This is a genomic window from Meiothermus ruber DSM 1279 (genome assembly GCF_000024425.1).
GTDB lineage: Bacteria > Deinococcota > Deinococci > Deinococcales > Thermaceae > Meiothermus > Meiothermus ruber.
The window spans coordinates 383,090-439,977 of the sequence record NC_013946.1; the positions used below are offsets into that span (position 1 = coordinate 383,090).

A 56,888-nucleotide genomic window follows, 5' to 3' on the forward strand; every position below is an offset into this window, starting at 1 on the left:
CGCTCCGTTCGGCATCGTGATGCTTACCATCATGGCGGTGCTGGTGGCCATTTATTTTATGTATACGGTGGGGCTCGAGACCGCCGCCCTGCTCGAGGTCAAGCGCTACGCCCGCGAGCTGCTGGCCGCCCGCAAGCTGGCCGACGAGGCCGAGGCCAGCCGTTTCTCGGAGCTCAAAAAGTGGCTCGAGGGCGAACTGGCTGGTCTCAAAGCCCAGAGCCCGACGGGGCTCGAGGCCAGGTTGCAGGCTATTGCCGAGCGCATAGATCGGCTGGAGGACGAACTGCGCGAGGATATCGAGAAGGCCGGCAATACCCTGGCCGCCTACATCGGTGAGCTGGAAGACCAGATAACCGGCCAGGACAGGCATCCGCCCCCCCCGCGTTGAGCAAATTGACCAAACCCGCTAGACTAGTCCCTGCTTGGGGGCCGTTAGCTCAGTTGGTCAGAGCAAGCGACTCATAATCGCCAGGTCGCGGGTTCAAGTCCTGCACGGCCCACCATCTTTTTTTCAAGGTTACCACACCTGCGGGCCTTGATTTGCCGGGCAGGTTCCTGAGTTTGTCGAAAAAGTAAGAAGCGATATTGAGGGCGCAGGTGAACCGGGTAATTGCTAAAGCGGGCAAAGGCAAAAAAGTGCGCAACTTTTATCCGGGCCTGTTTGCCGACGAACTGGCTTCGGTGCCAGAACAGGCCGGGGTTGTGCAGGTTTATTCCGAAGAAGAGGGTTTTTTGGGGGTGGGGTATTACGACCCCCAAAGCCGGGTGGCGGTGCGGGTCTACCGCTTCGACGAGGGGCCGCTCGACAAAAGATTTTTCCTGCAGCGCTTCGAGCGGGCCCAGAAAAAACGGGCCCAGCTAGACCCCTTTCACCGCCTGGTGCACGCCGAGGCCGATGGGCTGCCGGGGCTGGTGGTGGATCGTTTTGGTGGTGTGCTGGTGGTGCAGGTGCGCAACCGGGCCATGGAAGCCCTGCGGGCGCACTGGCTACCGGCCCTGATCGAGGCCTTGCAGCCAGCCAGCATCTACGAGCGCTCCGATGTGGACAGCCGCCGCCAGGAAGGACTCCCGGAGCGGGTGGGTGTGCTGTACGGTGAGGCGCCATCGGTGCTGGAGGTGCAGGAAGACGGCCTGGTCTTCCAGATTCCCCTGGCCCTGGCCCAGAAGACCGGCTACTACCTCGACCAGCGGGAGAACCGCCGGCGGCTCGAGCAGGTGGTGGGGCCGGGTGAGCGGGTGCTGGATGTCTACAGCTACGTGGGGGCCTTTGCACTGCGTGCAGCCCGCAAAGGGGCTTATGCGCTGGCGGTGGATAAAGACCTCGACGCTTTGGCTGTGCTGGATCGGGCTGCCTCGATGCAGGGCTTGCGGGTGGATATCCGCCAGGGTGATGCGGTGGCGGTGCTGGAGGATCTGGCTCGAGGTAAAACCCCGCCCTTCCGGCACGTCTTGCTCGACCCCCCCACCCTGGTTAAAAAGCCCGACGAACTGCCCAGGGTCAAGCGGCTGCTGGTGGACTTGCTGCGGCCGGCCCTTCGGCTGTTGGATCGGGAGGGCTGGCTGTGGCTCTCGAGCTGTGCCTACTACCTGGGCGTGGACGCGCTGCTCGAGGTGACCCGCCGGGCCGCTGCCGATGAAGGCCGCCGCCTGCGGGTGCACGCCGTCCACTACAACCCGCCCGACCACCCCTGGAGCCTGCATGTGCCAGAGTCGCTGTACCTGAAAACGGTCGTTTTTCAGGACGACCCCCTTTAGTTCGGACGGTTTAGTGCGTTAATCCCAATGTAGGGCTGGAGGTGCTGCTCTTGAAGTCTCTTCCCGCTCCAGTGGGAGTACCGCCCCCAACATCCGGATTTACAGGAGAAGGGTTATGCTCATAAAGTGTCGGCGAGCTTGCCCATCCGGAACGACATCCATGTGAAGGTAGAGGTGGTCTACGCCCAGGCGCACTCGAGGCCCGGGCAGCACGTCTTTGTATACTTCATCACCCTGGAAAACCAGGGCCACGAGACGGTGCAGCTCCTGCGTCGGGAATGGTTCATTCAAGACGGCTGGGGTGGGGTGGTGCACGTGGAGGGTGAGGGGGTGGTGGGTGAGAAGCCCATCCTCGAGCCCGGTCAGCTTTACAGATACAACAGTTTTTGCCCCTTGGCCCACCCCCCTGGCTTAATGTGGGGTTTCTATACCTTCCAGAACATGCTGGGCGCGCTGTTCCGCGTCGAGATACCGGCCTTTGCCCTGCGCCTGCCGGATGCCCACCGCACCCTCAACTAGGCCAGTACGCTGGCGGACTCACTGGCGTCTTCGGTGAGGCGTAAGAAGAACTCCTCGAGGTCGCTCGAGCCGTGCTGGTGCAGGAGTTCCTTAGGGGAGCCCAGGGCCAGCAGACGCCCCCGGTGTACCAGGGCCACCCGGTCGGCGACCTGCTCGGCCAGGTGAAGCTGGTGGGTGGCGTAGAGCACCGCCCGCCCGTTCTTGGAATATTCGCGCAACAAGTCCTTGACCAGCCGGGTGGCGTGGGGGTCGAGCCCCACCATCGGCTCGTCCAGAATCAGGGCCGGTGGGGCGTGCAGAAGGCTCATGGCCAGCGAGAGCTTTTGCCGCATGCCGTGCGAGTAGGTCTCGATCAGCGAGGAAGCGAAGCGCTCGAGGCGGAACTGCACCAGCAGTTCCTCGATGCGGGCCTCGGCCTGGGCCCTGGGCAGGCGGTAGATCCCAGCGGCAAAGCGCAGGAGCTCGAGGCCCGAGAGCTTGCCGTATAGGTAGGGCCGGTCGGGCACGTAACCGAACTGGGCCTTGGCCCGCACCGGGTCTTTCCAGACATCCACCCCCCCTACCAGGGCCCGGCCCCGGCTGGGCCGCAACAACCCCACCAGCGCCTTGATGGTGGTGCTTTTGCCCGCGCCGTTGGGCCCGAGCAGGGCCAGGGTCTCGCCGGGCCGTACTTCCAGGTTCAGGCCGTCCAGGGCCACAAAAGAGCCGTACCGCTTGCTGAGGTCTTCCAGCCGGATCATCGCCACGGTTTAAAGCCTAAGGCCGAAAGCTCTTGGCAAGGGTGCAAAACCTGCTTTTGAGCTTTCGGCCTGGGCGCAACAGTCTTACCGAAGCTCTTCCAGCGCCCGCCGCAAAATGGCGTCCTTGTTCAGGTCTACCTCGGCCTGGCCGCGCTCGGCGGGCAGGTTGACCGCGGGCCGGGGCTGGCTGAAGTTGAACTTGCCCTGGGCGTCGGCCTTGGTGGTAAAGGTCTGGCCGCCGATGGTGATGGTCACGGTCTCGCCGGGCTTGGCCCCGGTGCCCTCAAAGGCCACCGGCACCTCAAAGCGGGTGTCCTTGACCTCGATGTCGGGCTTGATGCCCTGCTTGTTAATGCCACGGCGCTTGGGGGTGAGCCACTCGAAGGTGACCAGGGTCAGGTCGCCACCGTTGGCCAGATCAATCACATTCTGCCCCACACCCTTGCCAAACGAGGTCTCACCGATCACCTTGGCCCGCCCGGTGTCCTGCATGGCCCCGGCCACAATCTCCGAAGCCGAGGCCGAGTTGCCGTTGATCAGCACCACCATTGGGCCGCTCCAGGTGACCTGGCCGTTGGCCTCGCAGTAGAGCCGGGTCTCGTTGCGGGTGCGGGTGTACACGATGGGCCCCTCGCGGATAAAGGCCCGGGCCACCTGGCAGCCCTGATCCAGCAGACCGCCGCCGTTGTCGCGCAGGTCGAAGACCAGCTTTTGCACACCCCGCTGCTTCAGCTCGTTCAGGGCGGCGTTGAGCTGCTCGATGACCCGCACGTTGCCGAAGGTTTCCAGCGCCACGTACCCCACGTTGCCGGGCAGGATGGTTTTGGAGACCGAGATGATCTCGACCCGCTGCCGGATCATCTCGAAGCGCAGGATGGCGTTGGTGCCTTCCCGGCGGATGCCAATGGTGACCTTGGTGTTTTGCGGCCCCCGAATCTGGGCCACAATTTCGTTCAGATCGAGCTTGGTGACGTCCTGGCCGTTGACCTCCACGATGATATCCCCGGCCCGGATGCCGGCGTTGAAGGCCGGCAGGCCCCGGATCACCCCCTGCACCCGTGCGCCGCCGCCGTTTTCGTTGGGGGCCAGGGTGGCGCCGATGCCAAAGAACTCACCCTGGATATCTTGGTTGCGCAGACTGGCCCGTTGGGGCGGGGAGTAGCTGGTAAACTCGTCCTCTAAAGCCCCCAGCATGCCCCTGATGCCGCCCTCGAGCACGCGGTTGAGCTGGTCGGGCTCGAGGCGGGTCAGATACTGGGTTTGCAGGAGTTGATAGGTCTGTACCAGGGCTTGTCCGTAGGGGTTGCGGTTGAAGGCTTCGGCAACCCCCCCCGAAAGCTGGGCATAAACAAGGGCGGCCAGGATGCCACCCAGCACAATTAACCAGGCTCTGCGCTTCATGGTCTCGTTCACCTAAGACCCCAGTGTAGCGGTTGTAGATGAGAGCGAAGTGTTCACCTGCAAACATTGCCGAGCTCTCGAGCGGCACCTTGTTGTACCCTGGAAACCGATGATCCACTTTCATCGGGTGATGCTCGAGTACCCCCGTACCCAGACCAAGGCCCTCTTCGACCTGAACCTGGAAATCAAAAAAGGCGAGTTTGTTTTTCTGGTCGGGCACTCGGGCGCGGGTAAATCGAGCCTGCTAAATCTGATCTTGAAGCGCCTCGAGCCCACCTCAGGGGCGGTTTATTTTGCCGGTGAGAACCTTAAAGCCCTGCACGGCGACCGCATTGCCCTGCACCGCCGGCGGATCGGGGTGGTCTTCCAGGATCACCGGCTGCTGAGGGATCGCACCGTCGAAGAGAACCTGCTTTTCACCCTGCACGTGCTGGGGGTGCCCAGACACGAATGGGATCTGCGGGTGACCCGTGTGTTGCGCCAGGTGGGGATTGTTCACAAGAAGCGGGCCTACCCCGACGAACTTTCGGTGGGGGAGGCCCAGCGGGTGGCCATTGCCAGGGCCCTGGTGGGCGACCCCCAGGTTTTGCTGGCCGACGAACCCACCGGCAACCTCGACCCGGCCAACGCCCTGGCGGTGCTGGAAATTTTCAAATTGGTGCACGCTCGAGGGGCCACCGTGCTGGTGGCGACCCACTCCCGCGATCTGGTGGAAGCCTATCCCCAGCGGGTGGTGGTGCTCAAGGCCGGCCAGTTGGTGCGCGATGACCGGGAGGGGAGGTACAGCCTGGTTTGATGGAGCAGTTGGACAAATATCCCTCGCTGGGGGATGGTAGTATTGAGGTACCAGGCGAGAGGGCATTTTGAAAACCTAAAAGCAGCGTTTCGGGAATCCCGGACTTGGTGGAGGTTTCCGAGTGCCTTCGCCATCCCGAAACCCCGCCTGGGAAGCCAACTCGGGACACGATTGGAGGGCGATGATGAACGTTTACAAACTGGTTGGTCGCCAAATTGAGATCACCGAGGCCCTCAAGAACTACCTGGACAAGAAGATGGCCCGCCTGGATCGCTACTTTGATAACAACGTTGAGGCCAAAGTGGTGCTCTCGATGGCCCAGGGCCCGCGCATCGAGCGCAAGGCCAAGGCCGAGATTCAGGTCAATGTGCCGGGGGGTATTGTGCGGGTGGAGGAGGCCGACCCCGATATGTACGCGGCCATTGATCGCTCGATTGACCGCCTCGAGTACCAGCTCAAGCGTTACAAAGAACGCCACTTTCAGCGCGCGCGCCATGCGGTTCCAGAAGCTGTTCTGGCTGGAAGCGCCCACCTCGAAACCGAGGAAGAGGCCGAGCCCCGCATCGTGCGTACCAAACGCTTTCACATGAAGCCCATGACCCCGGAAGATGCCGCCTTCGAGATGGAAGCCCTAGGCCACGACTTCTTTGTTTTCCGCAACGCCGATACCGAGCAGATTAACGTGATTTATCGGCGTCGTGACGGCAATTATGGCCTGATTGAGCCCACCGCCTGAGCCCCTGCTGCGGTGGGGGGCTGCCGAGCAATGCGCATCCTGGTTACCTCGCTCAAAGGCGGGGTGGGCAAGACCACCACCGCGGTGCACCTGGCCGCGTTTTTGCGGCTTCGCGGCCCCACCTTGCTGATCGATGCCGACCCCGCCCAGGGTGCCTTGGTCTGGGCCCGCCAGGGGCCCGGACTGCCCTTTGAGGTGGCCGGCCCGGAGGAGGCCCGACCCAAGCGCTTTGAGCACGTTGTAATTGATACGGCGGGACACCCGAAGGGCAAGACCCTGCGCGAGTACGCGGGCAAGGCCGACCTGGTGGTGGTGCCCACCTCGCCGGGGCTGCTTTCCTTGGCGAGTTTGCAGCAGTTTTTGCCGATGCTAAGCGACCTCCCGTGGCGGGTTCTGGTGACCCTGGTGCCGCCCTTTCCCTCCCTCGAGGGGGTGCGCGCCTTCGCTTATTTGAGGGCGCGATCCATACCCCACTTCAAACACGCTGTTCATCGCCTGGCAGCCTATGAAAAAGCAGTGCTGGCCGGAACTTTGGTGCAAAACGTTCCAGATCCCCGGGCGGTGCGGGCCTGGGAGGAGTATGTGCTGGTGGGACGGGAGATGCTCAAACGGTAGATGGGCTGTACCGCTGGGGGCTTCCCGCGGGGGTCAAGCGGTGGTGGAGCGCCTAATCGACCGCCTGGACTACCCGTGCAATGCGCTCGAGCGCCTCTTGCACGAGCGAGCGGCTGGTCGCAAAGTTTAGACGCAGCCAGCCCTGGTACTGCGGCCCGAACATCCTGCCATCGTTGAGGCCGACTTTGGCCTGTTCCAGCATGATCTTGTGCGCCTCCTGGGCCAGGGGCGTTTGTGAGAAGTCCAGCCAGGCCAGGTAGGTGCCTTGCGGGGGCCGGTAGCCCACCTGGGGTAGGCGCTGCTGCATAAACCCGGTGACGAGGTCGCGGTTGCCCTTCAGGTAGGCCCGCACCTGCTGTAGCCAGTCCTGGGCGTGCTCGAGCGCAGCCCGCCAGGCTGCCATGGCGAGCACGTTGGGGTGGCCCCCAAGGCCCTTGCTAACCTGGGCCATGGCGCTCAGGATCTGCTTGTTGTGGCTGATGGCCACCCCGCCGCCCAGCCCGGCGGTGTTGTACGACTTGCAGGGCCCGGTGAGGGTCACGGTGCGCTGGGCAATCTCGGGGCTCAAAGAGGCAATGGGGATGTGCTGGCCCTCGTAAATCAGGTCGGCCCAGAGTTCGTCGGACATCACCCACAGGCGGTGGCGCAGGGCAAACTCGGCCAGTCGCTCCAGCTCGTCACGTCGGAAGACCCGCCCGGTGGGGTTCTGGGGGTTGCACAGCAGCAGTAGCCGGGTGCGGGGGGTCACCAGGCGCTCGAGCTGATCAAAGTCAATCTCCCAGCCGCTGGGGGTGGGTTGCAGCGGGTTGTGCCGGGCGATGCGGTGGTGCTCGCTGAGGGCGTTGAGAAACGGAGGATAGACCGGCACCTGGGTGATCACCTCATCGCCGGGGCTGCTCAGGGCCAGCACGCTGGCGTAGATGGCCGGCACCACCGAGGTGGTGAGCAGCAGGTTTTCGGGGGTAAGACCCTCCAGACCGAACTGGCTTTGCTGCTGAATAATGCGTTCCAGCAGCAGCCCATCCCCTTTCATCTGGGGATAGCCCACCCGCTCCTGCAGCCGCTCTACAATGGCCTGGGTGATGGCCGGGCTGATGGGGAAGTCCATGTCGGCCACCCACATGGGCAGTACGTCCGCAGGGTAAAAGTGCCACTTGCCGCTGTAGCCGTAGGGATCGCGCAGGGTGCGGGGCGATAGCTCGTCCAATTGCATGGCTATAGCTTATCTCCAATCAGGACGGCTGTTTGGCAAACAGGCTGCGCTCACAACTCCGGTGTGGTGGAGTGGGAAGGAATAACGATGTCTTCGAGTTCCTCTTCCAGCACAATCTGATTGCGGCCACCGGCCTTGGCCCGGTACATGGCCTCGTCGGCGCGGCTTAGCAGGGCGGCGATGCTGTCACCTTGCCGGTAGCAGGCCACCCCAAGACTTAGCGTGACCTGCACGCCCGATATGGGGCTTTCGCGGATGGCTCCCAGCAGCCGTTGCGCCAGCAAGTAGGCCTGTTGAAGGTCGGTCTCAGGGGCCAGGATCAGAAATTCCTCACCGCCCCACCGGGCCAGGCTATCGCTCTCACGCAGGTGCTGCGCCAGCCGCCCGGCCACCTCCCGCAAAACCTGATCGCCCACCGAATGGCCGTAGGTATCGTTGATTTGTTTGAAATGGTCGAGGTCGGCCAGCAGGAGTGCAAAAGGGCGATTGTAGCGGCGGGCCCGATCCAGCTCACCCTCCAGTTTTTGCTGCATGGCCCGGCGGTTGGTCAGGTTGGTGAGGGCATCGGTATGGGCCATCTGGTGCATCTGGGCGTAGTGCCGGCGCAGGTAAGCAAACATGTACAGCAAGGCCAGGTAGGCGATGTTGGAAAAGGTGAACTGCAGGGCGGTATTGATAGAGGAGACGTTAATGGAAGGGCTCATGAGCATGCCCACTGCGCCCGCCAGCAAACCCAGAACCAGATACACCAGCGAAAAACGCAAGGCCTGTCTGCGGTTGAGCAGATTGAAGGCCATCAGGTAGACCATGGGAAACCACAAGGCTGCAGGGGTAATGCCGTCGCGCTGGTGTAGTTTGTAGGCGGCTTCATAAAATAGACTGACAATCTCGTAAATTGCTATTAAGGCCAGGGCAATCTGCCAGACCCATCGAACGTTCTGCGGATTGCGCCAGAGGTGAAATTCCAGGGCGATAAACCCCACGGCCATTGGCAGCAGCAGATACTGATCGGGCAGCGATAATTTGTTGGAGGTGACCGACAGCCCCCAGGCGGTTAGGGCAGCCCCGGCCCCGAGGGGAAGTAACCACAGGGTGAGGCGAATCCGCAGGGTCTCGAGGGGATCGGCCACCTCGAGGGTTACGTAGGGGTCAGGGGCTGGGCGGGGCAGCATAGCCAGTACCAAATAGATGAGGACAATCTAACATCAATGCTCGAGATTTTGTGCTTCACCTGACACACCGTGAATTCTTACTTGAAACACCCGCCCCCTACAAGCGGGCTGGTTGGTTGCCGCACAATGCCGATGGTCGGCCTGATTCTGGTAGGCTTGGGCCCGGAATGTCAGCGCTCGAGTCCGACTGGTGGAAACTGGGTTTGCGGGTGGCCGGCGTGGATGAGGCCGGGCGGGGTGCGCTGGCCGGGCCGGTGGTGGCGGCGGCGGTAATCCTGCCCCCTCCGAAAGAGCCAGCCCTGTACCCCTTTCGCGACTCCAAAACCCTCACCCCCAGGGCGCGCGAGCACCTAGCAGAGCAAGTCCGGGCAGTGGCCCTGGCCTGGGGGGTGGGATGGGCTGAGGTAGCCGAGATAGACCGGCTCGGCATTCTGCGGGCAACCCACCTGGCGGCTGCTCGAGCCTTGGAGCAGCTTAAGGTATCTCCGGAGGCCTTGCTCACCGATTACCTGCGCTTAGAGCAGGAGTGGCAGCAGTATCTGCGCAACAACCCATCCCGACCCGACGCACCGCACCTGCTGCGCGCACCACCCAAGGCCGATCGGCATAGCCCCACGGTCGCGGCGGCCAGCATCCTGGCTAAAGTGGCGCGGGATCGGTACATGGAGGCGCTCGAGCAACGCTACCCGGGCTATGGCTTTGCGCAGCACAAGGGCTACGGTACCACCCTGCACCTGCGGGCTTTGAAGGCCCTGGGCCCTTGCGGGGCGCACCGCCGCACTTTTGCTCCGGTGGCCCAAACCGGGCTTTTTTAGATTTTGTTTAAGCAAGGCTACTGCCGGACGCGGTGGGGTACAATGGGTGTCAGGAATTATGCGTGCAAAGCTAGGGCTTGTCTTGTTGGTGGTACTGATTTCCGCTTGCTTCCCCACGCGCTCGAGTCTTACGGTGGGGCTGCGCTTTGGCGTCGAACTAAGCCCCGTCATCACCCGCTTCGAACCGGATCGGGGGGTGGCGGCTGGCTACCGGGTGGGGGATAGCGTGAGCTTTATCATCAGCCTGGCCCGGCCCGGCTACGTGGTTTTGGTCGGCATAGATCCAGACGGAGTAGCCTACGAATTCGATCGGGTTTTTCTAAACCCGGGCACCCATAGGCTTTCGGGGCCGCCCGGCTTCCGCTACGAGGTGCGCCCGCCCCTTGGCTTGCAGCGGGTGCGGGCCATCTATACCGATACCCCCCATCCCTCCGGTTTTGTGTTCCGGGGTACTTATAGCCTGGCGCTTTGGGATCAGCAGACCTCTATTTACATTCAGCGTTCGGGCTCGAGGGTGCGCGACGTGGCCGAAACGTATTTCTACATTCGCTAGCACCTACCTGGATGGCTGCTAAAAACATGGAATTTTTGTTAGGAATTGCTGGATAACTGCCCTATCGCCACTGGGAAAACCTGCTTTGCTGCAGCTCGGCTTGTGCGCAAAAGAAAGCTGGGCTCTTTCATAAGCAGCGGTTTTTGAAATCGCTATTGAAGCCCCATATTGGCTAGCATATAATCACTTCGCACCAGACGTGCAAGAAAACATACCTTTTCGCTAAGGAGGAAGCTTAATGAAGCGACGTGACTTCTTGAAGAAGGCGGGGGTCGGTGCCGTAGCGGCGAGCACCGTGTTTGGCCCGGTCTATGCCCAGACCCTGCCGCGTTTGCGCTGGCGTATGGCCACGAGCTGGCCCCGCTCGCTGGATACCCTGTTTGGCGCTGCCGAGATTGTGGCCAGGCGGGTGGCCGAGATGACCGATGGCCGGTTCGAGATCACCCCCTATCCGGCGGGTGAGATTGCTCCCGGGCTGCAGGTGCTGGATGTGGTGCAGGCCGGCAACGTTGAGATGGGCCATACGGCTAACTATTACTACGTGGGCAAAAGCCCCTCGCTGGCCTTCGATACCGGGGTACCCTTTGGCCTGAACCCTCGCCAGCAAAACGCCTGGCTCTACTTTGGCGGTGGGTTGCAGGCCATGCAGCGGGTGGCCGCCGACTTCAACGTCATCACCTTCCCGGCAGGTAACACCGGGGTGCAGATGGGCGGCTGGTTCCGCAGGGAAATCCGGGGCCCTGAAGACCTCAGGGGGCTGCGCTTCCGCATTCCAGGCCTAGGGGGGCAGGTTATGGCCCGCCTGGGGGTTACGGTGCAAACCCTGGCGGCTGGGGAGATCTTCCTGGCGCTCGACCGTGGCGCTATCGACGCAGCCGAGTTTGTAGGCCCCTACGATGACGAAAAACTCGGTCTGAACAAGGCGGCCCGCTTCTACTACTACCCCGGCTGGTGGGAACCCGGTTCGACAGTTTCCACTCTGATCAACCTCGAGCGCTGGCGCAGCCTGCCCAAGGAGTACCAGGAGATTGTCAAGGCGGCCTGCGCCGAGGCCAACGATCGAACCATAGCCGAATACGATGCCAAAAACGCCCCGGCGCTGGCCCGGTTGCAGCGGGCTGGCACCCAGCTTAGACCCTATCCTTCCAGCGTGCTGCAGGCGGCCAACAGAGAGGCCACCGCTTTGTACGAAGAAATTGCCGCCAAAGATACCACCTACCGTGGCATCTACGAGAACTGGAAGAAATTCCGCGACGAGTCCCGCCGCTGGTTTGCGCTTAACGAGTTCCGCTACGATGATTTTGTCCGCACCTTGCGGTAAAGCTGCGTCGGCCGAATCCCCTACAACGTCGTAGGGGATTTTTGCTTGACTGAAAAGGGTTGGCTGGCTAGCATAAGCGAAGCCAACAAGGAGTTAGCGAAATGCGCGCACAGGTTGTTCTACCTAGGGGAGGCCGGGTTTGAAGGCGTTGCTTTTAATAGCCCGGCTGATAGATGGGCTCAACGAATGGGTGGGGCGTGTGACCCTGTGGCTGGTGGTACCGATGATCGCTATTGGGGCCTACAACGCCATTGGGCGCAGCCTGGATAAGAGCCTGGGAACCCGCCTGGCCTCCAACACTTACTTTGAGCTGCAGTGGTATCTTTTTTCCCTGATTTTTCTTCTGATGGTAGGGTATGTGCTCAAACACAACGGCCATATCCGGGTGGATGTGATCTATGCCCGCCTGGACGACCGAGGCCGGGCCTGGGTCAATATGCTCGGATCTATTTTGTTCGTGGTGCCTTTTGCCGTGCTGCTCTTTTATGTCTCTTTGCCACTGGTGGCCTTCTCGATACAGGTACGGGAAGTCTCCTTAGACGCGGGTGGGCTGCCCCGCTGGCCCCTCAAGCTGATGCTGCTTCCAGCCTTTGTACTGCTGGCCCTGCAGGGCCTATCAGAGTTCATTAAGAACCTGGCGTACCTGCGTGGGGCCTTGCCCAGGCCGCCCTATGAGGCTGAAGGGGAGGTGGCCTAGATGGTGCTCTCGGGTGGTGGCGTGGAGCTGCTGGGCGGGGCGATGTTTATTGCCGCGCTGGTGCTTATTTTTACCGGTTACCCGGTGGCTTTTGCGCTGGGCGGGGTGGCGCTTATTTTTGGGGCTATTGGCATTGGCCTTGGAGAGTTTGACATTCGTTTTGTGGGCAGCCTGCCCCAGCGCATTTTCGGCATTATGTCCAACTACACCCTGCTGGCCATCCCGTACTTTATTTTTTTGGGCCTCATTTTAGAAAAATCCAAGCTGGCCGAGCAGCTTTTGGACACGGTTGGGCAGCTTTTTGGGCCCATCCGGGGCGGGGTGGCTATTGCGGTGGTGTTGGTGGGTACGCTGCTGGCGGCCACAACCGGTGTGGTGGCGGCTACCGTGGTGGCGATGGGCCTTATCTCGTTGCCGGTGATGCTCAAGTACGGCTACAGCAGGCCCCTGGCCACGGGGGTGATTGCGGCCTCGGGCACCTTGGGCCAGATCATTCCGCCCAGCATCGTGCTGGTGGTGCTGGGCGACCAACTGGGGATCAGCGTGGGTGATCTGTTCTTGGGGGCGTTGATACCGGGCCTTATTCTCTCAGGGGGGTTGGTTGTGCTGGTGGCCTTGGTGGCCCTGTTCCGGCCCAAGCTGGCCCCCGCCCTGCCGCCCGAAGCCCGCCCGTACCAGGGTTGGGAGCTGGCCCGGCGGGCTTTGGTGGCCCTGGTGCCGCCGGTTTTGCTGATTGTTTTTGTGCTGGGTAGTATTTTCTTTGGCATCGCCACCCCCACCGAGGCCGGGGCGGTGGGCTCTATTGCAGCGTTGTTGATGGCGGCCTCCTACCGCCGCCTGACCTGGAAGGTGTTTTACGATGCCGTGGTCGAGACGGCGCGCTTCACCAGCATGGTGATCTTTATCCTGATTGGGGCCACCGCTTTTAGCCTGATCTTCCGGGGCCTCGAGGGCGATAAGCTGGTGAAAGACATCCTGGTGGCGCTGCCCGGTGGAGAAATAGGGTTCATCGTGTTTGTGATGGTGATGGTGTTTATTCTGGGCTTTTTTATCGACTTCTTTGAAATTTGCTTTATTGTGGTGCCCCTGGTGCTGCCGGCGGCCACAGCCATCTGGACGGCCCAGGCCGAGGCCTTGCAGATGGCTGGCCACTACGACCTCTCCACCGAGGCCTTCGTGCAGCAAAAGCTATTGTGGTTCGGCATTGTGCTGGCCATGAACCTGCAGACCAGCTTCCTCACCCCGCCCTTTGGCTTTGCCCTCTTCTACCTGCGCGGGGTGGCCCCACCGGAGGTCAAGACCACCGAGATCTACAAAGGGGTGATTCCCTTCATTATTGTCCAGCTCATTGTGCTGGTGATCGTAATTGCCTTCCCCAGCCTGAGCAGTTGGCTGCCCTCGCTGCGGGGGGTACCAGGGGGCTAGGGGATCAGCAGCACCTTGCCGGTGGTCTCGCGGCTTTGCAGCGCCCGGTGGGCCTGGGCGGCCTGGGCCAGGGGGAACTCGGCCCCGATGCGAATTTTGAGCCGGCCTTCCAGGGCCCAGCGCATTACATCGCCGGCCCGCCACTCCAGCTCCTCTCGGGTCTGGGTGTAGTGCCACAGGGAGGGCCGGGTTAGGTAGAGGCCGCCCTTCTGGTTGAGGACTTGTGGGTTGAAGGGAGGCACCGGCCCGCTGCTCTGCCCGTACAGCACCAGCATCCCCCGGATGCGCAGGCTGTTCAGGCTGCCTTCCCAGGTGGACTGCCCCACCCCGTCGTAGACCACATCCACCCCTTTGCCGCCGGTAATTTCGCGGGCTTTCTGGTCGAAGCCTTCGTAGGGCAGGGTGTAATCGGCCCCGGCTTCCTTGGCCAGGGCCCGCTTTCCCTCCGAGGAAGCGGTGGCGATAACGGTGGCCCCAATTTGCTTAGCCATCTGAATTAAGAGAAGCCCCACCCCGCCCGCCCCGGCGTGCACGAGGCAGGTCTCACCGGCCTTGAGGGGGTAGGTGCTGTACACCAGGTAGTGGGCGGTCATGCCCTGAAGCATGCCGGCCACGGCAATTTTGGCCTCGAGCCCATCCGGAATCTGCACCAGTTTGTCGGCGGGCACCACGGCGTACTCGGCGTAGCTGCCCTGCACGTTGGAGTAGACCACCCGGTCGCCGGGCTTCACGCCGGCCACCCCCGGCCCCACCGCCTCGACCACACCGGCCCCCTCCTCGCCCACCGTGAAGGGGGTGGGGACGCTGTACAGGCCGGAGCGCTTGTAGGTATCAATAAAGTTGACCCCAATGGCCTGAAGCCGCACCAGGGCCTGCCCCTCGCCGGGGGTGGGGACTGGGATTTCCTCCAGTTGCAGGGCCTCGAGGCCGCCGGGCTGGTGTACGCGAATGGCTTTCATAGCTATAGACTAACCCGATTTTGGCGCAGCTTGAACGGCAAGGAACCCCGGGCCCGCGCACCGCCCAGCACCTTGACCAGGGCCCGCAGGGTGGGGGCGCGGAAGCCATAGGTCACGAAGGCCGGTTTGCGCAGGCTCAGGATGTGGTAGGGGTTCCACAAAGCGATGTGCGCGGCCCGTTTGCCCAGGGTGAAGGCCTGCTTGAGGAGCCGGGTTTCCGCTTCGCTCAGGCGGCCGCGACCGACCGAGACCACCAGCAGGTAGTCGGCCGTGGCGGCGGCCTGTTCCAGCCCGCTCTTGAAGGCATCGGCCTGTTGGGGGTCGTAGACAAACTGACTGACCCCGGCGAAGCGGGTCTTGAGCAGATCGGCAAAGTCCTTGACCGCGAGGGTCTCGCCGTAGGGGCCGGCCTCGAAGGTGCTGCCCGCCGAGACCAGCAAAATTCGATCCGAGCGCCGGGGGCGCAGCGGCCGGCGGTAGGCGGTAATGCTCCGCAGGGCCACCTGTTCCATGAGGGCCTGGTCGCGCTTCTGCTGGGCTGGGGGGTAGGGCTGGGCCTGGCCGGGGAAGCGCAGGGCGGCCTCCAGCAGACGCAGTTGGCTTTGCCGGGCCTGTTCCTCGGAAAGTGAGCCGTTTTCCAGGGCTTGCTGGATGGCGGTGGCCTGGGCGATATGCACCTCGGGCTGGCCCAGCGACAGAATCATATCGGCCCCGGCCTGCAAGCTTTTTACGGCAGCCTCGCCGATGGGGTAGTTTTTGCTGATGGCTTTCATGTCCAGCGCATCGGTGACGATGATGCCCTGAAAGCCCAATTTTTTACGCAAGAACCCGGTGAGGATTTTTTTAGAGAGGGTGGCCGGGTGCTGTTTGTCCAGGGCGGGGAAGCGGATATGGGCGCTCATAATCGAGCTGATCTGGGCTTCCACAGCTTTGCGAAAGGGGTAGAGTTCGGTGCGCTCGAGCTCTTCCAGCGTTTTATTCACCACTGGCAGCTCGAGGTGCGAGTCCAGGAAGGTGTCGCCGTGTCCGGGGAAATGCTTGATGGCAGCCATTACCCCGGCCTGCTCGAGGCCCCGGGCCCAGGCCAGGGACAGCCGGGCTACTTTTTTGGGGTCGGAGCCAAAGCTGCGGTCGCCGATCACCGGGTTTTGGGGGTTGGTGTTCACGTCCACGGAGGGGGCAAAGTTCCAGTTGATGCCCAGCGAGATGAGGGCACGGCCCACCGCCGCCCCCACCGCTTCGGCCGTCTTGACCTCCCCCACCGCGCCCAGGGCCATCGGGGAGGGGGCCAGGGCAAACTCCAGTACCCGCTGCACCGCCCCGCCCTCCTGGTCAATGGCAATCCAGGCCTGGGGCCCCAGCACCGCGCGAATCTCGGCCACCAGTTGGCGAACCTGCTCGGGGTTCTGGATGTTTTTGCGAAACAGGCACACCCCCCCAAAGCGGTAGCGCTCGAGGTGGGCGCGGGTGGCCGCGTCCAGGGTGGGGCCGGGGATGTCTACCATCATCAGGCTGGTGGCAAGAAATAGCTTTTCCATGATTGCCTCTGCATAGTATGACCTTGAGGCCGGGGGGCTTGTAAAGCTTGCTGGTTCCAGACCGAAAACGGGTAGGGCAGTGGATAGAAGTGGCTGAAATCTGTTGGGCATACGCGCCGGGGTTTAGTATTCCTGTAGGATGTCTGTACAGTTTGCATAGGAAGAGCAGATTTCCACCCAACGTATGAAGCATGCACTTTTGCTGCCCGCCAATATCAGACCCATCACCCTCGAGCCCCCCCATCAACCGGCTCGAGCGGTGGGGTTGGCGATGCGTTTATTGCGGTTGGAGGCTCTCGACCAGGTGAACACACCCGGCAGTCCGGCTGCCATGGCCAAATTGCTTGCGGGCGGTTCTTGCGCGCCTCGAGATGCCGGCGGGGGCATCATACCGGCGCGGCGGGTTCCGCACAGCCTGGAAATGGCCCACGGCAACGCCCTATGGAGGAAAACCAACAGGCCATCAGCCTGAGATTGGGACGATAGATGGCGCAACTTGTGGGAACACTAATAACCCCCAGTCTTTCTTATCCGGGTCGTATAGCCTTTGCGGAGCGCATCGAGGCCCTGGAGCCACTGGATGCCGACCAGGGCAGTCCGGAGCGCTTTATTCTGCCAGGCTTTATAGACCTACACGTGCACGGGGGGGATGGGGCCGACTGCATGGATGGGGAGCAGGCCGTGCGACGGATGGCCCGCTTCCACGCCCGGCATGGCACCACCGCCCTGCTCGCCACCACCGTTACGGCGCCGCTGGAGGAGCTCGAGGCCGCTTTGCGGGGCATCGCTGCGGTGGTGCAGAACCCCGGCCCTGGTGAGGCGCGGGTGCTGGGGGTGCATCTGGAGGGGCCGTTTATCAGCCCGGAAAGGCTGGGGGCCCAGCCGCCCTACGCCCTCGAGCCCAGCATCGAGACCATGCGCTATTTGCTCTCCCTGGCCCCAATTCGAGTGGTGACGCTGGCCCCCGAACGGCCAGGGGCGCTCGAGCTAATCCGCTTCCTGAGTGAGCAGGGGGTGCGGGTGCAGCAAGGCCACACAGCGGCCACCTATGCCCAGGCGCTGGCGGGTTTTGAGGCCGGGGCCCAGGGTTTTACCCATTTCTACAACGCCATGACCCCCCTGCACCACCGCGAGCCGGGGGTGGTGGGCCTGGGCCTCGAGCGCGCCCGTTGGGCCGAGATTATTCCGGACGGGCTGCACGTGCACCCGGCGGTCATCCGTGCGCTGGCCCGAGCCATCCCCCAGACCTATGCTGTAACCGATGCAGTGGCTGCTGCAGGGCGGCCCGAGGGGGAGTACCGGTTGGGGCGGCACCGCGTCTACAAGAAAAGCCAAGGGGTTTTCCTGGCCGATGGCACCCTGGCTGGGAGCGCCCTTACCATGGACAGGGCTGCGTATAATCTGCGCTGCTGGGGCTATACCGTGCCTGAGGTGATGCAGATGACCTCGAGCTTTGCCGCCCAGTACCTGGGAATCCCGCATGGGCTGGAAATAGGCCAGCCCGCCGACCTGGTGGTGCTCGACGAGCAGGCGCGGCTTGTGGAGGTGTATGTGCGAGGCCAGAAAGTGGAGGTCTCTGGATGAGAGCGGTCGAAACCAAGATGTTCAAAGAAGCCCATCAAGCCCCTGCGGTGGTGGAGCAGGCCTTGCGAGAAAACAAGAGCGAGATGGAGTTACTCGGCACCTTCCTGCGCCGCCACACCCCGCCCTTTGCGCTGACGGTGGCTCGAGGTAGCTCCGACCATGCAGCCCTGTACGGTAAGTATCTAATCGAAAGCCTGCTGGGCCTGGTCTGCTCCTCGGCCATCCCCTCGGTGCACACGGTTTACGGGCAGCGCCTGGCCCTGAGCCGGGCGTTGGTGATCGCCATCTCGCAGTCGGGCCAGAGCCCGGATCTGATCGAGGTCACCCGCCAGGCCCGGCGCGAAGGGGCCCTGACCCTGGCCCTGGTCAACCAGGAGCACTCCCCCCTGGCCCAGACCGCCGAGGTGGTGCTGCCGCTGTGGGCGGGCCTCGAGGAGGCGGTGGCGGCCACCAAGAGCTACCTGGCCGCCCTGGCCTCGCTGGCCCAGTTGGTCGCCGCCTGGGCCGAAGACAAACCCCTCAAAGAAGCCCTGGCGAGGCTGCCGGAAGCCATGTACAAAGCCGCTGAGGCCAACTGGCAGGCCGGGCTGGAGCCGCTGGTGGAAGCAGAAAACGGCCTGGTGGTGGGGCGGGGCTACGCTTTTGCGGTGGCCAACGAGCTGGCCCTCAAGCTCAAGGAGACCAGCGCCTTTCACGCCGAGGCCATGTCGGGCGCCGAGCTTTTGCACGGCCCGGTGGCGCTGGTGGAACCCGACTTCCCCCTGCTGGTGCTGGCTCCCAAAGACAAACCACTGCCCGGCATGCTGAGCCTGCTGGAAAACCTGCGTAGCAAAGGCGGACACCTGCTGGTGGCCTCCTCCGAAAGCGAGGCGCTGGAGCTGGCCCACACCCCCTTGCCGCTCCCCGGCAGGCTCCACCCGGTGCTGGACTCCATTCTGCTGGCCCAGGCCTTTTACCCCTTCGCCGCCGAACTCTCGGTGGCCCGGGGCTTCGACCCCGATGCCCCGCGCAACCTGTCCAAGGTGACCCGCACGCGTTGAGGTGCTTCGGATTGGGTAGGATACAGCTATGGAAATTCGCAAGATTGGTGTGATCGGTGCAGGGCAGATGGGGGCGGGCATTGCCCAGGTGGCGGCCCAGGCGGGGTACACGGTGGTGTTGCGCGACCTCGAGCAGGCCTTCCTCGAGCGCGGCCTTAGCAGCATTAAGCGTTCCATCGGCAAGCTGCTGGAAAAAGGTAAGCTTGACCAGCAGGCCCACGACGCGGCCCTGGCCCGCATCACCACCACCACCCACCTATCCGACCTCAACGACTGCGACCTGGTGATCGAGGCCATCGTGGAGCACGAGCCCACCAAGCTCGAGCTTTTCCGCGAGCTCGACGCCCTCCTCCAGCCTGCGGCCATCCTGGCCTCCAACACCTCCTCGATTCCCATCACCCGCCTGGCCTCGGCCACCCGCCGGCCGGAGCGCTTTATCGGGATGCACTTTATGAACCCGGTGCCCCTGATGGAACTGGTGGAGGTGATCCGCGGCCACCTCACCGACGAGGCCACCACCCAGGCCGTGCTGGAGGTGGCCCGCCGCATGGGCAAGACCCCGGTGGAGGTCAACGACTACCCCGGTTTCGTCTCCAACCGCATCCTGCTGCCCATGCTCAACGAGGCCATCCAGTGCGTGATGGAGGGGGTGGCCACGCCCGAGGCCATCGACCAGGTGATGAAGCTGGGCATGAACCACCCCATGGGCCCCCTCACCCTGGCCGACTTCATCGGGCTGGACACCTGCCTCTCCATCATGGAGGTGTTGCACCGGGGGCTGGGCGATGACAAATACCGGCCCTCGCCCCTGCTGCGCAAGATGGTGCAGGCCGGGCTTTTGGGCCGCAAGAGCGGGCGGGGTTTTTACCGCTACGACGAAAAGGGCAACAAGATCGGATGACCCGGCTGGATCACCTGGTGCTGGCCGCCCAGACCCTGCAGGAGGGGGTGGAGTACGTCCAGGACACCCTGGAGGTGGTGCTCCCACCAGCGGGGGGGCGGCACCCCTTGATGGGCACCCACAACCGCTTGCTGAACCTGGGGGGCGGCGTGTATCTGGAGATCATCGCCATTGACCCCCAGGCGCCCGCGCCGGGCCGCCCGCGCTGGTTCGAGCTGGATCGCTTCACCGGGCCGCCGCGCCTTCTGACCTGGGTGGCCCGCACCGAGGCCCTCGAGCGCTACGCTGCGCTGGGGCTGGGCCCGGTGACCAAAGCCAGCCGGGGCGACCTCGAGTGGCATATCACCCTCCCCGAGGACGGGCGCCTGCACTGGGGCGGGGTGGTGCCCTACCTGATTGAGTGGGGTGCCCGGCACCCTACCGATACCCTGCCGGATACCGGCTGCCGCCTGCTGGCCTGGAAGCTACTGCACCCCCAGCCCGGGGCCGTGGCCCCGGTGCTGCAACAACTGGGCCTCGTGTATTCGTTGGAAGTATCTTTCCATCCGGGGCTCTGGGCCCTCCTCCAGACCCCCGCCGGACGCAAGGTGCTCTTTAGCCAGGCTGGGGGCTCTGCCGGACGAAAAACCGGCCCAGCCAGTCCAGAAATCGGCTGATGGGGCCTTTCTGGACGCTGCGCTGCACCGAAAGGGCCGCCTCTTCGGGGCCCACATCGTGCCCGATGGCCTGGGACAGGAAGTAGCGGTGGTCGGAGATCCACAGGTACAGGTCGGCCTCGGTACGGCCCGGAAAGTTTTTCAGCACGCCGTTCTCGCGAATCTCCAGAATGGTGGGCAGGTAGAGGTTGTCGTACCAGTCGGCGACCGCCTCTTCCCAGCCAATCGAGCGCTTCTGGTCAAGGCCCATGAAATACTGATGGGTGCGGATGTGATCGAGCAGCACGTCGTAGCGGCCGGGCCGGCTGAACAGGATGGGCTCGTGGTGGGGGCGCAGCTCGGGTAGCCGGGTCTGCTCTAGAAACGCGGCGTACTCGCCCTTCAGAATCACATCTTTGAGGGTGTCGTCGGGGTCGAGATCTACCGGCACCTCGAGCTCGATCACGTAAGCGTCTATGTAGTGCTGGCCCTGGGCTTTGGCTAAAGCGGTGCGGTGGTTGCCGTCTTTTACAAAGTAGGCGTCCCCTACCTTATAGACGTGAATCGGTGGAAACTCCACGCCCTCGAGCTGGGCCTGCCGGAGCTTGGTCCAGCGATCCAGGGTGAAGGGCTCTTTGGGCATGAACTCGGCATCGAAGTCACCGTAGCGATCCACCGAGCCGATGATTTTATCCACCTCAATGGTTTGCAGTCCTTTGTACGACTCACCCCGGGGGCGCAGGCTGGAAACCGCGCTGTAGGGCAGCAGATCGTTGGGCTGGCCGCGCAGGCGACGCAGAATATCGTGAACCAATACACGACGCGACAAGGCTTCGGCCTCTAGCTGGGCTTGATGCTCTGAATCCATGGGCTTCACCCTAATGCGCTCCGAGAGGTGGGAATGGCCGGCAGTTTGGCGAAGAGCTGTGCTGTGGTGGATTGGGGTTGAAGCGCCTTATCCAACCCTTTTTGAGTATACCCCAACACGCCAATTCCCCGGATGCCTCTATATTAATTCGGTCTTAATCGGCTGCTGCGCAAAATCGGCGCGGCCACCCGCCCCTGGGAGCGGGTGGCCTGGGCCAGGGGGCTAGGCCGCCTCTTTAGAGAGCCGCTCGAGGCCGCTGGGGTTTTCCAGTACCAGCTTGCCGTAGCCGGAGCGGATGTAGCCCTCGCGGGTCAGCTCGCCGATGACCTTGGTCACGGTCTCGCGCACCGAGCCCACCGCCGAGGCAATTTCGTCGTGGGTGGCCCGCACCCCGATCCGGCCGTTTTTCTCCATAAAGGCCACCGGCGTGCGGGATAGCTCGAGCAAGGTGGCCGCGATGCGATTTTTAAGACGCTGGCCGGAGATGCGTTGAATGGTCTGGTAGGTCTGGCTCAGGGCCCGCACCAGCCCCTGCACCAGCTCGTGCATTTCCTGCGCAGAAAGCTGCCCGGGTGCCAGGGCATCAACCTTGGTTTCGGTTACAGCCTCGGCGAAGTAGGTGCGCTCGGCACCGGAGATGACCTCTTCGCCGAAATACTCACCAGGGCGCACGAAGCGTAACGTCAGAGCGTTGCCCTCATCGTCCACGCTCTGGAGCCGTACCAGACCTTCCCGTACCCGGTAGAGCTGATCCTTGGGGCTGGGCTCGCCCGGATAGAGAATGATCTCGCCAGGATCGAAGGTTAGGGTATCAAGGATGCTGGTTTGCATGGCTTCATCACTCCTCAAAACCGACTATAGCAGGCCGGGGTTATTTTGTAAACAATCATGTTGATTTATTTGAGGTGAGTGAGGTTACATTTGGAAAAATGTGTAACACCGGCCTGCTACCCTGCTGTACGCAGGGGGCCCTTGGCTTGGATGTGGGCTGCCTTACCACCAGCCCCGGCGCTTCATCCAGAGGGCCAGACCCCCGCCGATCAGCAGCAGTCCGCTCCAGAAGTAGATCCTTCCCGCGGGCCACTGGTACTCGGTAAAGGCCTCGAAGTTGGTGCCGTAGATGCCGGCCCACAGGGTCATGGGCAGGAACAGCACCGAGATGACCGTCAGGGCCTGTACCACCCGGTTGAGCCGGTTGTTCTGGGCCGAGAGGTACACCTCCAGTACGTTGGATAGCTCGTCTCGAGCAGCGTCCAGTCCCTCGTAGACCCGGCCCATGCGGTCGGTGAGGTCGCGGAACAGGTAGGCCTCGAGGCCCCAGAGCGGCAGGCGCTCGAGGTGCAGCAGCGCCTCGCGGGCCTGCGAGACCAGGCGGCGGGTGCGCAGCACCTCGCGGCGGGCGGAAAACACCCGGCGGGGGATCTCGGGGGTGTTGTCGCCGTTCAGGGCCAGCTCCTCCAGGTCTTCGACCCGGTCGGTGATGGCATCGGTGTACTCGAAAAAGGTTTGCACGCCCTGGTCGAGCAGACGCTGCCACAAGCGCAGGCACGAGCCCCCACGGAAGCTGTTCCAGATTTGCTCGAGGTAGTCCACCGGCTCGTTGCGGTAGGTGAGCAGCACCTGGGTCTCGGGAAAATAGAAGTATGAGACCCGCTCGGTGCGGCTGTGGGCGTTGTGGGGGGTCTCGAGGGTGCGGAAGATCAGGAAAAGGTGTTTGGGATACTCCTCGAAGCGGCTCCAGTGGCCGATCTCCTGGGCATCGGCCAGGGCCAGGGGGTTGAGGGGATACTGCTTCCCAATGAGCGCCAGTTCCTCGGGGGTGGGGGTTTCGACATCCACCCAGACCTGGGTTTCCAGCAGGCCGCAAGGGGCTCCGTCCGATAGTTGCTTGGCCCGAACCATGGCCTATAGCTTATATCGTGGATGGTTCCAAAGGAGGAAGCAAGCGGTAGCAGGCTCCTTTGCGGTCTACGGCGGATTGCTCCGAGGCCAGGCTATCGGGTGCTTTCTGCGATCCAATCCAGGTAGCTCGCCGATCCCCGCTCGATGGCAAGGGCGATAATCTCGGGTACCTGGTAGGGGTGCAGCGCCTGGATGCGCTCTTCCAGGGCCTCGAAGCGTTCCTGGCGGGTTTTGATGATGAGCAGCAGTTCGCTGCTCTCCTCCACCTGGCCCTGCCAGCGGTAGACCGAGGTGAGGCCCGGCAGCAGGTTGACGCAGGCCGCCAGCCCTTCATGTACCACCGTGTGGGCGATGCGCCGGGCGGTCTCGAGGTCGGGGACGGTGCAAAAAACCGTGAGGTACATGCCTACCAGATTACCGGATGCCCAGCGACTGCACCGCCAGGCGGGCCGCGGCCAGATCCCACAGCGCGTGGCCCACGCTCTTGAACAGCACCGTACCCGAGGCCGGTCTGGGCTGGTGTAGGGCCGCCTCGAGCGGCTGCACCTGACCCCAGTCCACCCCGGCTTGCAGCAGGTCGCCTGCCTCCGAACGGGCCCCCTCGAGGGTATCCACGTACAGCCGGGCCTGCCGCACCACCTGCGGGGCGACCTCGGCCATCTCGGGGCGGTAGGCCCCCACGGCGGCGATGAAAGCGCCTGGAGGGGCTTGCAGCAGCACCGGGGTGGGGCTGGTGGTGGCGGTGACGATCAGGCGCACCTCCTCGAGAACGGGCTCGAGGCTGCGCACGGCCTGGGCCAGCAGGCCGCGCCCACGGGCGTAGGAGGCCAGGGCTTCGGCGTGCTCGAAGTGGCGCGAGTAGACGTACACCTTGTCGGTGCCCAGGCCCTCCTGGAAGGCCTCTAGGTGGCTTCTGGCCTGCACACCCGCCCCGATGATGAGCAGGGTGCCGGTGGGGTGGGGGGCCAGGGTCTGGGCCGCCAGCAGCGAGATCGCCGCGGTGCGCCGGGCCGTGACCACCGCGCCGTCCAGCAGGGCCAGGCGTTCGCCGGTATCGGTGCGCATCACCCAGACCTCGGCCCGCACACTGGGGCGCTCTTGGGGGTGCACCGTCACCAGCTTGGTCACGGTGATCCGGGGGTCGGTGGCCGGCATCAGCAGCAGGGTGGCCCCGCCCGCGAGCGGCATCACCAGGCGCTCGGGGGCCTGAACCGTGCCCTGGGCGCGGGCCTCGAGCACCCCGGCGATGGCCTGGGCCAGGGCTGGGTAGGGGAGGGCCTGGGCGGTTTCTTCGGCAGTGAGTATGCGCATGCCCCCAGCCTACCCCATGCGGAGCAGGGAATCTGGGGTGAGCACCTCCACCGGGTCGCCCACCCGCACCAGCCCGCCCTGCAGGACTCTGGCGTAAACACCACGGGCGTTGTAAAGCACCTTGGGTAAGCGCAGGTCGAAGGCCGATAGGGTGTCGCAGACCGTGCAGACGGTGGTGAGCTCGAGCACCGCCGTTCCAATCTTCAACCGACTGTGCGGGCCCAGCGCATGGGGGTCGAAGTCCACCAGCAGGTTCTCGCCCAGAGCCCCCCAGGGCAGCTCGATGCCGGCCTGGTGCGCTTTCGCGTAGCTGGTCTGCCCCGCCACCAGCACCGCCCGGTCGGGGTGCCGGCCAAAGTGCCGATCACCCTCCACGCCCTGGCCCTCGACCAGGCGAACCTGCAATAAGGCCGGTTTGGGCAGGCTGGGGGCGAGCCCGGCGTGGAGGGAGAGCAGTTGCGGCATTTTACTTGAGCTCGAGCTTGGCCCGCTCGGCGTAGACCTGCGCGGGGGTCATTTGTTTGCGCAGGCCTTTGACCTCATCGGCGGTGTAGGGCTTGAAGTCTTTGAGCAGGCGGTCGTTGCCCCAGGCGGTGGCGATGTAGTTGAGCAGATCGGCGAGCTGCGCGTCGCTGAGGCTGGGGAACCCCGGCATGGGGGTGTTGTAGTTGGTGGCCCCTACGCGGATGCTGCCCTGCAAGCCGTTGACAATCACCAGGGGCAGGTAGGCCCGCCCACCTTTGGCATTCAGGATATCGGCGACGTGCCCGGCCAGGGGTGGAAAAGCGCCGGCCACGCCTGCCCCATTGGGTTGGTGGCAGCCCTGGCACACCGCATAAGCCTGGCTGGGGCTGGCTGTGCTCGAGGTGGTCTGGGGGGCGGTGGGTGCGCTGCTTTGTGGGCCGAAATTCTCGGCCAGATACGCCACAATGGTCTTGCGCTCCTCCGGGCTCACCTGGGCCCCAAAACCGATCATCTGTCCAACGATAAAGTCCCAGTCGCTGGCGTTCAGACGCTGGCTGGTAACGACTTCCAGCCCATGGCAGACGGCGCATTTTTGCTCCAGCAGGGTCTTGCCAGGCCCCTCCGGTAGCTGGGCCTGCCCCAGCGCCAGGAATAGCGCAGCACACAGTCCAACCCAAGGCCATACGAAGGTTTTTTTCATCTTGATTCCTAACTGTTTTGTACCAGCTTTACCAAGCTAATTGCAGACTTGGCAGGGGTACATCTTGGTGAAACTAAGCGAACTTTCTTTGATTGGGGTGGAGAAGCCCCAATGGGGAACTTTCCACCCCAGCTGGATACTGGGCAATGCGGGCTAGCCCACCCGAATCTTGACTTTGTCGACGGCGTTCCACTCGTAACCGTTGGGGTTCCAGAAGATGGCCCCATCAATCGGCTGGCTGCGCCCAAGGGCATCGGTGGCGCGCGACCAAATCTCGCTGTCGCCGGCAGCCACCAGCACCCGGATGCGCCAGCGGTACCAGCCGTAGGGCGAGGAGGGCCTTTCCAGGGTGGCGGCCTGCCAGCTCCGGCCCTGGTTGGTGGAGACCTCCACGCTGGTGATGGGGGCCGAGCCGTCGTTCCAGGCCACCCCGGTTACGTCGATCAGGCCGCTTACAGCTTCCCCCTCGGTGGGGCTGAAGATAACCGACTTAACGTTTTGCCGCCAGTTGGGCCGGCTGTTCTCGAGGGTGAACTGGAAGTTGCTGCCCACCGCGATGGGGTTGTTGGGCACGCGGTAGCGGGGAATCATGGTGTTGTTGTTGGAAGGGGCGGCCTCGAGGCGCAGCTTGTTGACCCACTTGATGTTGTTGATGCCGTAGTACCCCGGTATGATCAGGCGCAAAGGCCCCCCGTGTATGGTGGGCAGGGGCTCGCCGTTCATCTCATAGACCAGCATGCCGTTGGCTAGAATGTCGGACAGCGGGATGCTGCGCTCGATATCGGGGGCGTTGGGGTTGGCGGGCTGGTCGGCGCCTTCGGCGGTGAGGAACCGGGCCTCGGCTTTAATACCCACGGCCTCGAGCAGGCTGGAGAGCTTGACCCCTTTCCAGCGCACGTTGGCCATGGAGCCGCGCTCCCACTGAGCGCCGCTGGCCCGGGCATACCGGGAGAAAAAGCTCCGGCCGTTGCCCGAGCACTGCAAGACCATCTCTAGTTCCGTGGCCGGGAGGGTGCGGAGCTGGGATAGCCGCAGGGTGGTGGGGCGATCCACGAGGCCGGTGACCTCCACCGTCCAGTCGCTGACCTGGGGTGGGTCGGTGGTGGGGGTCATCCCCGCCGGCACCGGCTGGTTGTTGCGGATGTACATGACGCTCTTGGGCGTGATGGGATTCTGCCGGAGAAGGCTGACCGGGGTCTCTAGCTCGATGGGGTTGGTGTTGCGTACGATCAGGCCGCGGTCTTTACCCGCTACCAGGGCATCGGCGGTGGGCTGCTGTTGGGCAAAGCTGCTGCCCATCAGGCCCGCCGCGCCCACTGCGGCTGTTGTTTTCAGGAAGGTGCGCCGATCCATCTCGAGTTGCTCCAGGTCTTTGTCTTTCATGGTGGCCTCCTGATGTGAAGAAATCCGAGACTGGTTGTAGATTCCCCCCAACTATACCCCTCGGCTCCAGGATACTCAAGAGGGGTATGGTACAGGAGGCTACTCGCTGCGGTGTGGGCTGGGGTCTACCACCGCGCGCACACCCCTGCGGCCAAAGCGCCGGGCCAGCTCGCCTTCGCCCAGTACCAGCACAGTGGGCCGTCCGTGCGGGCAGACCCAGGGCAGTTCGCACCCGGCCAGCGCGTCCAGCAGGGCCTGGGCCGAGGCGCTGGAAAGGGGGTGTCCGGCCTTGATGGCGGGCAGGCAGGCCAGCCGGGCCAGCACCGTGCGCCAGGCAACGGCGAAGCTCGAGGCCCCCAGGCTGCCCTTCACCACCTCGCCCACCAGCGAGGGGTAGCCGGCCAGGAAGGCCGGGATGGTGCGGACGCGGTACTTGCCGGGGCCAAAGGGTTCGATCTGCAACCCGGCCTGCTCGAGCGCCTCCAGCCGTTCGGCCAGGTTCATCTCCTCGCCCAGGCTTAAAGAAAGCAGCTCGGGGTGGGGCAGCTCGAGCGGGGGTTCCTCGAGGTAGCGGCGTGACAGCTCCTCGTAGAGGATGCGTTCGTGGGCGGCGTGCTGATCCACCACATACAGCTCGTCCCCGGCCTCGGCCAGCAGGTACAGCTCGCGGAAGCTGCCCAGGTAGCGCAGACGGGGAAAGCGGACCCGCTGCACCGGGGCCGGGCCGGTGAGGGGGGCGGGTTCGGGCAGGGCGCGGGCCAGGGGGTGGGCCGAGAGCAGCCCCTGCACGGCCTGGGAGACGAAGCCCAGGATGGCCTCGGGCCGGATGAGCCGTACCCTGGACTTGTCGGGTGAAGTATTGATGAGCAGGTGCTCGGTGGGGATCTCCAGGTTCAGCACCCCCACTGGAAACTGGCCCGCGGGGAGAAGTTCCTTGTAGGCGGCCAGCACGGCTTGCAGCAGAGGCTCGGGCCACTCCACCGGGCGCCGGTTGAGCGCCAGCAGCAGCCGGTCGCGCCGGGGGCGGGAGAGCTCCGGCCTGGAGAGCAGGCCCCGCAGGGTAAAAGGCCCCTCGGCGGCCTCGAGCGGCAGCAGCCGGTTGGCCACCACCGAGCCCCACAGCAGCTTAATCACCTCGGCAAAGCCCCCCCCGGCGTGGGCGATTTTCTCCTCGCCGTCCACCACCAGCCGCAGGGCTATTTCCGGGCGGTGCAGCAGGTAGCGCGAGACCAGGTGCACCACCTTGCGACCCTCGGCGGCGGGGGCCTCGAGGGCGTTGCGGCGGGCGGGCAGGTGACAGAAGAGCGCCGTGACCTCGACCTGGGTTCCGGCGGGGGCGGGGTGTTCGTGCAGTTCGGTTTTGTCCTGAAAAGCCGTCAGGGTGGCCCCGCCGAGCTGCTGGGGGGGCCTCGAGGTGAGCCGCACCCGCGCGGCCTGGCGGATGGCCCACAGCCCCTCCCCCCGAAAGCCCAGGGTGCGGATATTTTGCAGGTCGGTGAGCTTGCTGGTGGTGTGGTGCTCGAGGGCCAGTCCCAGCTCCTCCCGGGGGATGCCCAGGCCGTTGTCGCGCACCACGATTTTGTCCAGCCCCCCGCCCCACAGCTCGATATAAAGCCGGGTGGCGCCCGCGTCCAGGGCGTTCTCGAGCAGCTCCCGCACCACGTCGGCGGGGCCCGAGATCACCTCACCAGCGGCAATCTCGCGGATGAGTTCGGGCGGCAGTTTGCGAATCATACCTGCGAAAGGCGTTCCGCTTCGGCCTCCTGGGGGGCCAGGCCCCGGAGCTGGTCTTGCAGCCGGCGCAGGAACAGCAGGGCCTCCAGGGGGCTGGTGCGGGCCAGGTCGAGCTGTAAAAGCTCTTCCAGAATCTCTTTGGATAGCCCCTTCTGGCTGGCTTCCAGGCTGTCCAGCACGCTTCTGGCCCGCTGCAAGACGGCCTGCGGGAGCCCCGCCAGCCGGGCCACCTCGAGGCCGTAGCTCTGGCTGGCCGGGCCGGGTAAGACCTGGTGATAAAACACCAGGCCGCCCGCTTCCTCTTTGGCGGCCACGTGGGCGTTGCGGGCCGCGGCCATGCGCAGGGGCAGGGCGGTGAGCTCGAAGTAGTGGGTGGCAAACAGGGTGTAGGCTCGCACCTGGTCGTGCAGGTACTCGCAGGCCGCCCAGGCCAGGGCCAGCCCGTCGTAGGTGCTGGTGCCGCGCCCGATCTCGTCCAGCAGCACCAGGCTCTTGGACGTGGCCCCCTGCAGGATGCCGGCCAGCTCGTCCATCTCCACCATAAAGGTGCTGCGCCCGCCGGCGATATCGTCGGAGGCCCCGATGCGGGTGTAGATGCGATCGAAGAGGGGCAGGGTGGCCGACTCGGCGGGCACGAAGGAGCCCACCTGGGCCAGCAGGGCGATCAGGGCGGTCTGCCGCAGATAAGTGGACTTGCCGGCCATGTTGGGGCCGGTCAGGATCAGCAGCCGGGCCGCCGGGCTCATCGAGAGGTCGTTGGGGATGAACGGGCTGCTCCGCTCCACCACCGGGTGACGCCCGGCCACAATCTGCAAGGTTCCATCCCGGGAGAAGCGGGGGCGGCTGTAGCCGTACTCCACCGCGGCCTCGGCCAGCGCAGCGTACACGTCCAGCTCGGCCAGCACCTGGGCGGCCTGGCGCACCTCGTCGGCGGCCTGGGCCACCTGTTCGCGCAGCTCGAGGAAGACCGCGTACTCGCGCTTGATGGCCTCGGTCTCGGCCTGCAGGATTTTGCGCTCCTGCTCCTTGAGTTCGGGCGTGCTGAAGCGCATGCGGTCTTTGAGGGTTTGCAGGGCCCGCCAGTCCTTGGGCACCAGGGCGTAGTGGGGCCGGGTGACCTCGAGGTAGTAGCCAAACACCGCGTTGTAGCCCACCTTGAGGTTGGGGATGCCGGTCTTTTCGCGCGCCTCGCCTTCCAGCCGGGCGATCCAGGCCCGCCCCTCCTCGGCCCGCTGGCGCAGCTCGTCCAGCTCGGGGTCGAAGCCCTCGCGGATCAGGCCGCCGTCGGTAATTTTGAGCGGTGGGTCTTCTACCAGTGCCGCGGCGATCTGCTCGGCCACCGCCACCGGCTGGGGCAGGCGTTCGGACAGGCTAAAGAGCGGCCCCACCCCGGCCAGCAGCCCGGCCAGCTCGGGCAGCAGCGCCAGGCTGCGCTGCAAGGCCGCAAGGTCGCGGGGGCTGGCCCGTCCGGCCAGCAGACGGGCGGCCAGGCGCTCGAGGTCGTGCATCCGGTAGAGTACCTTGCGCACCTCGGCCCGCAGCACCCCGTCCTTCACCAGGGCCTCCACCGCATCCAGCCGGGCTTGCAGGGGGGCTTCCTCCACCAGCGGATGCCGCAGCCAGGCCCGCAACAGACGCCGCCCCGGTGCGGTGCGGGTCAGGCCCAGCACCCCCAGGAGGGTGCGCTCCTCGCTGCGGTCGCCCACAAAGCTGGGCTCGAAGATCTCCAGGGTGCGCAGGGTGGCTTCGCTGAGCTGCATGAAGGCGCCGGGGTCGTAGCGCACGAAGCTGCGCACCTGGGGCAGCCCGTTTTCCTGCACCCGCAGGGCATAGGCCAGCACCGCCCCCGCCGAACGCAGCAGCGCGGGGTGCTCGAGGCCGGCGGGCAGGGGGTCAAACTGCTTGTGCAAAGCGGTTTTCCCCACCTCGTCCTGAAACCCCTCCTCCGAGAGCATCACCGGAAAGCGCCGCTGAAACTCCTGCAAAAAAGCGGGGTGGTGGTACAGCTCCGGGGCCAGCAGCACCTCGGCGGGCCGGAAGCGGAAAAGCTCGTCGTAGAGGGCGCTTTTGCTATAGAGCACGCTGCCTCGAAACTCCCCGGTGGAGACATCCAGCAAGGCCAGCCCGTAGCCGTCGCCGGTGCTGATGGCGGCCAGGTAGTTGGCTTCTGGCTTCAGCAGGTTCTCGCGCAGAATGGTGCCCGGGGTGAGCAACTGCGTGACCTCGCGGCGCACCAGCTTGTCGGCTTCCTCGGCCAGCTCAACCTGGTCGGCCACCGCCACCCGGAAGCCCAGCTTGAGCAGTTTTTCCAGGTGCACATCCACCGAGCGCACCGGAATGCCGGCCATGGGGGTGGTAAAGTCCTTGGCGGTTTTGTGGGTCAGGGTGAGGTTCAGGGCTCTGGAGAGCCGTTCGGCATCCTCGCCGAAGGCCTCGTAAAAGTCGCCGACCTGGAACAGCAGCAGGTAATCGGGATAAGCGTCCCGTAGTTCGACGTACTGTTCGAGCAGAGGTGGTAGGGGCCCCGGCCCCTGGCCCTTGAGGGTCATGCTCCCCATGATACCCCCAAGTAGCCGGGTTCAAGGATGGGCGCTTGTATTGTGCAGGACAAAGAAGAACTACCGGGCCACTTCCCAGGCCAGGTGCTCGAGCTCGGGCTTGATCAGCTTCTCCCAGGCCACCTTCACTGCATTGGGCGAGCCGGGGGTGGAGAAGACCACCTTCCGGCGGTAGGTGCCGGCGGTGGCCCGCGAGAGCATGGCCGCGGCCCCCACCTCGTTGTAAGAGAGCATGCGGAACAGCTCACCGAAGCCCGGCATGGGTTTCTCGATCTTGCGGGCCAGCACGTCGTAGGTGGTGTCGCGCGGGGCGATGCCGGTGCCGCCGTTGAACAAGATAATCTGCGCCCCGGCCTGCACCATCTCCTCGAGGGCCTGGGCTACCTGCTCGGGTTCGTCCTTGATGATGCGGTAGCCCACCACCCTGTGCCCCAGCGCCTCAATTTCGGGTTTGAGGTAGTGGTAGTTGGTGTCGGTCTCGGGGGTGCGGGTATCGGAGACCGTTACGATGGCGAGGTTCACCGGGCCCCGGGCCCTGGCAATCTCCTTGTGCTTGGCGGTGCTCTCGGACATGCCAGTTATTGTATGCCGCTCGAGGGCCCCTAATCCTGCGGCGCAATCACAAAAGCCGAGGCGATCTCGTCCTTATCGCTCAGGTTCATCACCCTGACCCCACTGGTGGCCCGCCCGTACTGGGCGATGCTGGAGACCTTGGTGCGGATGGCGTTGCCCCGCCGCGAGAGCACCAGCAGGTCTTCGTTCCCCTGTACGCGCATCAGGGCCGCTAACTGGCCCACCTTTTCGTTGGTGTTGAAGGTGATCACCCCCATGCCGCCCCGGCCCTGCAGGGGGTACTCGGAGATGGGGGTGCGCTTGCCATAGCCATGGCTGCCCACTGCCAGCACCTCGCTCTCCTCGCCTTTGGGCAGAATCACCAGCGAGACCACCCGGTCGTCGCGGCCTTCTTTGAAGCGGATGCCGGTCACGCCCTGGCTGGCCCGTCCAGTGGCCCGCACGTCCGAGAGTTCGAAGCGGATGGCCTGGCCGCTCTGGGTTGCGAGCATGACCTGGTCGCCTTCCTGGGCAATGGCCACCCCCACCAGGGCATCGTTTTCTAGCAGATTGATGGCAATCAGGCCGGCGCTGCTGAGGTTCTGGTACTCCTTAATCTCGGTTTTCTTGATAAGGCCGTTTTTGGTGGCAAACACAAAGTAGCCTTCCTGGGTCAGGTCGCGCACGTTGAGCAGGGCCGCAACCTCCTCGCCCTCTTGCAAGGGCAGCAGGCTCACGATGTGGGTGCCTCGAGCCTGCCGGCTGGCCTCGGGCAGCTCGTGAACCTTCTCGCCGTAGACCCGGCCGCGGTTGGTGAAGATCAGCAGGGTGTCGTGCATCGAGGCCACAAACACCGAGATGGCCTCGTCTTCTTCCTTGGTTTTGCCGGCCTGGGCTCCCATGCCGCCGCGGCCCTGGGCCCGGTAGGCCTCGAGCGGGGTGCGTTTGACGAAGCCCTGGCTGGTCAGGGTGATGACCATCGGCTCGTCCTCAATCAGATCCTCGAGGCTGAAGCCTTCCTCAAACTCGGTGATCTGGGTGCGCCGCTGGTCGCCGTATTTGTCCTTTATGGCCAGCAATTCGTCCCTAACCACCCGCCAAAGCCGTTTTTCGTCGCCCAGGATGGCCTCGAGGCGGCCAATCTCCTCCATTAGCTCGCGGTACTCGGCCTGTAGTTTGTCGCGCTCGAGGCCCACCAGCCGCTGCAAACGCATGTCCAGGATGGCCTGGGCCTGCACCTCGGTCAGGCTAAAGCGGCCCATCAGCCCGGCGCGGGCTTCGGCGGCATCCTGCGAGCCGCGGATCAGGGCGATCACCTCGTCGATGTGGTCGAGGGCAATCAGGAGCCCCTCGAGCACGTGGGCCCGCTCCCTGGCCTTGCGCAGCTCGTACTCGGTGCGCTTGCGCACCACCAGGCCCCGGTGGTCGAGGTAGTGGCGCATGAGCTCCAGCAGGGTGAGCACCTTGGGCTCGCCCTTGACAATCGCCAGCAGGTTCACGGTGAAGCTGGTTTGCAGGCGGGAGTGTTTGTAGAGCTTGTTGAGCACCACCTGGGGGTTGGCCCCGCGCTTGAGCTCCACCGCGATGCGCATCCCCTGGCGATCCGACTCGTCGCGCAGGGCCGCGATCTCGTCGATCACCTTGTTGCGCACCAGTGAGGCGATCTGGGCGATCAGATCGGCCTTGTTGACCTGGTAGGGAATCTCGGTAAAGACCAGCATGGCCCGGCCGTTTTTGTCTTCGTTGCGCACCCGGGCCCGCACCTTGAGGCTGCCGCGCCCGGTGGCGTAGGCCTCCTTGATACCCCGGCGCGAGAGCTTGGCCCCCGTGGGAAAGTCGGGGCCGGGCAGCACCTTCATGACCTCCTCGAGGGTAACCTCGGGGTTGTCAATCATCAGCACCAAAGCGTCCACTACCTCGCCCAGGTTGTGGGGTGGGAGGCTGGTGGCCATGCCCACGGCAATCCCCGCCGAGCCGTTGACCAGCAGGTTGGGCAGGGCGGCCGGGAGCACCTCGGGCTGCTCCTGGGTGCCGTCGTAGTTGGGTACGAAGGGCACGGTTTCTTTGTCGAGATCCTGCAGGAGCTCGAGGCCGATGTTGGAGAGCCGGGCCTCGGTGTAGCGCTGGGCCGCCGGGGGGTCGCCGTCCACCGAGCCGAAGTTGCCCTGCCCGTCAATGAGTGGGTAACGCAGGTTCCAGGGCTGGGCCAGGCGCACCAGGGTGTCGTAGATGGCGGCGTCGCCATGGGGGTGGAACTTACCCATCACCTCGCCCACAATCTTGGCGCATTTGACGTGTTTGCGGCTGGGCAGCACGCCGTCCTGGTAAGCCCCGTAGAGGATGCGCCGCTGTACCGGCTTGAGGCCATCGCGCACATCGGGCAGGGCCCGGTCGACGATGACCGACATCGCGTAGTTGATAAAGCTTTGTTTGACTTCGTCGGTGATTTCAACGGGTAAGACCTGGGACATTCAATATCTCCTGTTTGCGGCACAAAAAAAGCGCATGCAGGCGCTTTATATCCAGCGCCCTATTATACTTCAATTGCCTCTATTATGTCAAAAACATAACCACGCGCAATGGATCTTCTCCTTCCGTGCAGTGGCCGCTATTTTATACTCAACCCTGGTGCGCTTCGCGTGAATGCCCGGAACGGCTTTGGTGCTAGCCGGTTTTGGGGTGTTTGCGATCAGTGCGATCAAAACGGAGGAGTCCATGCCCTACATTCTTGCCCTCGACCAGGGAACCACCAGCAGCCGGGCCATCGTCTTCGATCTGGAAGGCCAACCTCAGGCCATGGCCCAGCAGGAGTTCATGCAGCACTTTCCCCAGCCGGGCTGGGTTGAGCACGATCCTCTGGAAATCTGGCAGACCCAGCTCCAGGTAGCCCAGGAGGCCATCCAGCGGGCGGCCATTCAACCCAGCGAGATTGTGGCCCTCGGGATCACCAACCAGCGCGAGACCACAGTATTGTGGGAGCGGGCCACCGGCAAGCCGGTGCACCGGGCCATCGTCTGGCAGGATCGCCGTACCGCCCCCATCTGCGATGAGCTGCGCAAGGGGGGCTACGAGGGCCTATTCCGCCAGAAAACCGGGCTGGTGCTGGATGCCTATTTCTCAGGCACCAAGGTCAAGTGGCTGCTGGAGAACGTACCGGGGTTCCGGGAGCGGGCTGGGAAGGGCGAGCTGTGCTTTGGCACCATAGATAGCTGGCTGATCTACAACCTGACCGGGGGCCGGGTACACGCCACCGACGTCTCCAATGCCTCGCGCACCCTGCTCTTTAACCTGCATACCCAGCGCTGGGACGAAGAGCTGCTGGGCATCCTGGGCCTTCCCAAGGCCCTGCTGCCAGAGGTGCGCCCCTCGGCGGGGCTATTTGGCGAGACCCTCCCTGAGCTGTTTGGGGCCCCCATCCCGATTGCTGGGGTGGCGGGCGACCAGCAGGCGGCCCTGTTCGGGCAGGCCTGCTTTACCCCCGGCATGGCTAAGAACACCTACGGTACGGGCTGCTTTTTGCTGATGCACACCGGGCAGGAGCAGGTGACCTCGCAGAACGGCCTCTTGACCACGGTGGCCTGGCAGCTGGAAGGAGGGCCGCTCGAGTACGCCCTCGAGGGCTCGGTGTTTGTGGCCGGGGCGGTGGTGCAGTGGCTGCGAGACGGCCTGGGTATTATTCAAAACTCGAGCGAGATTGAGCATCTGGCCCGCCAGGTGTCCAGCACCGACGGGGTCTACCTGGTGCCGGCCTTTGTGGGGTTGGGCGCGCCCTACTGGGATCCCTACGCCCGCGGCACCGTTGTGGGTCTGACCCGCGGCTCCAGCAAAGCCCACCTGGCCCGGGCCGCCCTGGAGGCCATCGCCTACCAGAGCCGGGATGTGCTCGAGGCCATGGAGGCCGATGCTGGGCTCCAGCTCTCCGAGCTGCGGATGGACGGGGGGGCCACCGTCAACGATCTTTTGATGCAATTCCAGGCGGACATCCTGGGTACCCCGGTGGTGCGGCCCCAGGTGACCGAGACCACTGCCCTGGGGGCCGCCTACCTGGCTGGGGTGGGGGTGGGACTGCTTACCCAAGCGCAAATTGCCCAGCGCTGGGCCGTGCAGAAGCGTTTTGAGCCGGCCATGGGCCAGGAGGAGCGGGCCCGGCTGTATAGCGGCTGGAAGAAGGCCGTGGAACGGGCCAAAAGCTGGGTGGACGCCTAGCTTTCATATCCACGTCACGCTGGGGTGCTAGGATTGGGATTGGAGGAAACCGTATGGACTTCAAAGAGCTGGTTAATCAGGCTCGGGAAGCTGCGGAAAACGCACTCAAACAGGCCGAAGCCAAATTCAACGAGGTGAAGGCCAACCTCGATAAGGATGGCGATGGGGTGCCGGATCAGCTCGAGGGCGTGATGAACCAGGCCAAACAGGCCGCTGAACAGGCCAAGGCCAAGTTCGAGGAACTAAAGGCCAGCCTCGACAAGGACGGCGACGGCGTTCCCGACCAGCTCAAGAGCCTGGGCGAACAGGCCAGGCAGGCGGCTGAGCAGGCCAAGGCCAAGGCCGAGGAGCTGGCCAGGGCCGCGCAGGAGCGCCTGGGCAAGAAAAGCTAGGCGAACTGGCTGCGCCGGGGGCTGTGTGGCCCCTGGTGTTTCTTATAGGGATGGCCAGACCAACACCTCCTGTCCGACCCGTAGATTATAGAAAAAGAGCGCATCGGAAGAGAGCAGTAGCTGCGGGCCTGCGCTGCTTGCGGCGGCCACGGGCATCTGCAGGGTGCGGTCTTCTGTGCGTACTTCAATTTGCGTGAAGGCGCCAAAATGACTACGCCAGGCCCGCAGGAGCTGGGTGTCGATGCGGGCTTCGGGGGCCCCCTCGAGCCGGGCGACCACCAGGCGCACGGTGTGGGGGGTGCGGGTGGTAATCCGCACCAAACCCAGCCGGGCCAGGCGGCTCACATTGAGATGCACCACCTCGCTGGAAAGCCCGCTGGCAGCGGCCAGATCGAAGAGACTAATGGGCTTGCTCATGTGCCGCAGCAGCTCAAACTCGTCGGGGGAGAGGGTGAGGTGGGTGGTGCGCTGGGCATCGGCGAGCTGCACCTGGTCGAAAGGGCTCAGGTCGAGCCGGGCATCCATAAAGCGGATGGCCTCGAGCAGGTAGTTGTCGAGCGTGCCCTGTAAGCTGGATTGCCTGGCGCGCTCTCCAGCTAAAAAGCGAAACTTACCCTCTTTGAGGGCCAGAATTTGAAACAGCCCATCTTTGCCTACCTGGCCTCTGTACTGCGCGTGCACTGGCTGGCCGCGCTCGAGGTAGACCTCCCCCCCCGGAACTTTGAAAGCACCGGTTTGCCGAGCCTGTGAAAGAAGCTGCAAAAGCTCAATGGGCCCTAAAAGCTCGAACGTGCCGTCCATAGAAGCCGTCTGTACCTCTCCCCTGGTGGGGCGCCCGGGGAGCCTCCGTTTCAAAGCATAGAACTATTTTGGGTCTAACCAGGGCTTTTTTGACCGGGCTGTGAGGTCTGGCTGGGGCTTCGAACAACTTGCTCGAGGCGCAGGGACATATCACGCGCAAAAAAGCCGCTCAGGCTTTGCCCGAACGGCTTTTTGCTTGGTCGAGGCGAGAGGATTTGAACCTCCGACCACACCCACCCCAAGGGTATGTCGCACTCTTTTGGTGTTTTACGAGAAAGGTGGCGAGGTCGCATTTTTGCTTTTCTCAAGCTATAAAGCTGAAATTTGTTCATCCGGTTTCATACTAGCACATACGACCTAAATCGAGTTCATACGGATGCGGTAACTCCCCGGTAACTCCCCTTGGTGTGAATGGAAGTTATACCGACAATATCTGCATTTGCTAGATTGGCAACCCCAAAGAATGAGAACTCGAGACCATGTTCTTGTAGGGTTTTGTGGACAAATTCAAAGCCGAAGCTGGGAGGGGCGAGACTGAAGCTGGGCTCGTGAGGGCAACACAAGCTGTTGTTGACTATTAATCTTGTTTAGTGAACCCGTGCTCTGGTAGTGGTGACTCCAAGAGGCAATAACTCTAAACGAAGTGGGTTCAGAATCTCTCTCCTTAGGCTTTCCTCTAATAAGTCCAGTTGTTCTTGGCTGGCTATCTTTGCGAAAGTATCTCGTGCTGCGCTGATGTACAGAATAAGCTGTTGAAGTTCTAGCATTTTGGCCAACTTAAAGCGGATAATGGCCCGGGTCTTCTCGAGCATGATAATTTTGCTCGCGAGACGTTCAATCTGATTAGACGCTTGTTCTGAGAAGTAGAGCAAATCGTTGAGTTCGTGGATTTCCTCACGTATCGCGGTAGCTTTTATTGGTTTTCCGACCTGTGCGAAATGGTTTAACTTGCGTTCCAGAGCTTTATATGCGTGATCTATTTCCTCGAGTAAGTTGGGTCGGGATGCATAGCGGTTTATGGCAGTCTCCAGAGCGCTTTTGACCACCGCCAGTTCGCGGTTGGTGGCGTGGTGCTCGTCTATTGTTTCAAGGATGCGATCGAGCAAAGTGGAGAAGTCATCGTAAACCAAACCGGAGTAGAGCCTGTGCTTCACAGAAGCTGTCATAGGGTCTTTACGCTTTCCCTGCTTAACCCGCTTGGGATAACCCGCGCCGTGATTGGGGCAGACCCGTAGCCCTCGTACTGCAGCCTTTTTGCACTGCTTGCCCGTGCTTTTCACAATCGCCTGACAACGGGGCGGGTGACCCCGCAGGTGGTCACAATAGGGCTCAAATGCTTTGGCCGAACCTAGTGCACGGGCGATTCTTTGCTTGCCCATAAAACTACCCTAGCACTAACATCCATAGGGCTTCCAAAACCCTCGAAGGCCGTACCTGGCAGTCAGCAATATAACCGCGCTTAAGGGCAAGCTACATATAATATCGGTGTAACATGTTGAATTTGTCAGAAGGTCAGACTGAATCTGTTCCCATTAGTTTGAGGAATCAAGAGGCCGAGCGTCTACGAGATTTTGATGGGTTGTTCCAAATTTACTTGGTGCGCTACAAAGCCTACCCACCCACAAAGCAAGTGGAGGCCTATCTGGCCAAAACAGGGAGTTCGGCTCTGGTGCTTTTTACAAGTGATGAAAAGAGCTTTGTTCTCTCTTATGTAGATGGTGATCGGGCTATCAATGCTCGAGCCCAAAAAGATTGGGTAGAGAACCTACTTAAAGACCTTCTGGAGCTTTATCAGGAAACGGGCGATGTACTGAAGCTGTCGGAGTCAGCTCAAGATGCCATTCATGCTCAGGCCGATGAAAATATAAATCGTCAGAAGCGCCCCTATCGTAACCAGGGGCTTTTTAGCGATCACTACCTAGATACCCGTCTCCGGGAGAGTTCGGAGTGGCTGGAGGATTCAGAGCCGCTAAGGAAGAGGCTGCTCGAGCTCTACAAGGACAAGGAAAGCCTCCTCAAAGTAGCTAATGAAGCCCAAACTGAAGATGAGTTTATCCGGCCCGTCCTCGAGTCCCTTGGCTTCGCTTACTGGGTGCAAGATACCACCAAAGCCACTGGTGGGCCTCAACGCCCAGACTACGTGCTCTACCCCGATGAGGGCACAAAGAGTAGAGCTGTTGTGCACAAAGCAAACGAGGCCAAGCGGTACGCCCCAGCCCTGGCCATAGCCGAGGCCAAGTACTGGGGGCGTGACCTTGATGTGAAGCGAAAGGATGGCAGGGATCGTGTACAAAGCCCGGTCAGCCCATCCTTCCAGCTTAGTGACTACCTTTCCTCTACGAGCCTGGAATGGGGCATTCTGACCAATGGCCAGGAATGGCGACTGTACTGGGGTAAAGCAGCCGATAAGCAGAAGCGCTACTTCGCAGTGGATCTGGTACAGGCCCTCCAGGATCCCGAGGCTTTCCGCTTCTTCTGGCTGTTCTTCCGTCGCGAGGCCTTTACAAAGGGCGCGCAGGGTAGCTTCCTTGGGCGCATTCTCGAGGGCAGCGAGCAGTACGGCTTGCGGGTGGGGAAAAGGCTCAAGGGCGTGGTCTTCGAACAGGTTTTCCCTCTTCTGGCCGAAGGGTTTCTGCGCTACCACAAGCAGGTGCTTAAGCAGCCGCCAGACAAGGCTATGTTGCAGGAGACCTACCGGGCCACCCTGAGCTTGCTCTACCGGCTCTTATTTCTGCTGTATGCCGAAGACCGCGACTTGCTTCCGGTTTCGGATACGTTGGGTTATCAGCAGTACAGCCTTTCACGCATCCGCCGCAACGTTGCCGAATGGCTAGATCAGGGTCGAGCTTACAGCGAGCAATCCTACAGTCTTTGGGAGCGCCTCAGCACCCTTTTCACCTTCATTGATAAGGGGGATTCTACGCTTAGGGTTCCTCCCTACAACGGAGGGCTCTTTAAGCCAGGGGTGTATCCTTTTCTAGACACCCACAAGGTAGCCGATGCCTTTCTGGCCCCCGCGCTGGACAAACTGGCGCGTCAGGAGGACGAGGACGGCAAGCTCCGTTTTGTGGACTACAAATACCTTACGGTGCGGGAGCTAGGGGCCGTATACGAAGGGTTGCTGGAATTCAGCTTGAAGGTGGCGGAAGAAGACCTGGTGGTGGTAAAAGACGATGATCGCGAGGTCTATAAGCCAAAGGCGAAGCTCACTGCTAAGGAGAAGCCCGTCGCCGAAGTCCCCAAGGGCAAGCCCTATCTGGTCAACGACAAAACGGAGCGCCACGCCTCCGGCAGCTACTACACTCCCGACTATGTGGTGGAGTACATCGTACGCAGGGCTTTGGAGCCGGTGGTCGCGAAGCGTAGAGAGGCGCTAGAGAAGGTTCTGACTGAGTACGCCCACTGGAGCAAGAAGCAGGATAAGCGCCCCACAAAGCAGAACGTTGAGCGGCTGACCGAGCTTCGCCACAAAGCGCTGGATACCCTCCTGGATGTCAAGGTGGTAGACCCGGCCATGGGCTCGGGCCACTTTCTGGTGGGGGCGGTGGACTTCCTTTCCGAGCGCTTTGCCAACCTGATCACCGAACTCAGGGCCGAACCCATTACCGATGCCCTAGCCGGGTTGCGGGATGAGATTAAGGCGCAGATGAAGCAGTACGGCCTCGAGCTGAAAGACGAACAACTCTCCGATATCAACCTGCTCAAGCGCATGGTGATGAAGCGCTGCGTCTTTGGGGTGGATCTCAACTCCATGGCTGTGGAACTGGCCAAGCTCTCGCTGTGGCTGGACGCCTTCACGGTAGGGGCGCCTCTTTCTTTCCTGGATCATCACCTGCGCCACGGTAACAGCGTGCTGGGGGTGTCCAGGAGCGAGTTTGTGCGTTGGGTGGAGCGGGAGAACCCGGTTTGGCTATCCGAGCTCGAGCGTGAGGTGGAGGAGGCCACCCGCAAGGCCCAGGAGCTCCTAAGCGTGCGCGACCTCACCCCAGCCGAAGTGGAACTCTCCCAAAGCCTCTACGCCCACTGGGAGTTCGAGTTTCCCGAGGTTTTCTTTGGCCCGGAACGCAAATACAACCCCGGCTTCGATGCGGTGATCGGCAACCCGCCCTATGTGCGCCAGGAGCAGCTTGGACCCAACAAGCCGTTTTTCGAGAAAGCCTACGAGAGTATTTACGCAGGAGCTGCCGACCTGTACACCTACTTCTTTGCTAGGGGCCTGGGGGTGCTCCGCGAGGGCGGACGGCTGGGGTTCATCTCTTCTCGCCAGTTCACCCGCGCGGCCTACGGCGAGGGCTTGCGGAAGCTGCTCACGGCCCACACTCTCCTAGAGATTACCGACTTCGGCGAGAACCCGGTCTTCGAGGGGGTGGGCACCTTCCCGGCCATCTTCATCCTGGAGAAGGGCCAACCAGCCTACCCCATCCGCTACAAGGCGGTGAGCAAGGCCGAGTTTTCGGCGCTGATGGAAAAGCCCTCAGAAGCTCGAGCGGAAGAGCTGGCCCAATTGGTGGAAGGCGGCCAGAACCTAGGCCCGGAGGCTTTCCGCCCCGAGGGATGGACCCTGGGGAGCGCCGACGAGAACGCCATCCTGCGCAAGATGGAAGAGAACGGGGTGCCGCTTGGGGCGTATGTAGAGGGCATTTATTACGGTATCAAGACTGGCTTCAACGAGGCTTTCTTCATTGACGAGCCTACCCGCAACCGCCTGATCAAGGAGGACTCCAGGAGTGCCGAACTCATCAAGCCTCTGTTGGTGGGGGATGATGTGCGGCATTACTATGCTCGGTGGCCCAAAACTTACTTGATTTTGATACCAAGTAGCAGCCATTTCGACGAAGGTTCATGGGCGGATTCACAAATTCAGGAAGAGGCAGAACAAATCTTTAAGGAAACCTACCCTGCCATCTATAAACATCTGGTTTCCTGGAGAGATAAGCTGAAGGCAAGAAGTGATCAGGGGCGCTGGTGGTGGGAGCTTAGACCTTGCGCTTATTATCAACTCCTCGAGGCCCCCAAGATTGTGTACCCCGAAATAGCTAAGGAACCGCGTTTCTATTTGGATTACAGAGGCTTCTATATCAATAAGAAACTCTTTTTCATTCCCCGAGCAGACTGGTATCTCCTGGCAGTGCTGAACTCCAGGGTGGCTTTTGGCATCCTTAAGCTCAGGCTATCTGCACTTGGCGATGCAGACGAAGGAGGCCGCTTAGAACTTCGAGCTGTCCACCTCCAGCACCTTCCCATCCCTAAAGTTCCCCACACCACCCAGGCCTCAGAACTGGAAATAGCCTTAGAGGAAGCTCGGAAACACTACGCTCAAGGGGAAGTTTCGGCAGCCTTGACCTGGGCTGAAAAGGAGCTGGTTGCGGGGTGCAGGGATACTGTGGCCGCCTTCCTGGGCTTCCTGGCCCAGGAGATGCAGCGCATGCAGGCCGAGCGGCTGTCGCTTGAGGGGGGCTGGCGAGGGTGGGTGGAGCACGCTTTTCAGGGCACAGGAAAGCTGGGTAAGGAATGGTTGGCGGAGGACTGGGCAAGGGAGGGGCTAGGGGTGGGTGTCGAAGCCATCACCGAGCGCTTCAAGGTGAAAAGGGTCAAGACCACCCCCCAGACCCTGGCCCAGCTCAAGATGCACACCCAGGAAACCCTCGACCAACTCCGCCCTCTTTACCAGCGCCTGGAAGCTACCGATCGGCTCATTGACCGGCTCGTGGCTCGGCTTTACGGGCTTACCGACGAGGAAGCAGAAAGGCTATGGGCTACCCCATCGTCATAGGGCGCTTTCGCGGAGAGGTTTTGCTTGACCTGGAGGGACTTTTCCTGCTGGTAAGCCTGAATTCATCTTGCTCAGAAGAGGAAATACTCTCCGATTTGAACAGCCTTCACCTGGTGGGGGTGCTGCTTTTACAGCAGAAAGCTTTATTTGTTGGAAGTTCGCGGGTTTTGTCAACCGATTGGAACCAGCCCTGGCTAGAGGGACTGTTGCGAATGGTTGAGGGGGCTGATCCGCTTCAGGCTGAGCGAATTGCGGAGCGGGTGTTCTTAAGGCGAATTTTCGCGAAAGGGCTACAGGGTTTATTGGAGCTAGAACGCCACATGCAGCGGCTGAAAAAGCATGCCAAGCAAGCAGAAGAAGACTGTCTTCATGCCGGTGCTTACGCTGAAGGTAATGAATGGAAGGCTTGGTTGCAAGAGATAGAGGACATTGAGCCTCGTTTGCGGAACCTTGAACTTACCTTGGGCCGCTTTGCCGTGCGGTTGGGTAACCGTTGGTTATGGGGGAGTGAGGATGACCAGAGTACCTAGGTGCTTGGGACGATGTATATACGGCGTCAGGATAGGTTACATCTTTATTTTTGAGGGAGTTCACCGATGAGCCAACCATACTCCATAGGGCCCTATAAAGGGGAGGTGCTGCTTAGCTTAACCGGCTTATTCCATGTGATTCGACTGATTCCGCCTTATCCACCCCGTGCAGTTCTCGAGCAAATCCTGAAGGAGCGGGCAATGCCCACTTTGGTGCAGTGGGATAACCAGGTGGGCCTGGTAGGGCCGGAGCAAACTCTGTGGGTAGAAGCCGAGCAATCGTGGATGGAAGGCTTGATCCGGCAACTGGAGCCGCTAGACCCCCTCAGCGCGCCCGAGATCGCCGAGCAGGCCCTGCTAGAGAAGCTGGTGGAGAATGCTGGAAGCCGTCTGTGGGCTTTCCTGGATGATGTGAACATGCTGTTGACTCATGGCGAAATGGCGCTAGAGACGGCCCAGGCATCCCGCCGTTATGACCGGGTAGCTACCCTAGCCCAGTGGCTCGAGCGCCTGCTCAAGGTGCAGCAGAGCGGGGAAGCCCTAGCCGAGCTTTGGGGGGCTTTCTCTGGGAAAAAGCGAAGCATGCCCGCAAAGCATCCTTCAAAAAAAGCGCCAGTGCCTGATAAGACCCGCAAGCGAACCAAAGGTGCGGCCTTGCCACAAAAGGAGTACCGTTTGCCCATTTTGCGTGCGCTGGCAGAACTGGGGGGACGTGGAAAAACTGCGGAGGTGCTGGACAGGGTTTATCTGCAACTGAAACATCTTTTTACCGACGGGGACTTGGAAAGGGCCTACGATGATCCCAGACGGGACGAACCGATATGGCGAAACCGAGCACGCTGGGAAATAGCTGCTTTGAAGGAAGAGAAGCTGGTGCAGAGCGGTGGCTATGGGGTACTGATTCTCACAGATAAAGGAGCAGCCTACCTGCACGGGGCTTAGATATTGTCAGATTGGCAAGGAGCCTCGTTTCATATTACACTGCGGTTATGCCGATAAGTAAGGGCAATATGGCCGATTCGGGTTTTGGCCCATCTGACATAGTGGCCGAACGAAAAGCCCTGCTGGAGCGGCTGGGAGGGCTTCCAGCCACCCTGCTCTCGGTACGCAACGAGGAGTGGTTGTACATGCTGCAGGAGGACACCCACCACTCCCTGGCCATCGAGGGGCATTTTGCGACCGAGCAGCAGCTCAAGGCGGTGCTGCAAGGGCGCAGGAGCGGCCCCGAGATCGTCAACTACTTTCGCACCGCGCAAAGCCTCTACGACCTGGCCCTGCAATACCACCTCGAGGGCCAGACCCACCTCGACCTGGCGCTGATCCGCCACATCCACAGCGAACTCTGGCGCGACCTCGCACCCGACCGGGGGCGCTTTGCCTTGAACGGCGAGGCCCGGGTCATCCAGGGAGCCCAGGTGCGCCCGCCGGTTTACGACGTGGAGGCCTACATGCGGGCGTTCGTGCGGGTGACGCTGGAGCTGCTGCGTCAGTACCCCATTCTGGAGGCTCTGGCCCGCTCCCATACCCTTTTCGAGGCCATCCACCCGTTCAAAGATGGCAACGGACGGGCCGGGCGGATTCTGCTGAGCTACCTGGCAATCAATCAGGGTTACGTGCCCATCGTGATCAAAGGACTGCACCCCGAAGAGCGCAATGCCTATTACCAGGCCCTCGAGGCCGCCGACCGGGGGTTTCACCAGGGCTTCCCCCCACCCAAACCACCCCTGCTGCTGGAGCGGCTGGAAGAAGGGAACTTTGCGCCGCTGGTGGGGTTGCTGCTCGAGGGGATGCTGCCCCGCCTGGATCAGACCATTGCCCTGTCCCTGGCCGCCCGGGTGCCCCTGCTGGGCCTGGAGGAGGTGGCCCGGGCGCTGGGGGTACCCCGTGGGACGCTGTACCAGTGGCGTAAGCGAGGGCGTCTGATCGTACTCAAGCCACAGGGGCGGCGTGCAGGGCTGCTCAGCCACCCCTGGCTCTTCCTGGGAACCCAGGACACCCCGGCCCAAACACCCGCGAACTTCCCACCCATCCGCGAAAACCAAGCAGGCCAGACCATGAGCCTGTTTGAAGCCGTGTTGCAAAACCCTACCGATACTCGTTTGGAGTGAGTATGTCTGCCAACCTGCAATTACCCGACTTCATCGATAATGACCACCTTAAGCTTTCCGAGGCTCTGAATTTTCTGTTGCGAAGCCAACCCCAAGCCGACATTGCCAGTGGTTACTTCAATCTTGGAGGCTATGCCTTGGTCAAAGATGCGCTGGCTGAGATTCCCCGGCTGCGGATTTTACTCTCCAAAGAAGGAGGAATTGCAGCCGGGGAATTGTATCCAGCGGGCTTCCAAAAGGATTTGGCCAGTGCGAAGTTTGCTACACGCAACCGTGAACTGGCTAAAGAACTGGTACAACTTTTATTGCGGCCAGAGATAGAGGTGCGACTCTACACCAAGGGCTTTTTTCATGGCAAGGCCTATATCTTCGGAGATGTTGCTATCATCGGCTCTTCCAACTTTACCCATGCCGGGCTTACCGCAAACACCGAACTCAACTCGGTGCACAAACAGGGTTATGCGGCCCAAGCCGCACGGGAGTGGTTTGAGCGTTTTTGGGAGCAGTCTCAGGATTATAAGCTCGAGCTGGTTAGGCTCTTGGAAGAGTCCAAGCTCATCAGTAGCGGATACAGCCCCTATCTGATTTTCCTAAAGAGCCTGTACGAATACTTCAAGGACGAACTTACCGTTGACCTAGAGAAAGGCCGCAACATTGGTAAGTCCCTGGTAGACCTAGCCGATTTTCAGCAGAAGGCCTTCGAGCGGGCCCTAAAGATTTTGGAGAAGTACGATGGGGTCTTTATCGCCGATTCGGTGGGTTTGGGTAAGACTTGGATCGGTAAGAAACTCCTGGAACACTTCGGCTACTTTCAGCGTAAGAAGTGCTTGGTAATCGCACCAGCTCAACTTTCCCAGATGTGGGAAGATGAACTCCGCTCCATCCAGGTAGCTGCACACGTTGTAAGTATGGAGAGCATGGGACGCTCGAACTTTGATGCGTCCTCATACTTTGATGCTGAGGTAGTGCTGGTTGACGAATCTCACAACTTTCGTAATTCCAACCAGCGATATGCTGCTCTCTCTCGCATAATGAATGCTGGGCGGCGAAAGAAAGCAATAATGCTCACGGCAACCCCCATTAACAACTCTGTCTTCGACCTTTACAACCAGATCATGCTCTTTGCCCGTGGAGAGCGTTACTTTGCCCGTGCTGGCATTCCTTATTTGCGTGGCTATTTCATCCGTGCTTTGGAGGATGGTGATCTGCTGAATTTGCTTGAAGAGGTGATGGTTCGGCGTACTCGCCAGTTTGTAAAGCAGGAGTTTCCCGAGGCCGTCATCAATGGTGAACCGGTGCGCTTCCCTAGGCGTGAATTGCATACCGAGCGGTACGACCTAGAAGCTATTTATCCCGATCTCTACAAGCAAGTAGCTGTACGCTTCGAAGAGCTTATCTTGGCGGCCTATAATCCAGAAGCTTTTCTCGAGAGACCCACTGATAAGGAGGAGCTTGAACGTCAGCGCAACGAGGCTCTAATTGGTCTGATCAAAAGTTTGCTACTCAAGCGCTTTGAGTCAAGTGTGGAAGCATTTCGTATTTCATTGCGTCGTCAGATTGCCTTTCATGAGCGCTTTATTGAGGAACTTATGCATGGGCACCTCCTCTCGAGCGCCGATTACCGTCGCCTTATAGCCCTGGAGAACGAGGAGGAGGTCTCTTCTTCAGTACAATCCCTTCCCACTGTAGATGCTTCGGCGTACCGAGTATTGGAGCTGGCTCAGGTAGCAGCGGCAGACCTTGAGCACCTACGCGAGATGCTGAGAATGGTGGAACCTGTGGCCGTGGAAAACGACCCTAAGATAGCCAAGCTGATCGAGTTGATTCGCGAGAGACCAGGTAAAAAAATAGTTGTGTTTTCCTACTTTCAGGATACCATCCGCTATCTTGAGCAGGCCTTCCGAGAAACCTATGCAGAATCCTTGCAGGCTGTGCGATGGGCGGTGGTGGATGGTAGCGTTCGCACCAAAGACCGTACAGACATTCTTAGGCGATTTGCGCCGAAATCTCAGAAGACCCAGGTTGCTCCCGAGGATGAGCTGGACCTGCTCCTTGCCACTGACGTATTTTCTGAAGGCCAGAACCTGCAAGATGCTGATACACTGATCAACTTCGACCTGCACTGGAACCCTACACGTATGATTCAAAGAGCCGGGCGTATTGACCGACTCGGCTCTCCGTTCGAGGTAATCCATATCCATAACTTTTTTCCCGAAGATGGCCTCGAGGAGATGCTGGGCTTGCTTGAGCGGCTAATGGAGAAGATTGTACAGATCGATAAAAACGTGGGTCTGGATGCTAGTATCCTGGGTGAGGTGATCAATCCCAAGACCTTTAATGCCTTGCGCCGCATCGAGCAAGAGGATGCCCGAATTGCCGATGAATTAGAGGCTGAGGCCGAGATTTCTAGTGAATTCATGCGGGCCTTGCTTTCTACGTATCTGCAAAAATCTGGAGCAGAACGGCTTGAGGCTATTCCCTATGGGGTCCACAGTGGTATGGCAGGGAGAGGACGGCGAGGGATTTTTTTTCACTTCAAAGTAGGAGATGAGCATATTTGGCGGTTCTATGACGTGGATAAGAGGGAAATTCTTGACTCCAAGTATCGTATATATAACCTCATCCAGTGCGAAGAACAAACCCCAAGAGTAGATGCCGATTATAATGTTGACGACATTCTCGCTGAGGTAAGTCGACACCTGCTTGAGGATTTAAACATCCAAAATGCCGTTCAAGTGGATACGCTTCCCAAAGCCCAGCGTGAGGTTCTGACCGCTCTTAGGGGATTAGCCCGGCACCCACAGATAGATCGTCAAGAATTGATCGAACTGTTAAAGAATCTCAATCAGCCACTTTCACGAGTGCTGGTGCGTGAGCTCGAGTCTATTCATAAGGCGTATGAAGCCCAACCAATGGAACTCGTGAAAGCCCTTAGAGCTTTTGTAGAGCATTATTACCTTACCCAAACGGATCAATCTGCGCAAGCAAATCGTCGTTTTAGTGAGGAAGATCTAGAACTGGTCGTTTATTTGACGCTAAGTGCAACGCAGTAAGCTCAAACCCTAGGTACATGACAAAACTTGCAAGAAGCAGGTAGGAGAGGATAAGAATAGGGACTGCCCCACCAGAGGTAGTCCCATGCATCATCATAGCGAACTCATCGAAGTTCTACGACCCCATCTGAAGTGGCATCGCGCCAGACTGGATTTTCTGTCGGCCTTTGTGCTGGCTTTGATCCGAGTCCGGAGTGTCAACCTGGCCCAGATCGCCCTGGCCTTGAACCCCTGGGTGCACATAGCCTCCAACTACCGTCGCTGTCAAAGGTTCCTGGCCGAGTTCAGGTTGCAGCAGGAAGTCATCGGACGGCTGATCTTGAAGCTCTTGCCACAAGACCCGGCGCACAAGCTGGTTTTGAGCCTGGATCGTACCGAGTGGACCTTGGGTCAGGCCAGCATCAACCTGCTGTTCATTGGAGTGGCCCATCAGGGGGTAGCCTACCCCCTGGTGTGGTGCTTCCTGGGTAAGGCCGGTAGCAGTAATCTGCAGGAGCGACTGGGCTTGCTTCGACGGCTGCTCACGTTCTTACCCAAAGAGCGCATCCAGTCCCTGTGTGCGGATCGGGAGTTTGCCTGTACCGGTTTTCTGCGCTACCTGCGCTGGCAGCAACTGCCCTACACCCTGCGCATCAAAGCGGGGAACCGGGTAACCTACAAGGGCCGCAGCCGACCCGTCCAGCAGTTGTTCCGACATCTGGACTACGGGGCGTGGGAAGCCTTACCTAAACCGGTCAAACTGTGGGGGCAACCCACCTACCTGATGGGCAGTCGTTTGCGAAAGGGGGAGTACCTGCTGCTGATTACTGAGGCGGAGCCGGAGCGGGCCCCTGCCCGCTATGCCCGGCGGTGGGAGATCGAGACCCTCTTCAAGGCTTGCAAATCGCAGGGCTTCGACTTCGAATCCACCCACCTGACTCGGGCTGAACGGATTGAGTCGCTGGTTGCATTGATGAGCATCGCTCTAGTCTGGGCGCATAGGGTTGGTGAATGGCGTCTACAAACCCAGCCCATCCCCATCAAAAACCATGCGCGCAAGCTCTACTCCACCTTCCGCTATGGGCTTGACTATCTACGTCAACTTCTCTTTGCCCCAGAAGCTAGGAAAGCAGAACTGTACGCTTGTGTGAGGCTTTTGTCGTGTACCTAGATCGAAATAGACCGACCCTGTCCGGTTTGCCCGCTTGAGTTTCTTAGGCATAATCTGCCCCCAATGATTCCATAGAACTATTGAGCCTTAGTAACTCCCCGGTAACTCCCCAAATACAAAGAAAGCCGTTCAGGGCTGATTTGACGTGGGTCAATAATCTTGTCCTGAACGGCTTTTCTTTTGGTCGAGGCGAGAGGATTTGAACCTCCGACCACACCCACCCCAAAGGTGTGCGCTACCAGGCTGCGCTACGCCTCGATTGGTTGTACCTGAGTCAAAGCCTCAGGCGCATCCACAAGTTTAGCCACCAAAAGCCCAAACGTCAACACATCGGCTTGACCTCTGGCGAGGCCACCGCTATACTCATAACTCGCTGCGGGCGGTTAGCTCAGCTGGTTAGAGCACACGCCTGATAAGCGTGAGGTCCCGGGTTCGAGTCCCGGATCGCCCACCAGAGCCCTGAGGAAGCGGCCCCCCTAAGCCCATGGGGGGCCGCTTCCTTGTGCTGGGTAGACGGGCTAGTAGTAACGAGACGGATCTACGTAGTGGAAGCTGCCGTCGTTGTCGATTACAATCACCCGGAACCACATCTGGTTGCTGGGGATCAGCACGCCCCCTCCGGTAAAGCCAATCACCTGGCCCTGGGCTACCCGCTGGCCTACCGAGACGCGGGGCTCGAGCACGTTGACATACTGGGTGGCCATCTGGTCGGAGTGGCGAATGGTGAGGGTGTAGCCCAGGTTGGCGATGAACAGGCTATCAATCACCACCCCGTCGGCGGCGGCTACGATGGGACTGGATGCCTGGCTCCCCTGGAGGGTTTGCCAGTCGTTGCCCTGGAACCCGTAGGGCTCGGCGACACGGCCACCGCGGACGGGAAATTGCAACGCCCCCACCACCTCACGCGGAACCGAGGGAAGCACCAGCGCGGCCTCCCGTTCCCGCTGGGCTTGCAGCTCGCGGCGGCGGCGTTCCTCGGCCTCCCGGCGGCGGCGCTCCTCCTCGGCACGGCGGCGTTCTTCGGCGAGGCGGCGCAGTTCGGCGGCAATGCGGCCCTGCAATACCTGCAACTCGGCCCGTAGCTGGGCCTGGGCCTGCAGGGTTTCGCGCAGGATAATCTGCCGCCCGGCCTGCTGCCGTCGCAGGTTGGCCAGGGTGAGCTGCACCGTCTGTCGGTTCTGTGCCAGGGCAGTGATGCGCTGCTGCCGTTCGGCCCGGCGTTCGCTGAGGGTATTGACGAGCAGCTCGAGCCGCACCCGTTCTTCATCTAGCTGGCGTACGGTGGTTTTGATGCGCTCCATCAGGTCGGTTTGGTGCTGCCCCAACACCCCCACCCACCGGCTCCGCACCGATAAGTCGGTGAACGATTCGGCTCGCAAGAGGGGCAGATAGCGCCCGGCCCGCTCGCGGTGCAGGCTCTGCAATAAGGCCGAAAGCCGCTCGCGGAGTCCCTCGAGCTCTTTTTGCAGGCTGGCTATGCGGGTCTCGGCTTGCTGCTTCTGGCTTTCCAGCAGGGTGATCTGGCGGGTGAGCTCGGCCCGCTCGCGCTCGAGGCGGGTCATCTCGGCCTCTAGGCGGCGCAATTCCTGAATCTGCTGCTTGGTGGCTGCATCGAGGTTGGCCAGGTCGCGGTTGAGCTGCTCGATGCGCTGCTGTTGTAACTGAAGGAGCCGCCGGTTTTGCTCGGCCTGCTGCTGGAGCTGGTTCAGGCTGCTCTGCCCGAGGGCCCAGGGTGGGAGAATCAGCAAAATGCCTGTAAGCCACAAGAGTGTGGCAATACCTCCAGCACCATAGCGGAAGCACAGGGCCGGCAGTCTGGTTGGGTAGGGCCTTTGGGCTTGCCTCATAAATCGGTCTCCCGCAGGTGGGCCCGGCTGGCCAGATAGGCCCCGGTGGCCCCCAGCAATACCGCCAGTACTAGCATGGCCAGGGCGGCTCGAGCCAGGTCGCTATCGGCCAGTACGGGTACAAAAGGCAGCAGGTTTTGCAGGGCCTCTGCCAGAAAGCGATAGGAAACCGTCCCCAGCCCCAACGCCACCAGGCCGGCGGCCAGGGTCAGCAGGGTTCCCTCAGCCACAAAGGGCCCCTGGATGAAGCGGCGGGTGGCCCCCACCAACTGCATGACCCGCAGCTCCTCGCGGCGGTTTTCGATGGATAGCCGAATGGTGCCCATTACGCTAAAAAGCGTATCCAGCAAAAGTAAAACCACCAGTATATTGACCGCTACCCGCAAGCCCGCCAGCACGCGAACCAACTGCTCGGTGAGCGCACCGCCGTACTCCACGCTATCGACGCCTTCCAAGCGGGCCACCCTTCGCCCCACCTCACGCACCGCCTGGGCGTTGTTTAATTTGATGCGAATCGTGTCGGGAAGAGGGTTTTGGATAAACTCGCGGGCCTGGGCCAGGTAGGGGTAATCCAACTGCAAGGTGGCGAGGGCTTCTTCCTTGGTTTGCAGCCGGGCCTCGCTGACCTCCGGCCAGGTTTTGATCTGCTCGAGCAGGGCATCTACCCGAGCCTCGGGTTTGAGGAAGGCGGCCACCTCCAGCTCGCGCTCGAGGGAGGCCACCACCCGATCCAGGTTCCACAGCAACAAACCCAGCAAGAACAGGAGTGAAAACGACACCAAGGCGGTAAAGAAGGTGGCTAGGGTGCTGGTGAGGTGTTGGCGCAACGACCGCAGGGCCTGGGAAAGGGCGTACACGACCATAGTGTATCGGCTGGGGGCTGTGGGTGGGTGAATTGCTGCTAAGTGTTTGCTTACAGGTTGCTGGGCCGATAGGGGTTTGCACCAAACCACGATGGTTTACTGTGTAGAATAGGCTTGTTGTACGACCGCGGGCGGTTTTTGTAGCTACAGGAGGCCGGAATGTGCTAAGTGGAGACCTGGCAGAGTTCCCCCTTTTGCGGCTCTTGGAGACCCTAATGGGGGCGGCCAGGGGTGGGGTTTTACGCATCGAGCACCCCAGTTTTGTGGGCAGTATCTACCTCGAGGGCGGGCACCCGGTACACGCCGAGGCCGGTAGGCTGCGGGGTTTAGAGGCCTTGGAGCTGCTGGCTGGCCTCAAATCGGCGCCGTTTTGCTTCGATTCTGAGCAGAATACCCGTGAGCGCAGCATTGAGCCTGGCCTCGAGACCCACCAGCTCATTGTGCATCAGTTTGAAGCCTGGAACGAGGTCAGCCTGCCCGATAACTGGACGCTGACGCTTCAAGCCTGCTCGATTCAGGGGCCAACCCAGCTCAGCCCCCTCGAGGCCAGCGTTTTGGCCCAGGTACAGGGGAAAAGCCTGGCCCAGGCCTTGATGAACGAGCGGCTTTCGCCCCTCGAGGCCGCTCAGGTGCTCAGCAAACTGCTGCGGTTGGGCTTGCTCGAGGCCCGGAACCACCTGGTAATTGAGCCGGAGCCTTTGGTGGTGCTCACTCTGTATGGTGGGGGGCAGGGGGTGGCCGCCATCGACGAGGAGCTGTTTGCGCGCTGGCAGGGCCTGGTAGGGGAGGGCTTTGTGTTGCGCTTGCGCACTAAAAACCAGGAAGCCACCCTGCGCCCGCAACCCCGCATCAACATGCAGGGCCGGGTTGGGTTGTTCGAGCGTGATCTGCGCCAACTGCGCCTCAGCCGGGGCGTATTGGTGGAAGTCTGGCCGGAGGCCAGGTAGAACGAAGGCAGCTTATGGATATACTCACGCTTAACGACTACGTCAATCGAGCGGTCTACGGCGAATGGATGATGCTGGTGTTCATCCTGGTGGGGCTATACCTCTCCTTGCGCACCGGCTTTCCGCAGTTGCTGCGGCTGGGGGTGGCGCTCCGTGAAACGCTGGGGGCTATTCGAGAGCGCTTCCTGAGCTTTGGAGGCCAGATCACGCCCTTCCAGGCTGCGATGGTGGCTATGTCGGCCACCATCGGAACCGGGCACATCATCGGCATGGTGGGTGCAGTGGTGCTGGGGGGCCCCGGTGCGGTGCTGTGGATGTGGGTGGCCTACCTGGTGGGCATGGCCACCAAGTTTTCCGAGGCGGTTCTGGCGGTGCACTTTCGACGCCAGTACACCGATGGCTCGGTGTTGGGTGGCCCTATGGTGTATATCCGCTATGGCCTGGGCCGACGGATGGCCTGGCTGGCGGCTTTGTTTGCCCTCTTTACCGCTATTGCTGCCTTTGGAATCGGCAACCTTTCCCAGTCTGGGGCGGTGGGGGCGGCCCTGGCGCAGGAATTCAACGTGCCGCCAGCGGTTACCGGCCTGCTGGTTGCGCTGCTGGTGGGAATTTTGCTGGCCGGCGGCATCCGTTCGGTGGCGCGCTTCGCCCAGATGATCGTGCCCCTCAAGCTGGTGTTGTTTTTGCTGGCGATTCTGCCCCTTATTGTCATCCACCTCGAGAGCCTGCCCGCGGCCCTGGCGCTGGTGTTTTCCTCGGCCTTAAGCTTTCAAGCGGCCGCCGGGGGGGCTGCGGGGGCGGCGGTCTCGCTGGGCCTGGCCGAGATTCTAAAAGCAGGGGTGGGGCGGGGCATCTTTGCCAATGAAGCCGGCCTGGGCTCGGCTGCCATTGCCCATGCACAGGCCCAGGTCGATCACCCGGTGCGGCAGGGTTTCTGGGGCCTTACGGAGATGCTCTTAAGCCTAACCGTGACCACCCTGATGGCCCTGACCTTTATCGCCAGCGGGCTCTGGCAACGCTTTTTGGGCGGCGACCGGGTGGAAGCGGCCCGTGCTTTGTTCGCCGAGCACCCGCTGGGGGTGGCCATGCTGGGCCTGATGCTGGCGGTTTTTGCCCTGGGAACCATGGTTTCCTGGGGGTTTTACGGTGAAGAAGGCGCGGCCTATCTGTTTGGCGAGGGCATCCGCTGGCCTTACCGCCTAACCTTTGTGACGTTTGCATTTGTGGGGCCGATGGGGGGTCTGGCGGCCCTGACCAGCGTGGCCGATACCCTCAACGGTTTGATGGCCATCCCCAACCTGGTGGCCCTGCTGGCCCTGGGGGGGCTGGTGGGCCGGCTGGTGCGGGAGTTCTTCAGCGGAATGCCCTGGCAGCCGCCGGAGGAAGACTAGGGCGCAAACCCGGTGATCGCCGGCCTAGTGGGCAAGCTGGTTTTCACCCAGGGTTGCATTCGCCGCGCAGGCTTGCCTGTACACTTGGCGCATGAGCGTACCCAAGCGACTGGTGGTGGGGCTTTCGGGCGCTTCGGGGATGCCCTACGCCCTGGATCTGCTGCAAACCCTGCGACGGGTGGGGGGGTTGGAAGTCCACCTGGTGATGAGCCAGGGGGCCAAGCGGGTGCTGGCGGAGGAGGCGGGGCTGAGCCTCGAGGCTGTGGAGGCCCTGGCCCATGTGGTGCACCGCAGCAGCGACCTGGGGGCCCCCATTGCCTCGGGGAGCTTTCGTACCCTGGGTATGGTGATTGTGCCGTGCAGTGCGACCACCCTGGCTAAGGTGGCCTACGGTCTGGCCGACAACCTCCTGACCCGGGCGGCCTATGTGACCCTCAAGGAGCGCCGCCCCCTGGTGCTGGTGCCGCGCGAGGCCCCGCTGCCTTTGCCGAGCCTCGAGGCCATGGTCAAAGCCACCCTGGCCGGGGCCACCATACTGCCGGCTGCCCCCGGCTTCTACCACAAGCCCCAAACCATCGAGGATCTGCTGGCTTTTATGACCCAGCGCATTTTGGATCTGTTGGGGCTTGAGTACTCCAGGGCGCCGCGCTGGGGCGAGTTACAGGAGCTCGAGCTCGACTAGCGCAGGAAAAACACCCCGTACACCACCCCGATCAGAATGCGGTAGATGGCGAAGGGTACAAAGCTGTTGCGGCTTACGAAGTCCAGGAGCCAGCGCACCGTAAGCAAAGCCGATATGAAAGCGGCCAGAAAACCCACGACCAGCAGACCCCAGCTATCGGCGCGGAACTGATCCATGTGGCGCACCAGGGAGAACCCGGTGGCCGAGAGCATGGTGGGCACGGCCAGGATGAAGGAGAACTCGGCGGCGGCCCGACGGGATAGCCCCAGGGCCATACCCCCCACGATGGTAGCCCCGCTGCGCGAGACCCCTGGCATCATGGCGAGGGCTTGCGACAGACCGATCAAAACGGCGTGCGGCACAGGCATTTGATTGACATCGTCGTAGCGCTTATGGTGTTGCAGCCAGCGATCCACGAACAGCAAAAGAATGCCCACGCCAACCAGATTAATCACCACAATTAGGTCGTTACCCAGGAACACGTTCTCAATCACATCGGCCAGTAAAAAACCCAGAATGCCAGTGGGAATAAAGGCCACAATAATGCGCTTCCAAACCTCTATATCCCGCAGAAAACGCTGAAAGTACAGGGCTAAAACAGCCAGAATGGCTCCTAGCTGGATAACCACGATGAAGCTTTTGATAAAAGGATCGTTTTCGATATCGAGCTGGAGCAGGTGAGCGGCTAGGGTAAGGTGGCCGGTGGAGGAGATGGGCAGGAACTCGGTTAAACCCTCCAGAATGCCCAGGATGAGCGCTTCAAAAATGGTCACGCCCAAGAGGATATCACGCCTAGATGAAGCCTGGCAGACAGCGGGGTGGCTATTTTTTGGGGTACGATTCCCAGCATGAAGGTTTCGGTGCTGTTGCCGGCGGCCGGTTCGGGCGAACGAATCGGGCGGGGGCCCAAGGCTTTTTTGCGGGTGGGTGGGAAAACCCTGCTGGAATGGGCCCTCGAGGGTTTTGCCTGGGCCGATGAGGTGGTGGTGGCCCTCCCCCCGGGTTTTCGGATGGATGGCCTGAAAACCGTTCCAGGCGGACAAACCCGCCAACAGAGCGTGTTTAATCTGGTGCAGGCAGCCACCGGCGAGGTGGTCTTGGTGCACGATGTGGCCCGGCCCTTCGTGGTACGGTCGGCGGTGGAGCGGCTGCTGGAGGCCGTCCGGGCTACAGGCGCAGCCAGCCTGGTGGTGTCGGTGCCCGACACCCTGGTGCGGGAAGAGGCCGGGCGCTACGGAGAGGTGATCGCTCGCGAGC

At 61.8% G+C, this 56,888-nt stretch carries 50 protein-coding genes and 3 tRNA genes (2 of these 53 running past the window's edge); 29 read left to right on the forward strand and 24 right to left on the reverse strand.

Annotated features, from left to right (window positions below; all coding sequences use genetic code 11):
- From MRUB_RS02040 to apaG, 4 genes are all read left to right on the forward strand, one after another.
- Positions 1-388, forward strand: the 3' portion of a protein-coding gene (locus MRUB_RS02040) for a LapA family protein (RefSeq protein ID WP_013012700.1). The gene continues 119 nt to the left of window position 1, outside the view; only the last 388 of its 507 coding nucleotides appear in the window; its start codon lies beyond the left edge, outside the window; the stop codon is at positions 386-388.
- A gap of 38 nt (positions 389-426) precedes the next feature.
- Positions 427-503: transfer RNA gene (locus MRUB_RS02045), tRNA-Ile, on the forward strand.
- 94 nt (positions 504-597) lie between these two features.
- Complete coding sequence (locus tag MRUB_RS02050) at positions 598-1,755, forward strand: class I SAM-dependent rRNA methyltransferase (protein ID WP_013012701.1); 1,158 nt, start codon at positions 598-600, stop codon at positions 1,753-1,755.
- 126 nt (positions 1,756-1,881) lie between these two features.
- Positions 1,882-2,274, forward strand: a complete 393-nt coding sequence (apaG, locus tag MRUB_RS02055; protein WP_013012702.1) for a Co2+/Mg2+ efflux protein ApaG — start codon at positions 1,882-1,884, stop codon at positions 2,272-2,274.
- On the opposite strand, the gene MRUB_RS02060 is transcribed toward apaG, so the two are convergent.
- Together MRUB_RS02060 and MRUB_RS02065 are read right to left on the reverse strand one after the other, a co-directional pair.
- Complete coding sequence (locus tag MRUB_RS02060) at positions 2,271-3,014, reverse strand: ABC transporter ATP-binding protein (protein ID WP_013012703.1); 744 nt, start codon at positions 3,012-3,014, stop codon at positions 2,271-2,273. The genes apaG and MRUB_RS02060 overlap by 4 nt on opposite strands.
- 84 nt (positions 3,015-3,098) lie before the next feature.
- Positions 3,099-4,415 (reverse strand): S41 family peptidase, encoded by a 1,317-nt coding sequence (locus tag MRUB_RS02065; protein WP_013012704.1) that lies wholly within the window; start codon positions 4,413-4,415, stop codon positions 3,099-3,101.
- Positions 4,416-4,524: 109 nt separating this feature from the next.
- Between MRUB_RS02065 and ftsE the strand changes: the two genes are divergently transcribed.
- From ftsE to MRUB_RS16165, 3 genes are all read left to right on the forward strand, one after another.
- Positions 4,525-5,211 (forward strand): cell division ATP-binding protein FtsE, encoded by a 687-nt coding sequence (gene ftsE / locus MRUB_RS02070; RefSeq protein ID WP_013012705.1) that lies wholly within the window; start codon positions 4,525-4,527, stop codon positions 5,209-5,211.
- A gap of 184 nt (positions 5,212-5,395) precedes the next feature.
- Positions 5,396-5,947, forward strand: coding sequence for a ribosome hibernation-promoting factor, HPF/YfiA family (gene hpf, locus MRUB_RS02075; RefSeq protein ID WP_013012706.1), 552 nt, complete (start codon positions 5,396-5,398; stop codon positions 5,945-5,947).
- A gap of 30 nt (positions 5,948-5,977) precedes the next feature.
- Entirely contained in the window at positions 5,978-6,562 is a 585-nt protein-coding gene (locus MRUB_RS16165; protein WP_013012707.1) for a ParA family protein, read from the forward strand.
- 52 nt (positions 6,563-6,614) lie between these two features.
- Here the strand turns inward: MRUB_RS16165 and MRUB_RS02085 are convergent, their stop codons facing one another.
- On the reverse strand, positions 6,615-7,775 hold the full coding sequence (locus tag MRUB_RS02085) for a MalY/PatB family protein (RefSeq protein ID WP_013012708.1): 1,161 nt from the start codon (positions 7,773-7,775) through the stop codon (positions 6,615-6,617).
- Between the two features lie 50 nt (positions 7,776-7,825).
- On the reverse strand, positions 7,826-8,947 hold the full coding sequence (locus tag MRUB_RS02090) for a GGDEF domain-containing protein (protein WP_013012709.1): 1,122 nt from the start codon (positions 8,945-8,947) through the stop codon (positions 7,826-7,828).
- 167 nt (positions 8,948-9,114) lie between these two features.
- On the opposite strand from MRUB_RS02090, the gene MRUB_RS02095 reads away from it, so the two are divergent.
- From MRUB_RS02095 to MRUB_RS02115, 5 genes are all read left to right on the forward strand, one after another.
- Positions 9,115-9,762 (forward strand): ribonuclease HII, encoded by a 648-nt coding sequence (locus MRUB_RS02095; RefSeq protein WP_013012710.1) that lies wholly within the window; start codon positions 9,115-9,117, stop codon positions 9,760-9,762.
- 58 nt (positions 9,763-9,820) lie between these two features.
- Complete coding sequence (locus MRUB_RS02100; protein ID WP_013012711.1) at positions 9,821-10,315, forward strand: DUF4384 domain-containing protein; 495 nt, start codon at positions 9,821-9,823, stop codon at positions 10,313-10,315.
- Between the two features lie 238 nt (positions 10,316-10,553).
- The gene (locus tag MRUB_RS02105; protein ID WP_013012712.1) at positions 10,554-11,636 is read left to right on the forward strand and encodes a TRAP transporter substrate-binding protein; all 1,083 of its coding nucleotides are present in this window, start codon (positions 10,554-10,556) and stop codon (positions 11,634-11,636) included.
- 139 nt (positions 11,637-11,775) lie between these two features.
- A complete protein-coding gene (locus MRUB_RS02110) occupies positions 11,776-12,333 on the forward strand; it encodes a TRAP transporter small permease subunit (RefSeq protein ID WP_013012713.1) in 558 nt (185 codons plus the stop codon).
- Positions 12,334-13,758 carry a TRAP transporter large permease gene (locus tag MRUB_RS02115; protein ID WP_013012714.1) on the forward strand — a complete coding sequence of 475 codons (1,425 nt, stop codon included), beginning with the start codon at positions 12,334-12,336 and terminating at the stop codon, positions 13,756-13,758.
- Here the strand turns inward: MRUB_RS02115 and MRUB_RS02120 are convergent.
- Positions 13,755-14,717 (reverse strand): quinone oxidoreductase family protein, encoded by a 963-nt coding sequence (locus MRUB_RS02120; protein ID WP_013012715.1) that lies wholly within the window; start codon positions 14,715-14,717, stop codon positions 13,755-13,757. The two genes, MRUB_RS02115 and MRUB_RS02120, sit on opposite strands and share 4 nt — an antisense overlap.
- Positions 14,718-14,719: 2 nt before the next feature.
- The gene (gene nagZ, locus MRUB_RS02125; RefSeq protein WP_013012716.1) at positions 14,720-16,255 is read right to left on the reverse strand and encodes a beta-N-acetylhexosaminidase; all 1,536 of its coding nucleotides are present in this window, start codon (positions 16,253-16,255) and stop codon (positions 14,720-14,722) included.
- A gap of 486 nt (positions 16,256-16,741) precedes the next feature.
- Between nagZ and nagA the strand changes: the two genes are divergently transcribed.
- From nagA to MRUB_RS02145, 4 genes are read left to right on the forward strand one after another with little or no spacing between them, the layout of a single operon-like run.
- Positions 16,742-17,839 carry an N-acetylglucosamine-6-phosphate deacetylase gene (gene nagA / locus MRUB_RS02130; RefSeq protein WP_013012717.1) on the forward strand — a complete coding sequence of 366 codons (1,098 nt, stop codon included), beginning with the start codon at positions 16,742-16,744 and terminating at the stop codon, positions 17,837-17,839.
- Positions 17,836-18,879 carry an SIS domain-containing protein gene (locus MRUB_RS02135; RefSeq protein WP_013012718.1) on the forward strand — a complete coding sequence of 348 codons (1,044 nt, stop codon included), beginning with the start codon at positions 17,836-17,838 and terminating at the stop codon, positions 18,877-18,879. The genes nagA and MRUB_RS02135 overlap by 4 nt, the downstream gene beginning before the upstream one ends.
- A gap of 28 nt (positions 18,880-18,907) precedes the next feature.
- Positions 18,908-19,780 (forward strand): 3-hydroxybutyryl-CoA dehydrogenase, encoded by an 873-nt coding sequence (locus MRUB_RS02140; RefSeq protein WP_013012719.1) that lies wholly within the window; start codon positions 18,908-18,910, stop codon positions 19,778-19,780.
- Positions 19,777-20,436 (forward strand): VOC family protein, encoded by a 660-nt coding sequence (locus MRUB_RS02145; RefSeq protein ID WP_013012720.1) that lies wholly within the window; start codon positions 19,777-19,779, stop codon positions 20,434-20,436. The genes MRUB_RS02140 and MRUB_RS02145 overlap by 4 nt, the downstream gene beginning before the upstream one ends.
- Here the strand turns inward: MRUB_RS02145 and MRUB_RS02150 are convergent.
- The 12 genes from MRUB_RS02150 to gyrA form a co-directional block, all read right to left on the reverse strand.
- Positions 20,375-21,283 carry a DUF4032 domain-containing protein gene (locus MRUB_RS02150; protein WP_013012721.1) on the reverse strand — a complete coding sequence of 303 codons (909 nt, stop codon included), beginning with the start codon at positions 21,281-21,283 and terminating at the stop codon, positions 20,375-20,377. The genes MRUB_RS02145 and MRUB_RS02150 overlap by 62 nt on opposite strands.
- Before the next feature lie 222 nt (positions 21,284-21,505).
- Complete coding sequence (locus MRUB_RS02155; RefSeq protein WP_013012722.1) at positions 21,506-22,114, reverse strand: helix-turn-helix domain-containing protein; 609 nt, start codon at positions 22,112-22,114, stop codon at positions 21,506-21,508.
- Between the two features lie 162 nt (positions 22,115-22,276).
- Complete coding sequence (locus MRUB_RS02160; protein WP_013012723.1) at positions 22,277-23,185, reverse strand: magnesium transporter CorA family protein; 909 nt, start codon at positions 23,183-23,185, stop codon at positions 22,277-22,279.
- A gap of 92 nt (positions 23,186-23,277) precedes the next feature.
- Positions 23,278-23,589 carry a divalent-cation tolerance protein CutA gene (cutA, locus tag MRUB_RS02165; RefSeq protein WP_013012724.1) on the reverse strand — a complete coding sequence of 104 codons (312 nt, stop codon included), beginning with the start codon at positions 23,587-23,589 and terminating at the stop codon, positions 23,278-23,280.
- Between the two features lie 10 nt (positions 23,590-23,599).
- Complete coding sequence (locus MRUB_RS02170) at positions 23,600-24,496, reverse strand: delta(1)-pyrroline-2-carboxylate reductase family protein (RefSeq protein WP_013012725.1); 897 nt, start codon at positions 24,494-24,496, stop codon at positions 23,600-23,602.
- A 9-nt stretch (positions 24,497-24,505) separates the two neighbouring features.
- Positions 24,506-24,961 carry an MOSC domain-containing protein gene (locus tag MRUB_RS02175; protein WP_013012726.1) on the reverse strand — a complete coding sequence of 152 codons (456 nt, stop codon included), beginning with the start codon at positions 24,959-24,961 and terminating at the stop codon, positions 24,506-24,508.
- 1 nt (position 24,962) lies between these two features.
- Positions 24,963-25,661: a c-type cytochrome gene (locus tag MRUB_RS02180; RefSeq protein WP_013012727.1), complete on the reverse strand. Its 699-nt coding sequence runs from the start codon at positions 25,659-25,661 to the stop codon at positions 24,963-24,965.
- Between the two features lie 153 nt (positions 25,662-25,814).
- Positions 25,815-27,044 carry a molybdopterin-dependent oxidoreductase gene (locus MRUB_RS02185; RefSeq protein WP_013012728.1) on the reverse strand — a complete coding sequence of 410 codons (1,230 nt, stop codon included), beginning with the start codon at positions 27,042-27,044 and terminating at the stop codon, positions 25,815-25,817.
- A 99-nt stretch (positions 27,045-27,143) separates the two neighbouring features.
- Positions 27,144-28,778, reverse strand: coding sequence for a DNA mismatch repair endonuclease MutL (gene mutL, locus MRUB_RS02190; RefSeq protein WP_013012729.1), 1,635 nt, complete (start codon positions 28,776-28,778; stop codon positions 27,144-27,146).
- Positions 28,775-31,336, reverse strand: coding sequence for a DNA mismatch repair protein MutS (mutS, locus tag MRUB_RS02195; RefSeq protein ID WP_013012730.1), 2,562 nt, complete (start codon positions 31,334-31,336; stop codon positions 28,775-28,777). The genes mutL and mutS overlap by 4 nt, the downstream gene beginning before the upstream one ends.
- Positions 31,337-31,396: 60 nt before the next feature.
- Positions 31,397-31,909: a MogA/MoaB family molybdenum cofactor biosynthesis protein gene (locus MRUB_RS02200; RefSeq protein WP_013012731.1), complete on the reverse strand. Its 513-nt coding sequence runs from the start codon at positions 31,907-31,909 to the stop codon at positions 31,397-31,399.
- A gap of 29 nt (positions 31,910-31,938) precedes the next feature.
- A complete protein-coding gene (gyrA, locus tag MRUB_RS02205; RefSeq protein WP_013012732.1) occupies positions 31,939-34,359 on the reverse strand; it encodes a DNA gyrase subunit A in 2,421 nt (806 codons plus the stop codon).
- A gap of 244 nt (positions 34,360-34,603) precedes the next feature.
- Here gyrA and glpK point away from each other — a divergent pair, with 244 nt between their 5' ends.
- Positions 34,604-36,094, forward strand: a complete 1,491-nt coding sequence (gene glpK, locus MRUB_RS02210) for a glycerol kinase GlpK (RefSeq protein ID WP_015586324.1) — start codon at positions 34,604-34,606, stop codon at positions 36,092-36,094.
- A gap of 53 nt (positions 36,095-36,147) precedes the next feature.
- A complete protein-coding gene (locus tag MRUB_RS02215; protein WP_013012734.1) occupies positions 36,148-36,486 on the forward strand; it encodes a hypothetical protein in 339 nt (112 codons plus the stop codon).
- Positions 36,487-36,528: 42 nt separating this feature from the next.
- Here the strand turns inward: MRUB_RS02215 and MRUB_RS02220 are convergent, their stop codons facing one another.
- Entirely contained in the window at positions 36,529-37,287 is a 759-nt protein-coding gene (locus MRUB_RS02220) for a DUF4388 domain-containing protein (RefSeq protein ID WP_013012735.1), read from the reverse strand.
- A 587-nt stretch (positions 37,288-37,874) separates the two neighbouring features.
- On the reverse strand, positions 37,875-38,666 hold the full coding sequence (locus MRUB_RS02225) for a hypothetical protein (RefSeq protein WP_152024867.1): 792 nt from the start codon (positions 38,664-38,666) through the stop codon (positions 37,875-37,877).
- Positions 38,667-39,466: 800 nt separating this feature from the next.
- On the opposite strand from MRUB_RS02225, the gene MRUB_RS02230 reads away from it, so the two are divergent.
- From MRUB_RS02230 to MRUB_RS02255, 6 genes are all read left to right on the forward strand, one after another.
- Positions 39,467-43,060: an Eco57I restriction-modification methylase domain-containing protein gene (locus tag MRUB_RS02230; protein WP_160143422.1), complete on the forward strand. Its 3,594-nt coding sequence runs from the start codon at positions 39,467-39,469 to the stop codon at positions 43,058-43,060.
- Positions 43,039-43,590: a hypothetical protein gene (locus MRUB_RS02235; RefSeq protein ID WP_013012738.1), complete on the forward strand. Its 552-nt coding sequence runs from the start codon at positions 43,039-43,041 to the stop codon at positions 43,588-43,590. Before MRUB_RS02230 ends, MRUB_RS02235 begins: the two co-directional genes overlap by 22 nt.
- A gap of 201 nt (positions 43,591-43,791) precedes the next feature.
- Positions 43,792-44,532 (forward strand): winged helix-turn-helix domain-containing protein, encoded by a 741-nt coding sequence (locus MRUB_RS02240; protein WP_015586327.1) that lies wholly within the window; start codon positions 43,792-43,794, stop codon positions 44,530-44,532.
- A 47-nt stretch (positions 44,533-44,579) separates the two neighbouring features.
- Positions 44,580-45,698, forward strand: a complete 1,119-nt coding sequence (locus MRUB_RS02245) for a Fic family protein (RefSeq protein WP_015586328.1) — start codon at positions 44,580-44,582, stop codon at positions 45,696-45,698.
- A gap of 2 nt (positions 45,699-45,700) precedes the next feature.
- Positions 45,701-48,751: a helicase-related protein gene (locus MRUB_RS02250; RefSeq protein WP_013012741.1), complete on the forward strand. Its 3,051-nt coding sequence runs from the start codon at positions 45,701-45,703 to the stop codon at positions 48,749-48,751.
- Positions 48,752-48,836: 85 nt separating this feature from the next.
- The gene (locus MRUB_RS02255) at positions 48,837-49,901 is read left to right on the forward strand and encodes an IS4 family transposase (RefSeq protein WP_013012742.1); all 1,065 of its coding nucleotides are present in this window, start codon (positions 48,837-48,839) and stop codon (positions 49,899-49,901) included.
- Between the two features lie 181 nt (positions 49,902-50,082).
- Here the strand turns inward: MRUB_RS02255 and MRUB_RS02260 are convergent.
- Positions 50,083-50,159 (reverse strand) — tRNA-Pro (locus MRUB_RS02260).
- Between the two features lie 119 nt (positions 50,160-50,278).
- Here MRUB_RS02260 and MRUB_RS02265 point away from each other — a divergent pair.
- A tRNA-Ile gene (locus MRUB_RS02265) sits at positions 50,279-50,355 on the forward strand.
- A 64-nt stretch (positions 50,356-50,419) separates the two neighbouring features.
- Here MRUB_RS02265 and MRUB_RS02270 read toward each other — a convergent pair.
- Entirely contained in the window at positions 50,420-51,748 is a 1,329-nt protein-coding gene (locus MRUB_RS02270; RefSeq protein WP_013012743.1) for a murein hydrolase activator EnvC family protein, read from the reverse strand.
- Positions 51,745-52,611 (reverse strand): cell division protein FtsX, encoded by an 867-nt coding sequence (locus tag MRUB_RS02275; RefSeq protein WP_013012744.1) that lies wholly within the window; start codon positions 52,609-52,611, stop codon positions 51,745-51,747. The genes MRUB_RS02270 and MRUB_RS02275 overlap by 4 nt, the downstream gene beginning before the upstream one ends.
- 161 nt (positions 52,612-52,772) lie before the next feature.
- Between MRUB_RS02275 and MRUB_RS02280 the strand changes: the two genes are divergently transcribed.
- The 3 genes from MRUB_RS02280 to MRUB_RS02290 all read left to right on the forward strand — a co-directional run bounded on the left by MRUB_RS02280 (position 52,773) and on the right by MRUB_RS02290 (position 55,631).
- On the forward strand, positions 52,773-53,558 hold the full coding sequence (locus tag MRUB_RS02280; RefSeq protein ID WP_013012745.1) for a DUF4388 domain-containing protein: 786 nt from the start codon (positions 52,773-52,775) through the stop codon (positions 53,556-53,558).
- Positions 53,559-53,572: 14 nt separating this feature from the next.
- On the forward strand, positions 53,573-54,949 hold the full coding sequence (locus tag MRUB_RS02285) for an alanine/glycine:cation symporter family protein (protein WP_013012746.1): 1,377 nt from the start codon (positions 53,573-53,575) through the stop codon (positions 54,947-54,949).
- Positions 54,950-55,040: 91 nt separating this feature from the next.
- Positions 55,041-55,631: a UbiX family flavin prenyltransferase gene (locus tag MRUB_RS02290; RefSeq protein ID WP_013012747.1), complete on the forward strand. Its 591-nt coding sequence runs from the start codon at positions 55,041-55,043 to the stop codon at positions 55,629-55,631.
- On the opposite strand, the gene MRUB_RS02295 is transcribed toward MRUB_RS02290, so the two are convergent.
- Entirely contained in the window at positions 55,628-56,404 is a 777-nt protein-coding gene (locus MRUB_RS02295; protein WP_013012748.1) for an undecaprenyl-diphosphate phosphatase, read from the reverse strand. The genes MRUB_RS02290 and MRUB_RS02295 overlap by 4 nt on opposite strands.
- A 75-nt stretch (positions 56,405-56,479) precedes the next feature.
- Here MRUB_RS02295 and ispD point away from each other — a divergent pair, with 75 nt between their 5' ends.
- Positions 56,480-56,888, forward strand: the 5' portion of a protein-coding gene (ispD, locus tag MRUB_RS02300; RefSeq protein WP_013012749.1) for a 2-C-methyl-D-erythritol 4-phosphate cytidylyltransferase. Its footprint extends 224 nt past the window's final position; the window shows 409 of its 633 coding nt (coding positions 1-409); its start codon is at positions 56,480-56,482; its stop codon lies beyond the right edge, outside the window.

Coding starts and splice junctions, on each gene's coding strand:
- MRUB_RS02090 (WP_013012709.1), bottom strand. CDS start 8,947: ATGCTGCCCCGCCCAGCCCCTGACCCCTACGTAACCCTCGAGGTGGCC.
- MRUB_RS02255 (WP_013012742.1), top strand. CDS start 48,837: ATGCATCATCATAGCGAACTCATCGAAGTTCTACGACCCCATCTGAAG.
- MRUB_RS02250 (WP_013012741.1), top strand. CDS start 45,701: ATGTCTGCCAACCTGCAATTACCCGACTTCATCGATAATGACCACCTT.
- MRUB_RS02120 (WP_013012715.1), bottom strand. CDS start 14,717: ATGAAAGCCATTCGCGTACACCAGCCCGGCGGCCTCGAGGCCCTGCAA.
- mutL (WP_013012729.1), bottom strand. CDS start 28,778: ATGATTCGCAAACTGCCGCCCGAACTCATCCGCGAGATTGCCGCTGGT.
- hpf (WP_013012706.1), top strand. CDS start 5,396: ATGAACGTTTACAAACTGGTTGGTCGCCAAATTGAGATCACCGAGGCC.
- MRUB_RS02285 (WP_013012746.1), top strand. CDS start 53,573: ATGGATATACTCACGCTTAACGACTACGTCAATCGAGCGGTCTACGGC.
- MRUB_RS02180 (WP_013012727.1), bottom strand. CDS start 25,661: ATGAAAAAAACCTTCGTATGGCCTTGGGTTGGACTGTGTGCTGCGCTA.
- MRUB_RS02215 (WP_013012734.1), top strand. CDS start 36,148: ATGGACTTCAAAGAGCTGGTTAATCAGGCTCGGGAAGCTGCGGAAAAC.
- MRUB_RS02065 (WP_013012704.1), bottom strand. CDS start 4,415: ATGAAGCGCAGAGCCTGGTTAATTGTGCTGGGTGGCATCCTGGCCGCC.
- MRUB_RS02240 (WP_015586327.1), top strand. CDS start 43,792: ATGCCCACTTTGGTGCAGTGGGATAACCAGGTGGGCCTGGTAGGGCCG.
- MRUB_RS02160 (WP_013012723.1), bottom strand. CDS start 23,185: ATGGTTCGGGCCAAGCAACTATCGGACGGAGCCCCTTGCGGCCTGCTG.
- MRUB_RS16165 (WP_013012707.1), top strand. CDS start 5,978: ATGCGCATCCTGGTTACCTCGCTCAAAGGCGGGGTGGGCAAGACCACC.
- MRUB_RS02155 (WP_013012722.1), bottom strand. CDS start 22,114: ATGCAAACCAGCATCCTTGATACCCTAACCTTCGATCCTGGCGAGATC.
- MRUB_RS02095 (WP_013012710.1), top strand. CDS start 9,115: ATGTCAGCGCTCGAGTCCGACTGGTGGAAACTGGGTTTGCGGGTGGCC.
- glpK (WP_015586324.1), top strand. CDS start 34,604: ATGCCCTACATTCTTGCCCTCGACCAGGGAACCACCAGCAGCCGGGCC.
- MRUB_RS02085 (WP_013012708.1), bottom strand. CDS start 7,775: ATGCAATTGGACGAGCTATCGCCCCGCACCCTGCGCGATCCCTACGGC.
- MRUB_RS02275 (WP_013012744.1), bottom strand. CDS start 52,611: ATGGTCGTGTACGCCCTTTCCCAGGCCCTGCGGTCGTTGCGCCAACAC.
- MRUB_RS02170 (WP_013012725.1), bottom strand. CDS start 24,496: ATGCGCATACTCACTGCCGAAGAAACCGCCCAGGCCCTCCCCTACCCA.
- MRUB_RS02200 (WP_013012731.1), bottom strand. CDS start 31,909: ATGTCCGAGAGCACCGCCAAGCACAAGGAGATTGCCAGGGCCCGGGGC.
- mutS (WP_013012730.1), bottom strand. CDS start 31,336: ATGGGGAGCATGACCCTCAAGGGCCAGGGGCCGGGGCCCCTACCACCT.
- MRUB_RS02245 (WP_015586328.1), top strand. CDS start 44,580: ATGCCGATAAGTAAGGGCAATATGGCCGATTCGGGTTTTGGCCCATCT.
- nagA (WP_013012717.1), top strand. CDS start 16,742: ATGGCGCAACTTGTGGGAACACTAATAACCCCCAGTCTTTCTTATCCG.
- MRUB_RS02145 (WP_013012720.1), top strand. CDS start 19,777: ATGACCCGGCTGGATCACCTGGTGCTGGCCGCCCAGACCCTGCAGGAG.
- MRUB_RS02060 (WP_013012703.1), bottom strand. CDS start 3,014: ATGATCCGGCTGGAAGACCTCAGCAAGCGGTACGGCTCTTTTGTGGCC.
- MRUB_RS02270 (WP_013012743.1), bottom strand. CDS start 51,748: ATGAGGCAAGCCCAAAGGCCCTACCCAACCAGACTGCCGGCCCTGTGC.
- gyrA (WP_013012732.1), bottom strand. CDS start 34,359: ATGTCCCAGGTCTTACCCGTTGAAATCACCGACGAAGTCAAACAAAGC.
- MRUB_RS02235 (WP_013012738.1), top strand. CDS start 43,039: ATGGGCTACCCCATCGTCATAGGGCGCTTTCGCGGAGAGGTTTTGCTT.
- MRUB_RS02225 (WP_152024867.1), bottom strand. CDS start 38,666: ATGGGCAAGCAAAGAATCGCCCGTGCACTAGGTTCGGCCAAAGCATTT.
- MRUB_RS02175 (WP_013012726.1), bottom strand. CDS start 24,961: ATGCCGCAACTGCTCTCCCTCCACGCCGGGCTCGCCCCCAGCCTGCCC.
- MRUB_RS02290 (WP_013012747.1), top strand. CDS start 55,041: ATGAGCGTACCCAAGCGACTGGTGGTGGGGCTTTCGGGCGCTTCGGGG.
- MRUB_RS02135 (WP_013012718.1), top strand. CDS start 17,836: ATGAGAGCGGTCGAAACCAAGATGTTCAAAGAAGCCCATCAAGCCCCT.
- MRUB_RS02185 (WP_013012728.1), bottom strand. CDS start 27,044: ATGAAAGACAAAGACCTGGAGCAACTCGAGATGGATCGGCGCACCTTC.
- MRUB_RS02220 (WP_013012735.1), bottom strand. CDS start 37,287: ATGGACGGCACGTTCGAGCTTTTAGGGCCCATTGAGCTTTTGCAGCTT.
- MRUB_RS02105 (WP_013012712.1), top strand. CDS start 10,554: ATGAAGCGACGTGACTTCTTGAAGAAGGCGGGGGTCGGTGCCGTAGCG.
- cutA (WP_013012724.1), bottom strand. CDS start 23,589: ATGTACCTCACGGTTTTTTGCACCGTCCCCGACCTCGAGACCGCCCGG.
- ftsE (WP_013012705.1), top strand. CDS start 4,525: ATGATCCACTTTCATCGGGTGATGCTCGAGTACCCCCGTACCCAGACC.
- nagZ (WP_013012716.1), bottom strand. CDS start 16,255: ATGGAAAAGCTATTTCTTGCCACCAGCCTGATGATGGTAGACATCCCC.
- MRUB_RS02150 (WP_013012721.1), bottom strand. CDS start 21,283: ATGGATTCAGAGCATCAAGCCCAGCTAGAGGCCGAAGCCTTGTCGCGT.
- MRUB_RS02140 (WP_013012719.1), top strand. CDS start 18,908: ATGGAAATTCGCAAGATTGGTGTGATCGGTGCAGGGCAGATGGGGGCG.
- MRUB_RS02115 (WP_013012714.1), top strand. CDS start 12,334: ATGGTGCTCTCGGGTGGTGGCGTGGAGCTGCTGGGCGGGGCGATGTTT.
- MRUB_RS02100 (WP_013012711.1), top strand. CDS start 9,821: ATGCGTGCAAAGCTAGGGCTTGTCTTGTTGGTGGTACTGATTTCCGCT.